This window comes from Adlercreutzia sp. St.1H8, assembly GCF_059728655.1.
On record NZ_AP039376.1, the window covers coordinates 1498725 to 1556395 of the forward strand.

Genomic DNA, 57671 nt, shown 5'->3' on the forward strand with positions numbered 1-57671 from the left:
GCCTCCTCCTCGGCCTTGCGGCGGGCCTCCTCGGCCTGCTCGGCGGCGAGCGCCGCGGCCTCCTCGTCCTCGAGCTGGCCGGCGCGGGCCTTGATCTCGGGCTCGAGGTTCTTGCGGATCTTCTCCACGTAGGCGTCGGCGAGCATGCTCGCGTGGGACTTCGCGGGAATCTTCATCTCATGGAGTCGGTCGAGGAGCTCCTTGCTCGTCATCTCGAACTCCTTGGCCAACTCATGTACGCGCATGCTGCCCATGTATCACTCCTCGTTCTCTGACGGTCGGTCGTCGGTGGCGCGGGACATCTCTCCCGCGAGTCGGTCGTAGTCTTCGTCGGTCAGCTTGGTCCGCAGCGCCCGCTCCAGCTTGCGGCCCTTGCGAGCCGCCTGGTAGCACTCCTCGGAGCAGACGTAGGCGCCGCGGCCGGGGGCGCGGCCCATCGGATCGAAGGCGACCGTGCCGTCCGCGCGACGCACGAACCGGCGCAGGGCCCCCTTCGTCTCCTGTAGGCCGCACGCTATGCAGCGACGGCAGCGCTTTGTCTTCTCTCGGTCCACCGACGTACCTCTCGCATCCTTCTTAGGATTCGTCGAGGTCGGCGTGCACGCCGCAGTAGCGGCTGCCCTCGCGGGCGTGGTTACGGCAGCGCGTGCCGTCCTCCGCCACGTAGGCGCACAGTCCCGTCTCGTCCTCGAGGTCGTCCTCCTCGTCGATGAGGATGTTCTCGGTGACGTGGGGGCCGCCGGCGAAGCTCGCGGACTTGATGTCGATGTGCCAGCCGGTCAGGCGCGCGGCCAGGCGGGCGTTCTGCCCCTCCTTGCCGATGGCGAGCGAGAGCTGGTCGTCGGGCACCACGACGGTGGCGTAGTGGTTGTCCTCGTCGATGAAGACGTGCGACACCTTGGCCGGCGACAGCGCGTTGGCCACGTAGGAGGCGGGGTCGTCGTTCCACTGGATGACGTCGACGCGCTCGTTGCGCAGCTCCTCGACCACCATGCGCACGCGGCTGCCCTTCGGGCCGACGCAGGCGCCCACCGGGTCCAGGTTGTCCTCGCGCGAGGCCACGGCCACCTTGGAGCGGGCGCCGGGCTCACGGGCGATGGACTTGATCTCCACCATGCCGTCGTAGATCTCCGGGACCTCGATCTCGAAGAGGCGGCGGATGAGGTCAGGATGGGTGCGGGACACCACGATGGGCGGGCGGGCCTGCTCGCCGCGGGCGCGGGGCGCGTCGGAGGAGGGGTCGCGCACGTCGATGATGAGCACCTTGAGGCGCTGGTTGTGGCGGTAGTGCTCGTTGGAGGGGCGCTCGTTGCGCTCGCCGGGGTTGCGCTTCACGTCGTAGTGGGGCAGCTCGGCCTCCACGCCGTCGCGGATCTTGATGATGGTGAAGTCCGGGGTGCCCTGGAGCACGGTGCCGGTGACCAGGTCGCCCACGCGGCCGGAGAACTCCTCGTAGATGGACTGGCGGCCGGCCTCGCGCACGATGGAGGCGATGACGCCCTTGGCGTTCTGAGCGGCGATGCGGCTCACGTCGGCCGGGGTGACGTCGCGCTCCTCGAACTCGGCGTACTCGCCGGTCTCCTCGTCGGGCTCGCCCACCGGCACCATCTCGTAAACGTAGATCTTGCCCGTCTGGCGGTCGATGGTCACCCGCGCGTCCCACTCTAGGTCGAGGATGTGCTGGTAGCTCTTGGCCAGCGACGCTTCCAGGCGCTCGATGAGGTAGAACTCGTCGATCTTGCGCTCGTGGGCGAGGGCCTGCAGGGCCTCGATCAGTTCTGATGTTGCCACGTCTTCGCTTCCTTTCCTAAGAGCCGAAGTCGATCGTGCCCTTCACGTGGGCACGCTTGATAGCCGAAAGCGGCAGCGCCACGCGGGCGCCGTCCGCGTCGAGGAGTACCTCATCGCCCTCGACGCCTGCGAGCACGCCCGTCCAGGAGGCGCGGCCGTCCACCGGGGCGGACAGCTTGATCGCCGCCTCCTCGCCGGCGAACCGCGCGAAGTGCTCGGCGGTGCGCAGCGGGCGGTCGATGCCGGGCGAGGACACCTCCAGCGTGTAGGCGCCGGGGAACGGGTCGATCGCGTCCATAATGTCGTTGATCCACGCCTGGGAGCTTGACAGCACGTCGAAGCTCACGCCGTCGGGATGGTCGACGTAGACGCGGATGGTGGGCGCCTTCTTGGCTCCCACGACCTCGATCGTGACGATCTCGACGCCTTCCTGGGCGGCGCGGGGCTCGAGCGCCTCGAGCAGCTTTGCCTCGGTGGCCGTGAGCACGTCGATCCCTCCTCGCTTTCTCGCATTCCTTCCACGCGCATCGGGCCTAACAACAAAAGAAAGCGGGACAGGCCCACTTTCTCCGTAAAAGCGAAAGTTGTTCGGCGCCGAAAAGCGCTCAGCGCCGGTATTTATACCATATTACTCGGCGAATGGCCAGTAGAAACCGGGCATCTTCCACGAAGCGCCCATGTCGCCCGAGACGCGGGGCCTCCGCAGCGGCCACGACAGGCGGGCGCCGAGCGCTGGCGCGCCAAGCGCCGGCGCGCTTGTGTTCGCGGCTCCCGCTGTTCGTCGCGCGCCGGCCTGGGGGCACTCGCGGCTCGCCGGCACGGGGAGACGCCCGCGGCGGGTCGCGAGGCGCCGCCTCTTGCGCGCGCTGCGGGTCAATACACCTGCGCTCGCGGCTCTCGCCGCCGTTCGCCGCGTGTCGGCATGATCCCGCTCGCGGCTCCCGCCGTTCCTTGCGCGTCGGCGCGCTCGCGCCGGCAACCCCCCCTGCCTCTCATTACCCCCCCCCACGCCCTCAAACTGCACAGTTTTTTCGACTTTGCGACAAAAAGACGCTCTTTTGAGGGGCTTCTGGCGGTCAGCCATCGTGGCGCGGAAATGATGCCTGTCTGAGAACAATTCTCACCTGCGAGTTCGCCGAGGAAGCCGCGAAGGTCGCGCATTTGTTTCCGCGAGTCTGTCACAAAGTCGAAAAAACCGTGCAGTTTGGGGGGATGCGCGTCCGGCGGCGCGGTCCGGTCTACAGATGGGCGCTCGCCAGGTGACGGGTCGGTACGGGGGCGGACGGCGGCGACCGCGCGGTCCTATGATGGAGCCACCAAGCAGGCGGCGCCCCGGCGCCGGAACAGGGAGGCAGCCATGGTCCACGACAGCGACGCCACGTCCGCGCAGACGAGAAGGCCCCGCGGCGCTGAAGACGCAACGAGCGCGCAAGCCGCGCAGGAAAGCAGCCCCGGAACTGCGGGGCGTACGCAACCCGCCGGGCCCGCGGCCGCGGATGATCAGCAGCCGGACGTCCCCCAAGCCGCAGCGGCCAAGGGCGAGACGCACCCGGCGCCCGCCGTCGGGGCGGGCGTTCCGTCAGGTACCAAAGCGGAACCGCCCGACAGCGGGGCGGATGCCGACGTGAGGCCACCCGCCGGCGGGACGGATGCCGGCGTGAGGCCACCCGGCAGCGGGGCGGGCGCGTCAGCAGCCGGCGGCGGCAAGGCCGGCGCCCCCGGCGAAGGAGCGTCCCCCCACTACCCCGCAACAGCCGCAGACGCGCCCGGCAGCGGAGCGCCCGCGCCGTCGGGCGCCGCCCCAGCAGCGGGCGTGCTCGAGGTCGATCCCGCCTCGCTCAGCCCGCGCGCCGTGGCGGCGGTGGCAGCCTACCAGGAGTCCGTCGCCACCGAGGCAGACGCCTACCGGCGCATGGCCGCGCACGTGAAGGACCCGGGCAACCGCGCGACGCTCGAGCGCATCGCCGACGAGAAGGCGGCCGACGCCGACGCCTGGGCCCGCTACACCGGCCGCCCCGCCGTCCCGCGGGTCGCCCGCGCACGCCGCTACGCCCTGATCGCACGCATCCTCGGATTCACCTTCGCCGTCAAGCTCATGGACAAGCACAAGCACGCCGCCCGCAGCGACGCCCGCGCGCTTGCAGCCCAGGTGCCCGCGATAGCACGCGCCGAGGCGGACGAGGAGCGCCGCGGCCGCGAGCTCATGGGGATGCTCGACGAGAAGCTGCTCTCCTACGTGGGCGCCATGGTGCTGGGGATGAACGACGCGGTGGTGGAGATAACCGGCACCCTCGCCGGCCTCACGCTGGCCATGCAGAACACGCGCCTCATCGCGCTGTCGGGCCTCATCACCGGCATCGCGGCCACGCTCTCGATGGCGGCGAGCGAGTACCTGGCCGCCAAGAGCGACGGCCGCCCCGACGCCAAGCGCGCCTGCGCCTACACCGGCAGCGCCTATGCGCTCACCGTGGTGCTGCTGCTCCTCCCCTACCTCCTGATGCCGGACAAGCTGTACCTGCTGGCCATGGCCGTCATGCTCGCCGTGGTGGTGCTCATCCTGGCGGCGTTCAACTTCTACACCGCCGTGGCGCAAGACCTCCCCTTCAAGAAGCGCTTCGCGCAGATGTGCGCCATATCGCTGGGCGTGGCCGCGCTCTCGTTCTTCCTCGGCCTGTTCTGCAAGATCGTGCTGGGCGTGGAGGCTTAGAAAAACGGGGGCCGCATCGCGAGCCCCCGCCGCGGGAAGACATCCGGTGCGCGCTAAGCACGCCTACGCGCCGGACCTCACCAGCTCCTCGGCCATCTCGCGGAGCTTGAACTTCTGGACCTTCATCGACGGGGTCATGGGGAAGTCGTCGACGAAGAAGACGCGCTTGGGAACCTTGTAGCGCGCGATGCGGGGAATGGCCCACGCGCGCACGTCGTCCTCGGTCATCGACTCGAAGCCCGGGCGCGTGCGGATGAAGGCGCCCACGATCTCGCCGTACTTCGCGTCAGGGATGCCCACCACCTGGGCGTCGAGCACGCCCGGCATGGTGAGCAGGAAGTTCTCCACCTCAAGCGGGTAGATGTTCTCGCCGCCGCGGATGATCATGTCCTTGATACGGCCGGTCACGCGGTAGTAGCCGTCCTCATCCACGGTGCCCAGGTCGCCCGAGTGCAGGTAGCCGTCGGCGTCGATGGCCTCAGCCGTGGCCTCGGGCATCTTGTAGTAGCCCTTCATGACGTTGTAGCCCTTGCAGCACAGCTCTCCCGGCTCGCCGATGCCGCAGAGGTGGCCGTCGACCGGGTCGATGACGCGCACGTCCACGGGCGGGTGCGCGCGGCCTACCGTCTCGCACTTGTGCTCGAGGTCGTCGTCGACCGAGGTCTGGGTGAACACCGGGCTCGTCTCGGTAAGCCCGTAGCAGATGGTGACGTCGCGCATGTTCATGCGATCCATCACCTCGCGCATGGTCTCGGGCGGGCACGGGCTGCCGGCCATGATGCCGGTGCGCAGGCTCGACAGGTCAAAGGTGTCGAAGTCAGGGTGGTTGAGCTCGGCGATGAACATGGTGGGCACGCCGTAGACGGCGGTCGCGCGCTCCTTGTGGAGCGCCTGAAGCACGAGCCCCGCGTCGAAGTCCTCCACGATGATCATGGTGGAGCGATGCGTGAGGTTGGCCATGACGCCGAGCACGCAGCCGAAGCAGTGGAAGAACGGCACCGGCAGGCACACGCGATCATCGGAACCGAGCTTCTGGCCCTCGCCGATGTAGAAGCCGTTGTTCAGGATGTTGCGGTGCGTGAGCATGACGCCCTTGGGAAAGCCCGTGGTGCCGGAGGTGTACTGCATCATCACCACGTCGTTGTTGTCGAACTGGCGCTCAGCCCACTCCAGGTCCGAGTCGGGGCGGTGCTGGCCGAGCAGGATGAGCTCGGGCACGCTGTAGAAGCCGCGGTGCTTCTCGGGCCCCATGTAGATGAGGTTCTCCAGGCAGGGGTACTCCTCAGTGCGCAGGAACCCGCGCTGGCACTCGAGCGACTCGGGCACGAGGTCGCGGATGATCTGGAGGTAGTCCACGTCGCGGTAGGCGTCGATGACGCAGAGCGCCTTCATGTCCGACTGCTTGAGGACGTAGTCGATCTCGTGGCTCTTGTAGATGGGGTTCACCGTGACCATGACGATGCCCACCTTGGCGGTGGCGTACATGAAGGTGAGCCAGTCGGGGATGTTGCGCGCCCACACGCCCAGGTGATCCCCAGGCTTCATCCCGATGGAGAGCAGCCCCTTGGCCAGGGCGTCAGTGCGCTCGTCGAAGTCGCGGTAGGTCCAGCGCAGGTCGCGGTCGGGATACACCACGAACTCGTGGTCGGGGTCTATCGCCACCTGCTCGCGGAAGTAGGCGCCGATGGTGAGCTCGGAGTGTAGCGGAAAGTCCTGGTCACCCGGCTGGGGAACGCGGTTGTCAGCCATGGGAGCCCCCTAGAACGGCGTGTAGACGCAGGCGAGGAACTTGGCGTTCTGGCCGTCATGGGCGCGCACCTGATGCGGAACGATGGAGTCGTAGTAGATGCTCTCGCCCGGATGCAGCACGAACACCTCGTTGCCGTACTCGATCTCGATGCAGCCCTCCATGCCGTAGAGCCACTCCTCGCCCTCGTGGCTGTCGAGCTTGTGGGTAGTCTCGCCCGAGGGGGTGACGGTGATGACGAAGGGGTCCATGTGGCGCGACGGGCGGCCGGCCGCCAGGCTGAAGTAGCTCAGGTCGCCGGCGTCGCTGGCGGTCTGAAGCGCCTTGACGCGCTCGACCTCGGCCATCTGCTCGCCGTCGATGTAAGCCGGGCCGAAGGCCTCGTCGTCGTCCATGAGGGTGCCGAGCCGCACGCCGAGGGCGCGGGTGATCTTGATGAGCGGCGCGAGCGACGCAGGCACCTCGCCCGCCTCGAGCTGCTCGATGGCCTCCACCTCGCACTGGCAGCGGTCGGCCAGGTCCTGGGCCGAGAGGTGATGCGCCGTGCGCAGAGTGGTGATCTTCTTGCCGAGCTTGTTCTCTTCCGCCATGTCTCCTCCTCCGATAAAAGCGTTTCGGGCCATGATAGCGGAAAACCACCCGGGAGACGGCGAGGCTGGGGGACGGCGGGGAGGAGGGCGGCCGAATCGACTCCGCTCGACGCGTCGGCTCGGCGAGCCAAGGTCTCGCCGAGCCTTTGGCTTGACCTCGCTGCGCCGACTCGGCCGCCCTCCTCCCCGCCTTGCCGCTGCAGCAGCTCCATCACGTTGAGGCCCGGCGCGGGGGCGTCGCGAGCGAAGCGAGGTCAAGCCAAAGGAGGAGCGAGACCTTGGGCTCGCGACGACGACGCGTCGAGCGCAGCCCGTGATGCCCCCGCGCCGGGCCGTCCCCCGCGCGCGTCGAGCGGAGCCGACCCGGCTCACGCCGGCGGCCGTCCCCCAGCCGCGCCTAGCCCCTAAGCCGCGGCGGTGCGCTCCTTGCGGGCGGCAGAGCGGCGCTGCATGGCGTCGACGCACTGAGCCACGGCGGCGTCGCCGGTGACGTTGACCACGGTGCGCATCATGTCGAGGACGCGGTCGACGCCGGCCACGAGCGCCACGCCCTCCACCGGCAGCCCCACCGACTGGAGCACCATGGCGAGCATGACCATGCCGCTGCCCGGCACGCCGGCGGTGCCGATGGAGGCGAGCACGCAGGTGGCCACCACGGTGAGCTGCTGGCCGAGCGTAAGCTCCACGCCAAACACCTGCGCGATGAAGATGGCGCATACCCCCTGGTAGATGGCGGTGCCATCCATGTTGATGGTGGCGCCGAGCGGCAGCACGAAGGAGCTGACCTCCTTCGACACGCCCATCTTCTCCGCGCACTCCATGTTGAGCGGCAGCGTGCCCACCGACGAGGCCGAGGCGAAGGCGAAGCCCATGACGGGCAACTCGCCCTTGAGGAAGAAGCGAGCGGACTTGCGGGCGAAGACCTTGATGAGCCCAGAGTAGACGAAGGCGATCTGGCAGGCCATGGCCACATAGGCCACCGCCACCAGCCACGCGAGCGGCAGCAGCACGTCGGGGCCGTTGTTCGCGATGACGGGCGTGATGAGCCCGAACACGCCGAAGGGAGCCACGAGGATGATGCCGCGCATGATCTTGATGCACACCTCAGACATCGCCTCGGAGAACTCCACCACCACGCGCGCCTTCTCCCCCGCCGCGATGATGCCGAACCCGAACACCACCGCTATCACGATGACCTGGAGCATGGTGGCATCAGCCATGGGCTGGACGAAGTTGGAGGGGAAGATGTTGACGAGCGTGTCGATGAGCGAGGGAGCCGCGGTGGGCTCATAGGAGAGATCCGCCGTGTCGAGCGTGAAGCCCGCGCCCACGTTCATCACGTTGGCGAACACGAGGCCCAGGGCCACGGCGCAGGCGGTGGTGGCCAGGTAGAACAGGATGGTGCGTCCGCCGATGGCGCCCACCTTCTTCACGTCCTCGAGAGAGACCACCCCGGCGATGATGGAGAACAGCACGAGGGGCACCACGATCATCTTGATGAGGTTGAGGAAGATGGTGCCGAGGGGCTTGATGTAGGTGTCGGCCACCTCGGGCGCTCCCTGGAGGGCGAGCCCGGCCAGCACGCCCAAGACGAGCGCGATGAAGATCCAGGTGGTGAGCGAGAGGCGCCGGTGCCAGGGCGCTGCGGGGCGCGTCGTCTCGGTCATGCGGTTCCTTCCTTTCCCTGCGGGCGGACGGCGAAAAGGGGCGCCCCTCGGGGCGCCCCTCGAAGACGGTCGGATGGATGGGCTAGCGCTTGCCCGCCAGCAGGCGGTTGAGGGCGTTCAGGTAGGCCTTGGTGGACGACACGATGATGTCGCCGTCCGCGCCGCGGCCGGTGAAGACCTCGCCGTTGGCGGCCTTCACGCGCACGGTCACCTCGCCGAGGGCGTCGATGCCGCGGGTGACGGAGCTCACGGAGAACTCGGAGAGGTCGTTGGACACCTTCACGATGCGGTCGACCGCCTTGTACACGGCGTCGATGGGGCCGGTGCCGTACTCGCAGACGGTCACCTCGGCGCCCTCGGGGTCGGCCAGGGTGACGGTGGCGGTGGGCTTGAGCGGGAACCCGCAGCTCACCTGCACGCCCTTGAGCACGTAGAGGGCGTCCTCCTCGCGGCCGCGCTCGTTGACCAGGCTCTCGAGGTCCTCGTCGTAGACTTCCTTCTTCTTGTCGGCCATGTTGAGGAAGGCCTCGTAGAGCTTGTCGAGCTCCGCGCCCTCGAAGGCGTAGCCGAGCTCCTCCAGGCGATGCTTGAGGGCAGCATGCCCGCTGCGGGCCGTGAGCACGATCTGGCTCGCGCCGGCACCCACGTCGGCCGGGTCGATGATCTCGTAGGTGTCGCGCTTCTTGAGCACGCCGTCCTGGTGGATGCCGGAGGAGTGCGCGAAGGCGTTGGCGCCCACGATGGCCTTGTTGGCCTGGACGCCCATGCCAGTGATGGAGCTGACCAGGCGGCTGGCCTTGGTGAACTCGCGGGTGTTGATGCCGGTGTGGGCGTCGAGCTCCGCCTCGTGCATGCGGATGCCCATCACCACCTCCTCCATGGCGGTGTTGCCCGCGCGCTCGCCGAGGCCGTTGATAGTGCACTCCACCTGGGTGGCGCCGTTGCGCACGCCGGCGAGGGCGAGCGCCGTGGCCATGCCCAGGTCGTTATGGCAGTGGACGGAGACGGTGACGTTCTCGATGCCGCGCACGTTGGCCATGAGGTAGGCGATGCGCGCGCCGAACTCCTCGGGCAGCGAGTAGCCGGTGGTGTCGGGGATGTTGACCACCGTGGCGCCGGCATCCACGACGGCCTGGATGACGCGGACGAGGAAGTCGTAGTCGGACCGGCCGGCGTCCTCGGCGTAGAACTGGACGTCCTCGACGTAGCGCTTGGCATACTTGACGGCGGCCACGGCGCGCTCGACGCAGGTGTCCTCGTCGATGCGCAGCTTGTCGGCCAAATGCGACGGGCTCACGCCGATGCCGGTGTGGATGCGCGGGCGCTTGGCGTACTTGAGCGCATCGGCGGCCACGTCGATGTCCTTCTCGATGGCGCGGGTAAGCCCGCACACCACCGCGTCGTCGCCCGCCAGCTCGGCGATGCGGCGCACGCTCTCGAAGTCGCCGGGGCTCGAGATGGGGAAGCCCGCCTCGATGACGTCGACGTTCATGCGCAGAAGCTCGCGGGCGATGACGAGCTTCTCCTCGGTGTTCATGGAGGCGCCCGGCGACTGCTCGCCGTCGCGCAGGGTGGTGTCGAAGATGTCGATCTTGCGGGTCATGACGGTTCTCCTTCTCGTTCCTCTCATCCCCTCGGCCCGGCTTGCCGGGACGCCGGCAGGGAGGCCGGCGCATACAGGGCCACGATAGCCCTCTTATGTTAAGAGCGGGTTACTACAGGGAGATATACCATAGGTTCTTCAGGTCGATGGCGGCGCGCAGGCTCGCAAGGATCTCCTCAGTCACCTCGCCCTCCACGTTCATGAAGACGAGCGCGCACTGCTCGGCGGGCTTGTCGCCGATCTGCATGGTGGTGATGTTGACGTTCGCCTGGCCGAGGATGGTGCCGATGGCGCCGATGCGGCCCGGCGCGTCCACGTACTCGAACACGAGGCACTGCTTGGCCGGCGCGATGTCGATCTTATAGCCGAGCAGCGAGACGATGCGGGCGGCCTGGTTGGCGCCGTAGAGGGTGACGCCCACCTCCACCCCGTCGGCGGCCACACGCGCGGCCGAGGCGTACTCCCCCGCCTCGGGGACGGCCTCGGTCTCCACGTGGATGCCGTGGCGGTCGGCCACGGCAGCGGCGTTGGCGGCCGAGACGGCGCCGATGCGGCGGTAGGCCAGGATGCCGTCGAGCGCGCCGGCGAGCAGGATGGCCGGATCGGCATCGGCGATGGAGCCGGCGGCCTCCAGATGCAGCGCCTTGGGCGTGGCGCCGAGGATCTGCCCGATGACGCGGCCGGCCATCTGGCAGGCGGGCACGTAGGGCCCGACGGCGTCCATCACGTCGGGCGGCAGCGGCGAGGCGTTGATGGCCGTGGGCACGATGGAGCCCTCCAGGCCCTCCCACACATACTCGGCGATCTGGGATCCAGCGCGTACCTGAGCCTCCTTGGTGACGGCGGCGATATGGGGCGTGAGCAGGGCATTCGGGAACTCGTGCAGGGGGCTCTCACGGCAGGGCTCCTCCTCGAACACATCGAGGCCCACCGCGGCCACCTTGCCCGCGGCCACGAAGTCGGCCACCGCGGCCACGTCGAAGATGCCGCCGCGGGCGCAGTTGACGAGGATCACGCCGTCTTTCATGGCAGCCAGCTCGGAGGGGCCGAAAAGCCCCATGGTCTCGGCGGTCTTGGGTAGGTGGACGGTGATGAAGTCGGCCAGGGGGAGGATCTCCTCCACCGAGTCGAACAGCTCCACACCCAGCGCGGCGGCCCGCTCGGGGCTGCAGTAGGGGTCGTGCCCCACGAGCCGCATGCCGAAGCCGCGGGCGCGCTCGGCCACGAGCCCGCCGATGCGGCCGAGGCCGAAGATGGCGAGCGTCTTCTGGTAGAGCTCGGTGCCGGTGAAGGCGGCGCGCTCCCATGAGCCCGCGTGCATGGACGCGTTGGCCTGGGGCAGGCGGCGAGCGCAGGCCAGGAGCAGCGCCATGGTGTGCTCGGCGGCCGAGACGATGTTGGAGGTGGGGGCGTTGCAGACGATGACGCCGCGCTCAGAGGCAGCCTCCACGTCGATGTTGTCGATGGTCACGCCGGCCCGCCCGATGATCTTGAGGCTGCCGGCCGCGTCCAGGAGCTCAGGCGTCACCTGGGTCTGGGAGCGCACGATGAGCGCGTCGTAGGGGGCGATGGCCGCCGCCAGGGCCTCAGGCGCCAGGTCGAGCCGCACGTCCACCTCATAGCCCTTGCGCCGCAGGATGTCCAGACCCTCGTCGGCGATCTTCTCCGTGACCAGAACCCTCTTGCGCGTCATGGCGTGCGCTCCCCTTCCTCACTACGCTGGCAAAGGCGGGCGACCGCGCAGGGCGGCCGTCCTCACTCGGGGAGATGATAGCGCACGCAGGCGCAAGCCGCGAGCAGACGCCCAGGTCGCGGCCTGCCCCGTCGGCGACGGGCGCGCGAAGGGGGGGGGGCGCCAGAGCCGGTGGGGGCCGGGGGGCAGGCGATGGGGCGGTGGGCGCGGCGAGGGCAGCCGCATCCGGTTACCGGGGCCGCGCAGGGAGTCGGGCGATGGGACGGTGGGCGCCGGGCGGGCGATGGAGCGGGGGGCCGGCGCGCAGGCGTTGGCGGACGATGGAGCAGCAGGCGTCGGGCAGGCGATGGGCGCCAGGCAGGCGATGGGCGATGGGCGCCGGCGCGGGCCGCCCTGGGGCGATCGGCGGCGCACGGCGGGGCCGACAGGGCGACGCGCAGCGGGATCCTGACGGCCGATGGGGAGTTTCTGGCCAATTTCGCTACGGTTTACGCTGCCGAAGAAGGCTGCACCTGCCCTCACTCACCTCTTCGAACCTATTTTCCCAGGTCAGAAGTTACTCAGAGAAAACAATGTCGCCCAGACGCCGAAGCCGATGCGTAAACCGTGGCGAAATTGGCCAGAAATCCGAAAATTCCGTACCTGGCCGCCCGTTGCCCGTCTGTCAACGGCGAACCAGACGACCCGATCGCCCTGCCGACGCCCCTCCCCGGATAACGCGGCGCCCTCTTCGGCGCCGCCCTCCTGCCACCGCGCGCCGCCTAGCGCGCTGGCGGCTTTCCGGAGCGCTCCTCCTCGTCGAGCAGCTGGCGGGCGAAGGCGATGGCGTCATCGATGTTGCCGCGGAAGTGATCCTCCCCCACCAGGTCCACGAAGCCGGCGCGCCGCATGGTCTTCATCGGCTGCTCGTTGGCGTGGGAGATGATGAGGCTCACCCCGTTCTTGCTGCAGTAGGCGTGGAGGTTCTCGAGCGCGTTCATGCCCGACGCATCGAGCGAGGGCACGCCCCGCATGCGGATGATCAGGTACTTGGTGAACTCCTTCACCGAGATGTCGCCGATGCGCTCGGTCATGCCGAAGAACAGAGGGCCGTTGATCTCGTACACGCGCACGCTCTTGGGCAGCTCGCGCAGGTGGGTGACCTCCGAGTTCTCGTCGCAGTAGTAGCGCCAGCCCTTGACCTCGGTCTCCTCGCTCACCATCTTGAGCACGAGCACCACGGTGATGACCATGCCCACGCCAATGGCCATCACCAGGTCGAAGATGACGGTGAGCGCGAAGGTGATGAGCATCGTGGCCACGGCGCCGCGCGAGGCGGTCTTGCACACATGCGCGAAGTTACGCCAGCCCGACATGTTGTAGGCGACGTGAACCAGGATGGCCGCGATGGTGGGCATGGGAATGTAGGCGGCGTACGGCATGAGGAAGGCCAGCACCGCGAGCAGCACCACCGCATGGGTCATGGCCGCGATGGGCGTGCGGCCGCCGTTCTTCACGTTGGCCGCGGTGCGGGCGATGGCGCCCGTCGCAGGAATGCCGCCGAACAGCACCGAGGCGATGTTGCCGGCGCCCTGCGCCACGAGCTCCATGTTGCAGCGGTGGTGCGAGCTGATCATCGAGTCGGCCACCACGCACGAGAGCAGCGACTCGATAGCAGCGAGAATGGCGATGGTGACGCCGTTGGCCAGCTGGTCGCGGAACAGCTCGAGGCTCAGCTGCGGCAGGTGGAACTCAGGCACACCCCCGCTCACCACATAGAGGTCGCCGATGGTGCTCACATCCAGGCCGAGCCCACTCACGAGCGCCACGCCCACGGCGAGCGCGACGAGCGAGCCGGGGACGCGGCGGCTGACGCGCGGCCAGCCGAACAGGATGACCAGGCACACCAGGCCCACGACGAGGGCCTGGGGATTCACCGTTCCCAGGCTCATCGCCGCCGCCTCAAGCTTATCGACCGTCTCGACGGTCGGCATGCCTGCGGGGTAGGTGAGCCCGAAGAAGTCGCGCAGCTGGCCGATGACGAGCGTCACCGCGATGCCCGCCGTGAAGCCGGTGGTGATGGTGTAGGGGACGTAGCGGATGACGACGCCCAGCTTGAGGAAGCCCATGAGCATGAGCAGCACGCCAGCTATGAGCGTGGCCGCCACCAGCCCCTCCATGCCGTCAGACGCCACGATGCCGGCGACGATGGCGGCGAAGGCAGCCGTGGGGCCGGCCACCTGCACGCGGCTGCCCCCGAGCAGCGCGATGACGAATCCGGCGACGATGGCGGTGTAGAGCCCCTGCTCGGGCCCCACCCCCGACGCGATGCCCAGCGCGATGGACAGCGGCAGCGCCACCACGGCCACCATGATGCCCGACAGGATGTCCCGGGGCACCTGGCGCCGCATCTCCTCTTTAGGCGTGTGCTTGATGATGCTGAACAGAATCGGCTTGATCTTATCGCGCTGCATGGGGTTCCTCGGGGTCGTCGCTGGCGGCGCAACGCCTCCGCCGATGCGCATCGCGGCATCGGAGAGGAGGCGCCTTTGCTCTGGGTGGTGTTCCTGCGCGCGGCAGGGCTCGCCATTTTACGCCACCCCCCGCGCACACGCCCGCGTCAGACTCCCCAGCGGTCGCCGAGCGCTTTTCGCTGGCGCAATCGGACGCGGAAGGCGGCCTGCCGCGCCTCCAGAGAAGTTTCTGGCCAATTTCTGCATGGTTTACGCAACCGGCAGCCCCTGTCGGCAGCCCACCGTCTCCCCTAGGCAGCATTTCCCCAGGTCAGAAGTTTCTAGAGGAGAACAACCTTGCGAATAGGGAGGGCATGCCCGCGGAAACCATAGCGAAAATGGCCAGGAAATCCCCTTTGGGCCCATCCGGCGCGCCAGACGACGGGCGGGCGCGCCGGGAGGAGGCGGGGCGAGCGCCAGAGGAGGGCCGCAGGAAAGCAGGAGGGGCGGCCCGCCTTCCGACGTCCGCCCCTCCCGGGTTGATCGCTGGAGCCTCGGCCTACGCGTGGGCCTTCTCGAACTCGGCCATGTAGGCGACGAGCGCCTCCACGCCGGCCTTCGGCATGGCGTTGTAGATGCTCGCGCGCATGCCGCCGACGGAGCGGTGGCCCTTGATGGACTCGATGCCGTGGGACTTGGCCTCGGCCACGAACAGCGCATCGAGCTCGTCGGAGCCGGTGACGAACGGCACGTTCATGATCGAGCGGTCCTCCGTGCGAGCCGTCGCCTTGAACAGCGCGGACTGGTCGAGGTAGTCGTAGAGGATGGCCGCCTTCTCCTCGTTTCGGGCCTTCATGGCCGTCAGGCCGCCCTGGGCCTTGAGCCACTTGAACACGAGGCCGCAGACGTAGATGCCGTAGGCCGGCGGCGTGTTAGAGAGCGACTTGGCCTTCACCTGGGTGGTGTAGCGCATGATGGAGGGAGTGAAGGGCAGCACGTCCTCGCGCACGAGGTCGTCGCGGACGATGACGATGGTCACGCCGGCCGGGCCGATGTTCTTCTGGACGCCGCCGTAGACGATGCCGAACTTCGACACGTCCATCGGCTCGGAGAGGAACATGGAGCTCACGTCGGTCACGAGCGGGATGTCGCCGGTGTCGGGGAGCTTGGGGTAGCGAGTGCCGTAGATGGTCTCGTTCTGGCAGATGTAGACGTAGTCGGCGTCCGGCGAGAACTGGATGGCGTCCACGTCGGGCACGTAGGAGAAGTTCTCGTCCTCCGACGAGGCCACGCAGCGGGCGTCGCCGTAGAGCTTAGCCTCCTTGAAGGCCTTCTTGGACCAGGAGCCGGACACGATGTAGTCGGCCACCTTGTTCTGCATGAGGTTCATGGGAATGGCCGCGAACTGCTGGGTGGCGCCGCCCTGGAGGAAGAGCACCTGGTAGTTCTCGGGAATCTGCAGAAGCTCGCGCAGGTCGGCCTCGGCCGTCTCGATGATCTGCGCAAAGGGCTTGGAGCGGTGGCTCATCTCCATGACGGACATGCCGGTGCCGTCGTAGTCGAGCATCTCAGCCGCGGCCTGGCGCAGCACGTCCTCGGGCAGCACCGCCGGTCCTGCCGAAAAGTTGTAAACCCTACCCATGTTCGCTCCTTCGTCTCCGGTGCGGCCGGGACGCGGCCCAGGCCTCCTCAGCGCGTCAGCGCCGCTCCATCGTAGCACCACCGAGGCGGCGCCAAGGCCCGCGCGGCCCCAGGCGTCGCCCAGCGGCGCGGACGGAGGCCCACCGCCCGCGCAGGCGGGGCCGGCGGGCGAGTGCTGCGGCCCTCGGGCGAGGCCGGCAGGCGGGAACGCAGGCACCCCCCTCGCCGCGGGCGCCCCCCTCCTTCGCCCGAGCCCGGCGGGCGGGCCGACGCAGGCGGGGACTGCGGCCCGCCGGGACCCTCAGGCGGAGCCCCGCCCCGGCGGGTTCGCGGGCCCTACCTCGTCCAGGAGAACATCTGGCGGATGCGCTCGCCGGTCTGCTCGATCTCATGGGCGTTGATGGCCTCGCGCTGCTCGAGGAGCCACTTATGGCCGCCGGCGCAGTCGGCCATGAACGCGCGGGCGAACGAGCCGTCCTGGATGCGGGCGAGGATCTCGCGCATGGCCTCGCGGCTCTGCTCGTTGATGACCTTGGGGCCGGCGTAGTACTCGCCGTACTCGGCGGTGTTGGAGATGGAGTAGTTCATGAAGTGGATGCCGCTCTCGTACATGAGGTCGACGATCATCTTCATCTCGTGGTAGCACTCGAAGTAGGCCAGCTCCGGCGGATAGCCCGCCTCCACCAGCGTCTCGAAGCCGGCCTTCACCAGCTCCACGAGGCCGCCGCAGAGCACAGCCTGCTCGCCGAAGAGGTCCTCCTCGGTCTCCTGGGCGAAGGTGGCCTTGATGATGCCCGAGCGGGCGCCGCCCACGCCCCAGCAGTAGGACAGCGCCGTGTCCCAGGCCCTCCCGCTGGCGTCCTGGGCCACGCAGGCCAAATCGGGCACGCCCGAGCCCTCGGTGAACTGGCGGCGCACGATGTGGCCGGGGCCCTTCGGGGCGCACATGATGACGTCCACGTCCTCGGGCGGGGTGATGTAGCCGTAGTGCACGTTGAAGCCGTGGGCGAAGGCCAGGGTGTCGCCAGCGTGCAGGTGCGGGGCGATCTGCTCCTCGTAGACCTGGGGCTGAAGCTCGTCGGGCACGAGGATCATGACGAGGTCGGCCTCCTCGGCCGCCTCCTCGACGGTCTTGACCGCAAGCCCGGCCTCCTCGGCCGCGGCCCAGGACGACGAGCCCTCGCGCAGGCCCACGCGCACGTCGCAGCCGGAGTCGCGCAGGTTGAGGGCGTGGGCGTGACCCTGGGATCCGTAGCCGATGACGGCGATCTTCTTGCCGCGGATGACGGAGGGGTCGCAGTCCTGCTCGTAGTAGATGGTGACGGCCATGTCGGTTCCTCTTTTCCTTTCGTCGAATGCCGTTGTCTATGATGGTCGGGCACGGGGCCCGGGGTTTTCGCAGGGCCCGGGGGCCGGGGCGCTCCTGCGCGAAGCCGTCCGCCGGCGCCGGGGAGCCTAGTCCTTGGCGTTGCGGCTCATGGCGATCTTGCCGGTGCGGACGATCTCCTTGATGCCGTAGGCGCGGAACAGGTCCTCCAGGCCCGCCAGCTTGGCCTCGTCGCCGGTGGCCTCGATGGTGAGCGAGGCGCGGCCCACGTCCACGATCTTCGCGCGGAAGATGTTGGCTATCTCGATGATCTCGCTGCGCCGCTCGGGCGTGGCGGCCACCTTGAACAGGGCCAGCTCGCGCTCGATGGCGCCCTCGTCGGTGAGGTCGGTGATCTTGTGGACGTCGATGAGCTTGTGCAGCTGCTTGGTGATCTGCTCGTAGGCCACCTCGTCGGCCCGCACGATGGCGGTCACCCGCGACATGGTGGGGTCCTCGGTGGGGCCGACCGAGAGCGACTCGATGTTGAAGCCGCGCCGCGAGATGAGCCCGGTCACGCGCGAGAGCACGCCGGGCTTGTTCTCGACGAGCGCCGAGAGCACGTGTCTCATGAGGCGCCTCCCTTCCCGCCGGCCTGAGCTCGCACGTGGGACCGCCAATCCCCCGCCGCAGGCGAGCCGTCCTGGCCCAGCCGCGCGCCGGTATCCTCCGGGCCCGACTCCCAGCGGCCGCCGAACTGCGCGTCTATCTGGGCGCAGGGCGACGAGGCCGGGGCGTCGGCCACGCCGGGCATAGCCGTGCGCACGGCACCTACGGCCACGTCGATGGCGCCCATGATGTCGTCGAGGCCGGCCCCCGGCGCCACCATGGGGTAGACGTTCTGCTCGGGTGAGATGGCCACGTCCAGCAGGTAGGGGCCCGGCGCGGCGAGCATGCGCTCGATGGCGCCGGCCACATCGGCGGGACGTTCCACCCGCTCGGCGGCCCAGCCGTAGGCGTCGGCCAGCTTGACGAAGTCGGGCACCGGGTCGAGCAGCGTCTCGGCGTAGCGCCCGTCGTAGAACAGCTTCTGCCACTGGTGCACCATGCCCAGGCACCGGTTGTCCATGATCATCACCTTCACGGGCACGCCGTTGGCCGTGGCGGTGGCCATCTCCTGGAGATTCATCTGGAAGGAGCCGTCGCCGGCCACGCACACCACCTGGGCCTCAGGACGGGCCACGGCCGCGCCGAGGGCCGCCGGGAACCCGAAGCCCATGGTGCCCAGCCCGCCCGACGAGAGGAAGGTGCGCGGGTGCTCGCGGGGCAGGAACTGGTGGGCCCACATCTGGTGCTGCCCCACCTCGGTGGTGATGATGGAGCGCTCCGGGTCGAGCTGGCGGCCGAGCTCGGCCATGACCAGCTCCGGTATCACCTCGTCGGCGGCGTCGCGCACGTTGGGATGGTAGAAGGGATAGCGCTCGCGCCAGAGCGCCAGGTCGGCCACCCACTCGGCGTCCCGCGGCTCGGCGCCGTCCTTGTCCAGCTGGCTGATCAGCGCCGCCAGCACCCCCTTCAGGTCGCCCACGATGGGCACGTCCACCTGCACCACCTTGCCGATCTCGGCCGGGTCGATGTCGATGTGGACGATGCGCGCGTTGGGGGCGAAGCGCGACAGGCGCCCGGTCACGCGGTCGGAGAAGCGGGCGCCGCAGGCGATGAGCACGTCAGCCTCGGTCATGGCCATGTTGGAGTACTTGGCCCCGTGCATGCCCACCGGCCCCAGGTTGAGCGGGTGGGAGGAGGGCACCGACCCCTTGCCCATGAGGGTGGTGACCGCCGGCACGTCCATGCGGTCCATGAGGGCGACCACCTCCTCGGACGCCTCGGAGATGACGGCGCCGCCGCCCACGTAGAGCAGCGGGCGCTCGGCCTCCTCGAGCAGGCGCGCGGCGGCCCGCACCTGGCGCGCGTTGCCGCGGTAGGTGGGCTTGTAGGAGGGCAGGCTCACCTCGTCGGGATAGGAGAAGGTCATCTCCTCCCCCGCCAGGTCGCTCGGCACGTCGATGAGCACCGGCCCGGGGCGGCCCGTCACGGCGATGTGGAAGGCCTCGCGCACGGTGCGGGTGAGCTCGTCGGTGCTCTGGAGCAAAAAGGAGTGCTTCACCACGGGCATGGTGATGCCCACGATGTCGGACTCCTGGAACGAGTCGGTGCCGATGACGCCGCGTCCCACCTGGCCGGTGATGATGACGAGGGGCACCGAGTCCATGTAGGCGGTGGCGATGCCCGTGACGGTGTTGGTGGCGCCCGGCCCGCTGGTCACGATGACCACGCCGGGACGCCCCGTGGAGCGCGCGTAGCCGTCGGCCATGTGCACGGCGCCCTGCTCGTGGCGGGCGAGCACGTGGGTGATCTGCTCGGAGTCGTAGAGCGCGTCGTAGAGCTTGATGGCCTGGCCGCCGGGGTAGCCGAACACCACGTCGACCCCCTCGGCCTCCAGCGAGGCCACCACGGCCTCGGCGCCGCGCATGACGCGGCCCTCCTTGGCCGTGCGCGAGCCCAGGCCGCGGCACGCCCCGGCGCTCGCGGCGCTGCGCCGCGCCGGCTCCGCGGCGTCGCGCGCCGGACGGGTCGGCTCCGCGGCAGTGTCGTTTCTCGGATCGGTCATGAGACGTAGGCCCCCTTGTCTGCGGACGTGACGAGGCGCGCGTACTTGGCCAGCACGCCGTGGTCGTGCTTGGGCGCCGGCGGCTGCCAGGCCGCGCGACGCCGCGCCAGCTCGTCGTCGGATACGTTGAGCGTGAGCACTCCGCCCTCGATGTCCACGGTCACCGAGTCGCCCTCCTCCACAAGGGCGATGGGCCCGCCGGCCGCGGCCTCGGGGCTCACGTGGCCGACAGCCGGGCCCTTGGTGGCACCGGAGAAGCGCCCGTCGGTGATGAGGGCCACCGAGGTGGACAGCCCCATGCCGCAGATGGCGCTCGTGGGCGTGAGCATCTCGCGCATGCCCGGCCCGCCCCGGGGGCCCTCGTAGCGGATGACCACCACATCGCCGGCGCGGATGGCCCCGCCGTCGATGGCGGCGCAGGCCTTCTCCTCGGAGTCGAAGACGCGGGCCGGGCCGGTGTGGCGCATCATGGACGGGTCGACGGCGGCCTTCTTCACGATGGCCCCGTCCGGCGCCAGGTTGCCGTGGAGCACCCGCAGGGCCCCCTCGGCCGAGAAGGGGTCGTCATGGCGGCGGCACACCTCGCCGTCGGCCGGCGGGCAGCAGGCGCGCAGGTAGTCGGGCAGAGGCCCCATGCAGGTGAGGGCCGACTCGTCGAGCAGCCCCAGGGCGGCCAGCTCGCCCATCACCACGGGCACGCCGCCCACGTGGTAGAGGTCGATGAGCGGCCGCGGCCCGCTCGGCTGGAGCTTCACCAGGTGCGGCGTGCGGGCGCTCGCCGCATCCCAGTCGTCCATGGTGACGGGACAGCCCGCCGCCTGGGCGATGGCCGTCAGGTGCAGCACCGTGTTGGTGGAGCCGCCGAAGGCCATGTCGCACTCCATGGCGTTGTGGATGGCCGCGGCGTTCACGATGTCGCCGATGCGCGTGCCCGCCTCCACGAGCTCCATCACCTTCATGCCGGCGTGCTTGGCCAGGCGGATGCGCTCGGAGTACACCGCCGGCACCGTGCCGTTGCCGGGAAGGGCGATGCCCAAGGCCTCGCACAGGCAGTTCATGGAGTTGGCCGTGAACATGCCCGAGCAGCTGCCACAAGTGGGGCACGCCGTGTCCTCGTAGAAGGCCAGCTCCTCGGCGGTCAGGGAGCCGGCCGCCACGGCAGCGGCGCCGTCGAAGAGGGTGTTGAGGTCGGTGGTGGGGCCCGCGCCGCCCGGCTGGACGCCCGGCAGCATGGGGCCGCCCGACACGAACACCGTGGGCACGTTCACCCGCAGGGCGCCCAGGATCATGCCGGGCACCACCTTGTCGCAGTTGGGGATGCACACCACGCCGTCGAAGGCGTGGCCCTGCACGGCGCACTCCACCGAGTCGGCGATGACCTCGCGCGACACGAGCGAGTAGTGCATACCCTCGTGGTTCATGGCGATGCCGTCGCACACGCCGATGGTGGACACCTCGAAGGGCACGCCGCCGGCCATGCGGATGCCGGCCTTCACGGCCTCGGACACCTTGTCCAGGTTGAGATGCCCCGGGATGATGTCGTTTTTGGAGCTGATGACGGCGATGAAGGGCCGCTCCATCTCCTCGTCGGTGATGCCGTCCGCCTTGAGCAGGCTGCGGTGCGGCGCGCGGGCCGTGCCCCGCTTCACCTGGTCGCTGCGCAGATCCATCGTGATCGCTCGCTCCTTCCCTCGCCGGAAAAAGAAAAACCCGTGCAAGCTGCAACGGGCCAGGGAAGGCAGATGCGCCACGGCACGGGGCCGCGGGAGCATGCCACGACAGATAACGGTGTCGCCGGTCCGGTGCTACTTGCGCGCCCCGACCCGGCGGTGAGCCCGGCGGCCGCGGCGGCGTTCACGCCAAACTGCTCGGAGGAGACGCTCAGTTCGTCCACCGCCGGCTTCCACAAGCCGCCGGCTCTCTGGGAAGGTGGGTTCGCCCCGTCGCTCCTCGTCAACGCATTTGGAGGTATGAACTTATGGCTGAGCAGTATACTCCACGATTCGCCGAACGCAAGGGGCATTTCCGCGAGGGGCGGCTTGCCGCCCCTTGCGATCCTAGGGCAGCGGATGTACCACCAAAGGGAGGGGACAGTACTTGGAAAGAGGATCCCTCAGGTGAGGCCGTACGCTCTCCCCTTCTTTCCCCCGAGATGCGGTTGCGCAGAATATATCTTCAAATGCTACATATATTCTGTCGATTCATATATAGCGCTTCTTGAGAATTTGACCGTACTAACTATCGAGCTAGGCGGTTTTATGGGCATTCTCGAGACGTTCTCGACCAATATGCGGCACTACCGCCGTCAAGCACACCTCACCCAAGAACAGCTGGCAGAGAGGTGCGGGCTGCATCGCACCTATATCGGAGGCATCGAGCAACTCCGCATAAACGTGAGCCTTAAGAACGTAGAGAAAATAGCCGACGCCCTGGAGATAGAGCCCTCCCTCCTCTTTGCCGAGGAGCACGAGCAGCCGCCTCGCCCTTAACCGAGACTGGGCCTCCCTGCGCGTTGGCATGCCGTTCGAAGGGGTTCTCAAGGGGGCGTCAAGATAATCAAAGTCTAGCGTGTTGCGCGTGGCGAGCATGTCGTCATTAGGCAGGGCTATGGAGGCAACCATGAGGTCCTCGATGGCCGAATCCAGATGGGGCCGCATGAGCTCGGACACCACATTGGTGTCGACCGCATACCTCATAGCCACTCCTCCGCATCGATGACGCTCCGGCAGCTCAAGCTCAACGCCCCCGACGGCACTGCGCGCGCCCGCGAGAAGCGAGACCCAGTCGCGCGCGCCCTCACGCAGGACGACTCGAGGATGGTCTTGGCCCCGCCTGCTGAGAGCGTCCGCTGCGTGCTGCACGGCTCGCGAGCTCTTCTTTGAGGGCAGGATCAAGCCGCGGAGGAGGATATCAGCCATAGCGCCCCCTCTTGCTTGGTGCTAGATGCTGGCAACGCTATCCGATTGAGCACCCTGGACATTGATAAGCGCAAGGATGAGACGGCGGGCACGGTGGGCGGAAGGACACCTTACCAGCTGGTTACGGCGCGGCCATGGGTTGCCAACGGGGACAGCGACGCGCCCGCAGGCGCGCGGGGCAGCGGCTTATGCTCGGTTGCGAGTACCACCGCGTCACCGAGAGGAGGGAGCCATGCCGACCCGTCGTCGAGCCGACTCATCCCGCCCCTTCTCCCTCACCCGCGCCGAGGAGCCGGCGCATCCCGCCCGCAAGAAGCCCACGCGCCGCCGAGCCAAGAACGCCCAAGGCGTCACCTTCCGCCGCTCCGCGCGCATCGACAGGCACGGCGTGACGCAGGTCGGCGTCGACGAGCCAGCCACGGCCTGCGTCGCCGAGGCGGTCGGCACCGACGGCCGAGAGGCCGGACTGAGGACAGCAGGCGCCCCCATGAGCAACGACGCCGCAGCGAGCCAGGCGGCGACCCCGCAAGGCGACGGCGCCCTGCCCGTCGCGGGCCGGGGCGCGATCGCGCAGGACGATGCGACGGCCGTCACGGACGCAGCCCCCGTGGGCGCCGCCATGCGCGCGGCCGCCGGCATCGCCGAGGACAGCGGCCCTGCGTCGGCGCAGGCGCCCGACCCCTCGGCCTGCGCCGACGCCGATGCCTCCGCGCTCGGGAAGCGCCTCCCCTCCCCCGCCGCCTTCGGCCGAACCCTGCGCCGCGGGCTCGCCCAGGCCGACCGCGCCGACAAGTCCCTCGCCGAGCGTGCCCGCGACCTGCTGCTCGGCCCGGCTCGGACGCTCGCGTCCACTCGGCGCGGCGGCGCCACCACGATCGAGGGCTTCTACGTCCCCGCCCACCAGGCCCACACCCCCGCCGCCTCGGCCCTCGTTGCGCCCCATGCGCCGGGCACGCGGCTCACCTGGGCCTTCGCCATCGGGCTCGCCGGACTCCTGTGCATGGCGGCCGTCATCGCCTTCACGTGGATCGCACCCGTGCGCAGCGCCGACGCCCAGCAGTACTTCGCCGCCGACCTCAAACCTGACGTGAGCACGCCCCGCGGCGGCTGGACGCGCGGCGTCGTGCCCGCTATCTACCAGGGCGACGAGCGCTGGGGCAGCGCGCCCTACGGGGTGACCACCATCGGGGAGTCAGGCGCGGCGCCGTGCGCGCTGTGCATGGTCTACGTGGAGGAGACGGGCGACCGCTCACGCACGCCGCTCGACTTCGCCGGCTGGGCCGAGACCGCGCGCGTGGCCTCCCCGGCACGCGACGACGTGATAGCCCTGCTTACCGACGGCGCCGCAGACGCGGGCCTTGTCGCCCAGGCGCTTGAGCCCGATGCGCTCGCGCTGCGTCAGGCGCTGGGCAACGGGCAGCCCGTCGTGTGCGTGACGCGCGCGGGCACCTTCGACGAGCACACATCCTGCGTGGTGCTCACCGGCATCAACGAGCACAGCCTGCTCGTGCTGGTGGATCCGTCCAGTTCCGAGCGCAGCGCTGAGAGCTGGACCTTCGACGAGGTGCTCGGCGCCTCCGACGCCCTCTACTCTTACACGAGAGCCTAGCGCGCCAGAAAGGACGCGCCACCGTCGCCTAATAGGATTGGCGCGGCCGTTCTCCCGCACAGCCCCAAGTGTCTCGGAGGGCTTGCCGGGCCAGCGCCTGCCGTTCCTTGCGCCCACCTGGCAAGCACTCCGCGAGAGGGAGCTTTTACCCTGCCAAAACACGAATTTGCGCCGGAAACGCGCCGGAAAGCGGCTGTCACTGCCAGGAATCCCGCCGATTCTGGCACAGATCGCGAGTTTGGTACGGTCGCCAGCCCTTGCGATGCCGGCTGTGCCCGTCGGGCAATCGCATTTCCCCAGGTCGTCGTCTTCGCACGTGCGCATAACGCAAGAAGAGCCCCCTTTTCAGGGGGCTCGACCGTACCGAACTCGCGATCTGTGCCAAAAAAGCGCCGAAAGCTGGCAGTGAGCCGCTGCGCGCCTGCCCCGAGCGTGGAGCGCGAGAGCGCCCGCCCGAGTGCCTGACGCCTCACAGCTCGCGCCAGCACGCAGCGCGTCGCCAGGCGCCGGGCGCCGGGCGGCCTACTCCCCCGCGAACAGCTCGGTGGAGAAGTAGCGCTCGCCGGTGTCGGGCAGCAGGGTGACCACCGTCTTGCCGGGGCCCAGCTTACGGGCCAGGCGGCGCGCGGCGGCCACGTTGGTGCCGCTCGAGACGCCCACCATGAGGCCCTCCTCGCGGGCGAGCTCGCGGGCGCAGGCAAGCGCCTCCTCGTCCGACACGATGCAGATGTCGTCGTAGATGCCCTGGTCGAGGATGGCGGGAATGAGCCCATCGCCGATGCCCATCTGCAGGTGCGTGCCGATGCCGCCGCCCGAGAGGATGGCTGCGTTCTCCGGCTCGACGGCCCATATCTCCACGTCAGGGTAGAGGCGCTTGAGCGTCTGGCCGATACCGGAGATGGTGCCGCCCGTGCCGATGCCCGAGCAGAAGCCGTGGATGGGCCCCTCCGCGTCCTCGACGATCTCGAGCGCGGTGTGGTACTTGTGTGCGAGGAGGTTGTCCTCGTTCTCGAACTGCTGGGGAACGTAGACGCGCGGATCCTCGGCGGCCAGGCGCTCGGCGGTAGCGATGCATTCGGCGATGCACTTGCCGATGTCGCCGTCGTCATGGACGATGATGACGTCGGCGCCGTAGTGGCGCACGAGCTTGCGGCGCTCCTCGGAGACGGAGTCCGGCATGATGATGCGCGCCGCGTAGCCCTTGACGGCGCAGACGAGCGCCAGGCCCACGCCCTGGTTGCCGCTCGTCGGCTCGACGATGATGGAGTCCGGGCCGATGTCGCCGCGCTTCTCAGCCGCCTCGATCATCTGCCAGGCGGTACGCGTCTTGACCGAGCCGCCCACGTTGATCCCCTCATATTTGACGAGGATCTCGGCCGCATCGGGCTCGCAGAGGCGGTTGAGGCGGATAAGGGGCGTGCGGCCCATGGCGTCGAGGACGGTGTCGTAGATCATCAGGGCTCCTTCATGAGCGTCGGCTGTCGGCGCCGATTCTACCACTGCCTGGCCGCCGCCCCGTCGATCCGGCGGCCCCGGGGCCGCCGAGCGGCGCGGCTGGGCGCAGGGGCGAGCGCGGCCTCGGGGCCGGCCGGACGCGCCGCGCCTAGCAGGACGCGTTGGGCGCGGCGCCCTCGGCCAGCAGCCCTTGGGCCGCCAGCTCGCGACCGATGGCCACGTACTCGGCGGCGTTCTCCGCCAGGCCGGCCAGCTCCTCGTCGGTGAGGGGGCGCTTGGCCTTGGCGGGGCTGCCCACCACGAGCATCCCGTCGGGGATGTCGGCGCTACCGGTCACGAGCGCGCCGGCGCCGATGAGGCAGCGCCGCCCCACCCGCGCGCCGTCGAGCACCGTGGCGCCCATGCCCACGAGCGTCCCGTCGCCGATGACGCAGCCGTGCAGGATGGCGCCGTGCCCCACCGACACGTCGCTGCCCACCACGGTGTCGCCGTCGAGCGGCACGTGGATACAGGCGAGCTCCTGGATGTTGGTGCGCTCGCCCACGACGATGCGCCCACGACAGTCGCCGCGCAGGGTGGCGTTGAACAGCACCGTGCAGTCGGCGCCCAGCGTGACGTCGCCGATGACCACGGCGTTGCGGGCGATGCGGGCAGAGGGGTCGACGACCAGGCGATCGTAGTTCATGGGAGATCCTTTCAATCAGGGACCGCAGAAGCGTCAGGATGCGGAAGACGAGCGCCCATTGTACCCGCCTCTGCCGAGCGGGGAAAGCACCCCCGCGGCCGGCGGCGAGCCGTGCGCCGCCCGGGCGGTGCCGGGATGCCGGCGGCCGGCGTGGCGCGGCTCGCAGCAGAGGCCTGCGCGCGACGCGGGGGTAGCTCCGCTGCGGCGACCGACGGGCTCCCGCCCGTCCAGCCCGGCGCTCGCGGCCTTGGCCCGCCCGGCCTGCGACCCCAAGGGCTGCCGGCACGCCCCCCTCGCTGCCGCCCCGGCGGCTGTCCCGCCGACGCGTCGTCCTCCCCGGATCCGCGCTCACCACCGAGCAGCTCCCTACGGGCGAGAGCGTACGGCTGCGCGCCGTCGCCCACGGCAGATACCGGGCCACCCGCAGAGACGGGGCGCCGCGCGCCCCTCCCGCCGCCCGGCCTGCAAGAAGCCAGCCCCGGGTCGCGCCTGCTCGGCGAGGTCGTCCGCATCCGGCGACGCGTCAGCCAAGCGTCACGAGGCGCTCCTGGTAGGCGACCCTCACCGCTGCCGGATACCCGATGCGCGCGAGCGCGCCGCCGAGCTCCTCGACCGGCAGGCGGTACGTGTTGTTCTCCTGCGACACGTGCATGGCCGCCACCGCCTCGAGCCGCTCGCCACCGGGCCCCTCGGCCAGCGCCGCCAACTCGGCGGCGGCCTGGTCGTTGGACAGGTGTCCGCCATCGGATGCGATGCGGCGCTTCACCGACCAGGGATAGGGCCCTCGCTCGAGCATGTCCGCGTCATGGTTGGACTCCAGCGCCAGCAGACGCACGCCGGCAAGCGCCTCATGAGCCTCCGGCGTCACCACGCCGGTGTCGGTCATGAACCCCACCGCATCCGCCACGCCGGGCCCTGCCGCGTCCTCGAAGCGAAACCCGAACGACTCCGCGGCGTCGTGCGAGGTGCGAAACACGTGCGCCACCAGCCCCGCCGCCGACACCGCGTCCCCCGCCCGCAGACCGCGAAACGCCACGCCCTCCGTGGCGAGCGCATCCTCGATCGGCGCAGATGCCGCGCGCACCGCCGGACTCGCCAGCACGTCAGGCGTCACACCCAGCCGGGCCAGACCGCGCAGCACAACGCCCAGGCCACGCACGTGATCGCCATGATCATGGGTGATGAGCACGGCGCGCAGCCGCGTCGGGTCGAAGCCGGCCTCGGCGCAGCGGGCCAAAACGTCGCGCTTGCAGATGCCGCAGTCGATAAGCACGCCCTCACCGGTGCGCGTGTTCTCCACCACCGCCGCGTTGCCGCGGCTGCCGCTAGCCAGCACATGCAGCCTCATCATCCAAGCACCCTCCCCGCGCAGGAGCGCCCCGCCGCATGTGGGGCGCTCACTCTGTCCGTTGGGGGAAGGATACCCCAACGAGGCCTCGGCGCGGGGGCGCGGCGGCGAAACATCATCGGCCTCGTCGCCCGCGACGACGGCTGCCGCCATCCGCCGCGACGCTCCGCTTCAGGAGGGCTCGCCCATCAACTCGTCCCCCAGAGGAACCCGCCGCCCCACGACCCCGGCGGATTCAAGCCCAGCCCGGCCGGCGCCGAGGCGGTGGCGCCGCCCGGGCCCGGGCGCCTAGGCCGCCTCGGCGTCAGCAGGCGCAGGCTCCTGAGCCGCGGCCCGCGCCGCCCTGCGCACCGGGCTCACGGCGATGGCCAGCAGGAACAGCAGGCAGGCGGCCACACCCGAGGCTGCCAGGACGCCGAAGCCCGCGGCAAATCCGACGTTCTGCATGATGGCGGCCGCGATGAGGAACACCGCCGCCCCGCCCAGGTAGAACGCCCCCATGCCCACGGCGTTGATGGCCGTGTAGTCGCGCATGCCGAACAGCTGGGGGATGAAGAGGGCCGGCAGAATCTGCACAGGGCCGATGAGGGCGCAGAGCACCAGGCCGCCGTAGAGGGCCGGCGTCCCCGTGCCCGACAGCCACGCCACCAGAAGCGCGATGCCGGCGGCGAAGCCCGCGAACACCACCACCGACGACGCCCCCGCGCCCAACTTCTTGGTCACCGCGCCCGACACCAGGCTGATGACGGCCACCATGAGGGTGAACGCCGAGAGCAGCGTCACGGCGAAGGCCGGGTCGAGGCCGCCGGCGGCCAGGAAGTTGGACGAGTAGGCCGAGAAGCCGTTGAGCGGGAACGACGCGAACACCATGGCGGCGAAGAACAGGTAGAGCGCCGGGGTGCGCAGGGCTTCCTGCAGCGTGATGCCCGCGGCCTGCGGCGGGGCCGGGGCCGCCTCGGGCGCGGCGTCGGCCACGAGCGGATCGCCCTCGGCCAGCGGATCTGCGGCCTTGGCCGCCTTAGCCGCCTGGGAAGGCAGCCGGCCGATGAGCACGAGGTTGGCGAACACGCCCAGCACCAGCACAAGTGCGGCGTAGCCGTAGATGAAGGTGCGGTAGTCGATCACCTGCAGCAGCAGCGACTCCACGAACACCAGGCCCGCGATGATGAAGCTCATGACGCCCACCACCACGCCGAACACCGTGGGCGTGCGCTCGCCGTAGAACTCAGAGAGCACGCCGGCGGCGGAGGCGTGGGCGCCGATGGCCAGCACGATGCCGTTGATGACGTTGCCGACGTACCACATGGCCGGCCCGGCGGCGGTGGCGAACAACACGAGGGCCGCCGCCGTGCACACGCTGCCGATGAGCAGGCACCAGCGCGGCGTGATGACGCCGATGAGCTTGGTGCCCACCAGGCTGCCGAGGAATGCGAAGACCGTGGCCAGCATGGGCCCGAAGGCGTAGGTGACCAGGTCGATGCCCATGCCCTCCACCAGCAGCACGGCGATGACGTTGAGCAGCGAGGTCGAGCCCAGCCCGACGGTGAGAATGATGGCGCAGCCGACGGCGGCCATCACGGGACGTTTTCCTTGGACTTCCATCGAAGCCTCCCTTGGTCGAGGGCGTGACAGCCCGAACCCTCCTCGGGAGGGCCATCGCGCGATCTGTTATGGCTGAGGAAGCAGCCGGGCCCGCCGCCCGCCCGCGCCCCTCATGGGCACGGGCGACGGGCCCGGCAGGATGCTAGGCCGTGAAGAGGGCGCAGTGACGGCCGACGGCCTGGGGGACGATCTCCTCCAGCGGCCCTATCTTGAGCGCCTGGGCCGCGCAGCCGGTCACGCACAGCGGGTTGGGATCGGCCTCGTAGCACACGCGGCACTTGTCGAGCACGGGAGCCACCAGGTGGTACTGGCGTAGCTCGCCGTCCACCAGGAAGGGCTCGCGGCGCACCACCTTCATCCAGTCCTCGTGGTACGGGTAGCGGTAGGTCTCGCGGCAGGCGGCCTCGCAGCCGAAGCAGCCGATGCAGTCGTCCAGGTCAAGCAGCAGGGCGATGCCGCCCCCATCGATCCGACTCATTACAGATCACCCCTTCCGGGCTCGATTTTGCAGAGGAACGAGCGCATGGCGGTCGCGCCGTAGCCAGGCTCGGCCGGCTCGGAGGGCACGAGCACGTTGCCGTTGGCCCGATCCCACCCATAGCCGGACAGTCCAAGGGCCTTGCACTCGTCACGCCAGGCGGGACGGGGTATGAACACGCAGCCCGCCTTGGCCTCACGGGAGACGAGGGCCTTGGAGATGATCTTGCCGCGTGGCGAGGATATGGTCATCCACTCGCCGTCGGTCACGCCAAAGCGCGCGGCGTCGTCGGGATGCACCACCGCGAAGGGCTCGGGGTAGAAGGCGCGCTGTGCGGGCACGTTGGTCCAGGCGGAGTGGAAGAAGCTGTAGACGCGATGCCCCGTAGAGCCGATGAGCGGGTACTCCTTGGCCAGCTCCGGCTGGCTTACCGGGCTTTCGGCCGGCTCGGTGTAGTCGGGGACCGGATCGTAGCCGAAGGCGGCCATGGCCGGAGACGAGAACTCGATCTTACCGGTGACCGTGGGGAACCCGGGCTGGCCGTCGGGCCGCAGCAGGCCCTTCTCGTACTTCTTGTGCACCGGCTCGGCGCCCGGCTCCGTCGCGCCGACGATGCGCACGGGCACCGCCTGGAACTCCTCCCAGGTCAGGTCGAAGCCGTAGAACTCCTTAAGGCGCCAGAGCACCATCTCCTTCTCGTCTGCCCAGGGCCACTGCTCGGGATTCATGCGCTTGCCCCACTCCAGGAAGAAGCGCCAGTCATCCCAGCACTCCCCCGGCGCGGGCACGGCCTGGTCGAAGGCGAGGATGAACGGGCCGTCGAGCTCCTCGTCGTAGGTGCAGCGCTCCGACCAGTCCGCCGTAGGCAGCACGATGTCGGCCAGCTGGGCCGTGGGCGACAGGTAGAAGTCCTTCACCACGATGAGGTCGAGGTTGGGGCTCGTCATAGCCTCGTAGGTGAGGTTTGAGTCCTCGTAGCACAGAAGCGGGTCGTCGGCGATGGCCACGAACATCTTCACAGGGCGCGGCTCGCCGGTGATCATGGCCTTGAAGACCGTGTTGGGGTCATTCGAGCGACCGAAGGACTTGTAGAGCGGGTGCTTGTCGCCGCCGAAGGTGAACAGCTCCGGGCGGCCGGGGTCAAGCGCGCTGTCCCACAGGGTGATCTTATCGTCAAGCATGACCGAGAAGGCCACGGGCACGTTGACGCCGCCGGGCACGTCGATCCAGCCGAGCAGGCCCTGGAGGCACGCGATGGCGCGACCGTTCTGGATGGCGTTGGTGTGCATGCAGCCGGGCCCGAGGCCCACCATCATGCCGACAGGACCCGCGGTGCCCATCATGCGAGCGGCCTCGCGCACCTGCTCGGGCCCGATCCAGCAGATCTCGGCCACGCGCTCGGGGGTGAACTCCTCCACGCGGGCGCGCAGGTCCTCGAAGCCGTAGGTCCAGTTGTCGATCCACTCCTGATCGTACCAGCCGTTGGCGATGACCTCGCGGATGATGCCCAGGGCCAGGGCGCCGTCAGTGCCGGGGCGCGGCTGGATGGCCAGGTCGGCGTGCTTTGACATGTCCTGGAAGCGCGAGTCGATGACGATGAGGTTGCCGCCGGCCTTCTGGCGGTCGAGGATGAGGCGCATGATGCCGCGCTCCATGGCGGGGTTCTGGCCCCAGAGCACCATGGTGCCGGAGTTGGGCAGGTCGCCGTCGGCGGGGCTGAAGATGCCGAGCGATATGGCGTTGGGCAGGATGTGGGGCATGAGGCACACGTGGGTGGGCACGAGCGACCAGCCCTCCAGGCCGAGCGTGGAGTTGAGGCGGCAGTGCCAGTGGTTGGTGGTGCGCCCGGTGCCCTGGCCGGTGATGATGGCCTCGGGCCCGTATTCCTCGATGATGCGCCGGCTCTCGCTGGCGATGGTATCGAGCGCCTCATCCCAGGTGATGCGCTCCCATTCGCCGCTGCCGCGCTCGCCGACGCGACGCATCGGATAGAGCAGGCGCCCCTCGGTGTCGTTGTGGATCTCGCGCTGGGACATGCCCGCGCCGCAGATGGTGCCGTAGGACTTCGGGTTGTCCGGATCGCCTTCGATCTTGACGATCTCGTCCCCGTCGGAGTAGACGAATACTCCGCAGCGGGCATGGCAGGTGGTGCAGACGGTCCTTGTCTTCTTGATGGGCATAGAGTCACTCCTCTCAAAGTGAAGCCATCATGGCCGGCGAGGCCGGCCCCGTCAGAGGCCGAGCGGCGAGAAGAGCGCTGCCGATCGGCAGGCATGAGGAACGCCTCGGCCCCGAAACCCCCTTGCGGCCGATGCGTCCATCCCCTGCCGCCAGTATGGGACGCCGGCCGCCCGATTGCCAACAGGAAAAGGGCGTAGAATCTACAACCTGAGGTTGTGGCCTACGGAATGGACGGAAATGCGCCGCACAGGCGTTGCCGGGCACCGGCGGCTTTGCTACGCTTTCCTGAGGATTTCCGGGCAACTCGGGGGGAGCCTATGAGGTTCGAGGCGTTGGAGTACTTCGTCGCGGTAGCCGAGAACGGCTCGCTCACCGCGGCGTCGCGGGGCCTGTTCGTGTCGCAGCAGGGCCTCAGCAAGGCCATGGCAGCGCTTGAGCGCGACCTGGGCTGCCGTCTGTTCGAGCGCGAGGGCGCGCGCCTGCGACTCACCGGCGCCGGGCACGCGCTGCTGCCCCACGCGCGGCGGTGCCTGGCCGAGCGCGATGAGCTCCTCGGGGCGCTCGCCCCCTTCACGCGAGCCTCTGCGCCCGGACGCGTCGCGGCAGAGCGAGCCGGCTGTCCCACCCTGCACGCTTGCGCCTTCGTCACCGACTCGCTGTTCTCGCTGCTCGACCGCGATCTCGCGGCTGCGGGACTCGACGACGTGACCATCATCGAACACTCGTACGCCGAGATAAAGGACGCCCTCGAGCGGGGCGGCGAGGGAGCGGTCTACGCCCTGTGCCTGCCCATCGCCGAGGCAGAGGAGCTCAGGCGCCTGCCGGCCCTGACGTTTCGCCCGCTGTTCGTCACCGAGATGATGCTGGTGGCCTCATCGCAGTTCATCCGCCCGGGAAAGGGAGCCTTCCCCCTCGCCCGCGTGGCGGAGCTGCCGGTGGCCTACTACAACGACGCCGTGCTCAACGACATCATCCGCGACATGTTCCGCGAGCACCCCCTGCGCAACGTCGTCACCCACGCGTCCAACCCCACGCGTATCGCCAACTCCGTGAGCGCAGGCAAGGCGGTCACCTTCAGCGACTCGCTCAGCGTGTTTCTGGCCGAGCCCAACAGGGCCATCGCCCACGCGCCCATCGAGGGGGCGGCGCGGTTCTGCATGGGGTTCGTCTACGCGAACGACGCGAGCCCTGACGCCACGGCGCTGGACTACGTGACGCGCTTCGAGGAGTGCTTCCGCGCCCGCTGCGCGGCCTACCTGGCCGATCCGGCGCATCGGCCGATCTCCTAGGGCGGGGCGAAGCGGGGCGGGCGGCGTGCACGCGCGAAAAGGCGCTTGGATCGCCTTTTGGGTGGCGCGCCCGCTGCCGCGCAGCCACGTGGGGAGCTTCTGGCCGAAAGTTTCTGGCCAAAAACAGCGCGCTTTCCGCGTCCCGGGCGCGCGCAGATGCGTAAACCGCGCCGAAAATGGCCAAATTTCGCCTGGTTCGGATGCCTGACCGCGTAAACCATAGCCAAAATGACCAGAAATCCGGAAATTGTCGCTGAGGCGACCTGGCCGGCTGGGCGCCTTCGCACAGCAGCGGCTCCGCCGGCCCGGCGCCTTGCCCGCACCCCGACTCGCAAGCGCGCGGGGCGCGGTCTACATCCGCTCGATGACGCCGGTGATGAGCCGGCAGAAGTCCTCGCCGCGGGCGGCGGCCACCTCGAGCACCTCCACGTCGTTGGGGCTCGCGCCCTCCACGCCGCAGGCCATGTTCGTCACAAGCGAGACGCCCAGCACGCGCATCCCCACGTGACGGGCGGCGATGACCTCCTCCACGACCGACATGGCCACCGTGTCGGCACCCCAGCCGCGGAAGGCACGGATCTCTGCCGGCGTCTCGAAGCTCGGGCCCAGAAGTCCCAGGTAGACGCCCTCCTGCACGCGAATGCCAGCCTCCTCGGCCACGGCATGCGCAAGCGAGCGGAGCGCGGGGTCGTAGGCGTCGAGCATGCTGAAGAAGCGAAACGCGATGCCGTCGGGCTCAGTTCCCGCGACGGGGTTGCGCCCGGTGAAGTTGAGGTGATCGGCCATGACGCAGAAGTCGCCCACCTGGTAGGACTCGTTGATGGCGCCGGCGGCGTTGGTGGTGATGAGCGCGCCCACGCCCAGCTCGTGCATGAGCCACACGGGATAGGCCACCTCCTGGGCAGAATTCCCCTCGTAGCCGTGGAGCCGGCCCTGCATGGCGATCACCATGCGCCCGCCGAGCCGCCCGCAGACGAACCGTCCCACGTGGCTCGTGGCGGTGGACGTCTTCATGTGGGGCACCTCGCCGAAGGGCACGAAGGCCGCGTCCTCGATGCGCTCGGCCAGAGGCCCCAGGCCCGACCCCAGGATGATGCCCACCTCAGGCGCCCGGTCGCCGAGGCGCTCCCGCAGCACTGCCGCCGACTCCGCCAGATGCTCCTTGAGCACGTTGCGCTCCCCTGCCATGGCTCGCTCCCTTCCGCAGCGCGCCGCGGAAGAGGCGACGCACGACGCACGATATAGTAGACATGATCCTATAGCGAGCCATTGTACCAGAGCACTGAGGGCGAGGGTTCAGACGAGCAGGCTCCACGGCGCGACGAACCCCGGGCGTCGCGCCCCCGTTCAGAGCGACGCCGCAAAGTGGCCAAAAATGACGACCTGACGACAAAGGAAGACAGGCGCCGGAAAAGCGCCTCGGCAAAACCCCAGATCGCTGCTGTTTGACAAGCGAGGAAGCGGGCGAAAGGCCGCGAAAGAAGGCGAAAGACCTCCGGAAACCGTCGTCAGGTCGTCATTTTTGGCCACTTTGAGGAGACGGGGCTGCAGGGCACCACGACGGGGACGCAGAAGAGGGGCCCGACGGAGCGGGGCGCGCGAGCCGCAGCGGATGGTATGGGGGGGTGCGAGCCGCCGCGGACGGGGTGGAGCGCGAAACCCCGTCGGCCGGCGAATCACGCCGGGCGCCGCGCCTCGGGCGCGCAGGAGGCGGGGCGAGCGAGAGCTGGGGTTCGCGCCGGAAGGCTGCGGGCGACTCCGCGGCTACCCGCGCACCGCGGGGGGCTATCGCGGCTTGCGGGCCACGAGAACGCGGGGGCGGCCGGCGAGGTCGGCGACGACACGCGTGTGCTCGAGGCCGGCGGCACGGGCAAGGGCGGCAGCCTCATCGAGGTGGCCCTCGTGCAGCTCGCAGGCGAAGGCGCCGCCGGGGCGCAGGGCGCGTGCGGCCCAGGCGACGAGCGGGCGGAACAGGTCGAGCCCGTCGGCGCCGCCGTCGAGGGCGAGCGTCGGCTCATAGTCCGAGACCTCGCGCGGGATGCCTGCAAGCACGTCGGTCGGCACGTAGGGCGGGTTCGACACCACCAGGTCGAATCGACCCAGATAGCGCTCGGGCACCGGGTCGCCCAGATTGCCCTGGAGCACGCGCACCGTCTCGGCCACGCCCGCGGCCCGCACGTTCTCGCGCGCGAGCGCCACGGCCTCCGGCGCTATGTCCACTGCGATCACGCGCGTGTCGGGCCGCTCAGACGCGATGGCGCACGCAACGCACCCGCTCCCCGTGCAGACGTCCGCCACCAGGAAGTAACCACGCGAGTCCGATTCCTCCGCCTCGCCGGCGGCATCCCCCCGCGATGCCCCGGGCCTGTCGTCCGCTGAGGCGCCGCCGCGAAAAACGTCGGAAACCCCATCTGGGGCATAATTCCCCTTTGGGGAATATTCTAAAGCGGATGTTTCACGTGAAACATCCGTCGTTTGCACAGCAGAGCCGGCAGCCACGGCGACGGCAGCATCGACGTCGATGTTGGCGTCAGCCGTTATCTCGGACGTGGCATGCGCCCCGCACGCCGAATCCTCACGAACGAGTGTTTCACGTGAAACATCCGTCGCCTTCGCAGCAGAGTCGGCGGCCACGACGACGCGATCGACGCCCTCGGCAGGCGCGCCATCAGAATCAAAGGCGCCCCCCACACGCGCAGAGCCTCCGCCGCCCGTTCGCCCAGCGTCGCCAGCGCCCGCGTGTCCAGGGCCAACCGCATCCGCGCACCGCGCAGCCGCGCCCCCCGCGCACCTGGGGTCGCCGACGCCCACACGTCCGTGGTCGCCCGCGCTCGCCCGTCCGCCGTCCGCGCCTCCCCCACGCTCGGAACCGCCCGCGGCCACGTGCCCGGGGTCATCCGCACCCGCGCCATCCGCGTCTCCGGTCCGGGCCGCGCCCCCTTGGACGGCCGCCAGCTCGGCCAGCTGCTCTTTGAGGGCGGCCACGGCGGCGGCCTCCTGCTCGGCGGCCTCAGCGTTCCAGGCGGCGGCCCGCGGGGCGGCGGGCGGCAGGCACGCGAGCGCCTCGCTCACGAGCACCTCGGTCTCCGGCCGCGGGATGAGCACGCCGGGGCGCACCTTGAGCGTCAGGTAGCGAAACGGCGCCTCGCCGGCGATGTACTGGAGCGGCTCGCCCTGGCCACGGCGCGTCACGTAGCCGCGCAGCACCTCGCGCTCCTCCGCAGAGAGCGGGCGATCGTAGTCCATGTAGAGCTGGACGCGCGTGAGGCCGCACGCCTCAGAGAGCAGCCACTCGGCCGCGAGCCGCGGGTTCTCGTCGCCACGGCGCTCCAGGTACCCGCTTGTCCACTCGAGCGCCCTTCGCGCCGTCCACGTCTCTTCCGTCATCGTCTCCCCATCCATCGGAAAGGGCGCCCCGCGGCGCCCTCCGTTTCGTTCCCGCTCTTGATTCGGCACGCGCCGCCGACACGGCGGCAACGCGGCGCCTAGACCGCCGCCTCCAGCTTCTGGGCGCGATCGGCGGCCTGCAGCGCGGTGATGACGTCACCCAGGTTGTCGCCGAGCAGCACGCCGTTGTAGGTGCCGTTGTAGCCGATGCGGTGATCGGTCACGCGGTCCTGCGGGCCGTTGTAGGTGCGGATCTTCTCCGAGCGGTCGCCCGAGCCGATCTGCGCCAGGCGCTCGGCGCCTTCGGCGGCCTGCTGCTCGGCGAGCATCTTCTCGTAGAGGCGGGCGCGCAGCACGGCCATGGCCGCGATCTTGTTCTGCAACTGGGACTTCTGGTCCTGGGACTGCACCACCAAGCCGGAGGGCAGGTGCGTGATGCGCACGGCCGAGTCGGTGGTGTTCACGCACTGGCCACCCGGGCCGCCAGCGCGGTACACGTCGATGCGCAGGTCGTTCTCGTTGATCTCCACCTCCACCTCGTCGGCCTCGGGCAGCACCGCCACCGTGGCCGTGGAGGTGTGGATGCGGCCCTGGGACTCGGTCTTAGGCACGCGCTGGACGCGGTGCACGCCGGACTCGAACTTCATGACCGAGTACACCTTGTCGCCCTTCACCTTGAACTGGATCTCCTTGTAGCCGCCGGCCTCGGAGGGCGACACGTCCATCGTCTCGGTCTTCCAACCCTGGGATCCGGCGAAGCGCTCGTACATCTTGTAGAGGTCGCCGGCGAAGATGGCAGCCTCGTCACCACCGGCTGCCGCGCGGATCTCCACGATGATGTCCTTGTCATCGGCCGGGTCGGCGGGGATGAGCATGAACTTGATGTCCTCCTCGAGCGCCGGCAGGATGCCCTCGATGCGAGCGATCTCCTCCTGGGCGAACTCCTTCATCTCCGCGTCGGAGAGCATCTCCTTGGCCTCGGCCAGGTCATCGGCCGCCTGCACGTACTCGGCGGCCTTCTTGGCCAGGGGCCCCTGGTTGGCGTACTCCTTGGCCAGGCGGTTGTACTCCTTCTGATCCGCCAGAACCGCGGGGTCGCCCATCTTGTTCTGGAGCTCCTCGTAGGCCTCGATGATCTTCACGAGCTTCTCGCGCATTCCTGCTTCTTGCATGACGGCTCTTCCTTAGGGTCGCATCGTTTTCGCACAGCCCTTAATGATACCAGACCAGCGCAAGCCCTCGCCGGAGGAGAAGAGAGAAGAAGGGGAAGGCGCGCGCCACGGTCGTCCCGCGCTCCCTCACTGCGCCCGGGGGCTCCCCCGCACTCGAACGTCCCCGACGGGCGCCAAGGGCGAGGGGCGCCGGGAGCAGGCCAGGCAGCCGGCCGGCTCGCGCCCACACGCTCCTGACGGAGGCTGGCGCCAGACCGCCGCCGACTTGCCCCCACGGGTGCGCTGGAACCGCCACGCCAGGGCGCCGGTTGCGCTCGCGGGAGCCCCGGAGGCGGCGGGCAGTCGTTGCCTGCCGCCAGAGATTAGCGCCAGGAGCCGGCGGCGCGACGACGGCGGGCGGCGAGCACGAGGACGGCGGCACCGCCTATGAGCGCCGCCACGGCCACGAGGGCGAGAGCCGCCGCCTCGTCGCCGGTCTGTGCCAGGTGGCGCAGCGTCTGAGCGCGCTTCGCGTCGAGGTCGCCGTCCGCGCCGCTCACGCCCCCGTCGCCCGTCGGAGCGGCCACGATGCCGCCGGCAGGCCCCACGTCCTTCGAGGGGTAGGTCGGCTGCGGGTTGGCGATGCCAGGGTGGTCCTCCACGAAGGAGTGCCAGCCGTCAGAGGGCGCGAAGGGGCCGCCCGGCGCGGGCTTCGTGCCGCCCGGCGTGAGCGTGGAGGGCAGCGTGCCGTGGGCCGTGGCCGTGTTACCCACGTCGTTGCCCACAGCCTCCTCGGTCACGAGCGCGTCGAAGGTCACCGCCACGCTCTTCCAGCCGGGCTTCACCGGGCCCACGGGCACGCCCGGCTTCTTGGGGCCGTCGGGATCGGAGGGATCCTCCGGCTCGGGGTCGTTCAGGTCGCCGCCGAGGATCTCGGTGGCCGTGTCCGGGTCAGGCACGATGGGCTCGGGCTCCGGCTCGGGCGCCGCGTCCGGGCTCGGCGGCAGCGTCGGGTTGGCCTCGGCGTCTGCCGGGTCAACCGGCAGCCCCTCGGCGGGGATGCGGTCGTCCCACTCGAACTTGTCGGGGTTGACGCCATAGATGCCCGTCGCCTCCGAAAGGCTCAGGAAGTCAGGCTTCTCGCCCGGCGCCTTGCTCACCACGTCCGGGTTGACCGTCACGTCCAGCTTGAAGCGGTAGGCCTGGCCGCCGAAGAGCGTCGGCAGGCTCGCCACCACCACCTTGCCGTCGGCCACGTCGTAGTCAGCAGTCACCTCGTTGCCCTCCGAGTCGACGATGGTGAGCGCCGAGAACGTCGTGTCGGCAGGGATGCCCAGCTCGTAGATGGGGTTGATGCACGCGGTGTCGGCCGCCTCGTTCGTCGCCGTCACGATGTAGCGCAGCGTGTCGCCCGGGCGGATGGTCCCGTCGACGCGGCTCGTGTCATAGGCCGTCTCGGTCATGGAGAGCTGGGGCTTCTTGGCCAGGTCGGGGAAGATGTACACGTCGAAGCTCTTGGTCACGCTCGCGTAGGCGCCGGTGCCCTTGATGGTGGCGGTGATGGTGGTCTTGCCGGCCGAGAGCACCTTCGCCTTGGCGCCCACGCCATAGTCGGTCTTGCCCTCCACGAACGCGCGGTCGGTCAGGGTGTCGTTAGGTTCGATGGCGATCACGCCGGGATTCGAGCTCGTGAAGGTGATGTCGCCGATGGAGTTGGTCTCCACGAACAGCGGGAACCAGTCCTGGTTCGCCTTGACGAGGGTGCCGTCCTCAGCCAAAAGTATACGCCTAATCAACGGTTTTTCAACAGGCGCGAGACGGGAACGGCCACCGAGCACCCCGGCGGACGCGCAGGCGGCCGGCGTCCCCCGCGAGGCGCCGGCCGAGCGGCTAGCGGGCCTTCCAGTCCAGGTAGTCGGCTGCGGCGGTGGCGGCGTTGGCGCCGTCGGCGACGGCGGTCACCACCTGGCGCAGCTCCTTCACGCGCACGTCCCCGGCGGCGAAGACGTTGGGCATGGCCGTGCGCCCCATCTCGTCGGCGATGACGTAGCCAGACTGGTCAAGCTCCAAATCACCCGCGAGAAAGGCGGTGTTGGGCCGCATGCCCACGGCCACGAAGACACCCGCCACGTCGAGCACGCGCCCCTCGTCGGTCTTGACGTTGCGCAGGCGCAGGCCGGCCACCTTCCCGTCCTCGACGAGGAGCTCCTCGGCCACGCTGTCCCAGCACAGCTCCACGTTGTCCAGCTCGCGCAGGCGCTCGTGGTAGATGGCCGTGGCGCGCAGCTTGTCGCGCCGGTGGACGAGGTAGACCGTGCGGCAGATGCGCGCCAGGTAGATGACGTCGGCCACTGCGGTGTCGCCGCCGCCGATGACCGCCACGTCGCGCCCGCGGTAGAAGTTGCCGTCGCAGGTCGCGCAGTAGGACACGCCGCGTCCGCGCAGCTCATCCTCGTGGGCGAGCCCCAGCTGGGCCGGCACGGCGCCCGTGGCCACGATGACCGTGCGGGCGCGGTAGGAGCCGAAGGGCGTGGTGATGAGGTTGGGCTCGACGGACAGATCGACGGCCGTCACCTCCTCGGAGACGGTGCGCACGCCGAAGGAGGCGGCCTGCTCGTGCATCTTCATGGCCAGGTCGAAGCCGCTCGTGGAGTCAGCGTAGCCCGGGTAGTTCTCCAGATGCTCGGTGGTGGCCACCTGTCCGCCCGGCGAGAGCCGCTCGAACAGGAGGGTGGAGAGCCCCGAGCGCGCGCCGTAGAGGGCTGCGGTCATGCCGGCCGGGCCGGCGCCGATGACCGCCAAATCGACCGTCTCCGTCTCGCGGGCGAGCGCATCGCCCGACGTGTTGAGGTCCATGGGTGCTCCTTACTCTACAGAAGCGCCCGAGCTCACGCCCGGGCGCTTCGACAGGATGCTGGCCGGCTAGGCGTTCAGCAGGGCCAGGAGGTTCTGCTTAGGCTGGGCGCCGACGGTCTGCTTGGCCACCTGGCCGTCCTCGAACACGATGAGGGTGGGCACGGAGGTCACGCCGTAGCGCGCGGCCACGTCAGGACTCTGGTCGATGTCCACCTTGTACACCTTGACGGCGGGGTTCTCGGCCGCCACCTCGTCGAGGACGGGCGCCAGCATGCGGCACGGGCCGCACCAGGTGGCGAAGAAGTCGACGAGCACCTTGCCCGGCGCCTCAAGCACCTTGGACGAAAAATCAGTGGAAGAGATGACTTCGCTCATGGGACTGCCTCCTTGCAGGTTGATGTGCAGTGAGCTGTACGTTCAGAGCCGCTCGGGAGGGCGGCTCGCCTTGGAAACCCATTGTAGGCTCCGCCTCCCAAGCGTTTCGCCGGCGTTCCCGCAATGGCACAAAACTGAACTATAATGGCTACCAAATCGAGAGGACGACCATGGATTCCCTGACGCTTACCCAAGAGATAGAGGCCGACTACCCCCGCGCGGAGGTGAACTTTCCCGTGGCCTGGCGCGGGCACGACCTGACGCACGCCAACCTCGTGCTCGAGGGCGGCGCCATGCGGGGGCTGTTCACCGCCGGCGTGCTCGACTACTTCATGGACCGGGGCCTGTTCTGCGAGCGGGTGATCGGCGTGTCGGCCGGCGCGCTCATGGGCTACAACTACGTGGCGGGCCAGGCCGGACGCGGCTGCTACATCAACCTCAAGTACTGCACCGACTGGCGCTACCTGTCGCTCAAGAGCTTCGTGCGCACGGGCAACGCCTTCGGCCGCGAGATGAGCTTCGACGCCATCCCCAACGTGCTCGACCCCTTCCCCTACGACGCCTTCGACGCCTCCCCCATGGAGCTCGTGACGGTGGCGAGCAACCTGGTCACCGGCGAGGCGGACTACCACCGCTTCACCGATGCCCGCGCCGACGTGCCCTACCTCATCGCGTCGTCGTCCATGCCGCTCGTGAGCGAGATCGTCACCATCGGCGGCAAGCAGCTGCTCGACGGCGGCACGTGCGACTCCATCCCCATCACCTACTCGATGGCCACCGGCGCGCGCAAGCACATCGTCGTCTGCACCCAGGACGCCTCCTACGTGAAGGGGCCGAACAAGCTCATGCCGGTGCTCGACCGGCGCTTCGCCGACTACCCGCGGTTCCTCGACCGGCTGGCCAACCGCCACTTCGAGTACAACCGCGTAAGCCGCGGCGTCGATCGCCTCCACGAGCAGGGACGCGCCTTCGTCATCCGCCCCGATCACCCGGTGGAAGTGGCAAGTATGGAGAAGGATCAGGCCAAGCTGCTCGCCCTCTACGAGGAGGGCGTGGCCGTGGCGGCTCGCGTCTGGGACGACCTTGAGGCCTACCTGGCCGCGCCTGCGGTCGACGGCCCCACGCCCGAGACGCTGCTGTAGCGCGCCGTCTGGCCGCCCCTCCCCTCAGCGCCGGGTCGGCCTGGGACACCGGGAGCCGGGCGGCCCGAAGCCAGCCGGGCGCGTCCGCGCGTCACCGACGGAATCACCCCTCCCCCTCCGTCGGCCCGGCGTCATCGCCGTCGGACTCCTCTTCGCCTGCCGCGCCGCCGTCTGTGGGCGCCTTCGCCGCAGGGCGGCTGCCGCGGCGCTCGTCGCGCTCGATCTTGCGCAGGCTCGCGTTCTGGAACTCCGCCACGAACCCGGCCGCGAAGATGCCGCCGGGGATGGCCACGAGCGCCACCGACAGGAGCATGACGAGCGAGCCCACCAGGCGCCCCGGCACCGTCACGGGCACGATGTCGCCGTAGCCGGTGCCCGTCACCGTTTCCACCGCCCAGTACAGCCCCGTGAGCAGGCTGTTGAACGCGTCGGGCTGCACCGGGCTCTCTATCTCGTACATGAGGATGCTCGACACCACCACGAGCAGGCCGATGACCAGGAACGACGCCACTATCTCGTGCTTGCGCTTGGAGAGCACGCGCCCGATGGTGCGCAGCCCGCGCATATAGCGCGATATCTTGATGAGCCGCACGAGGCGCAGCACGTTGACCGCGTCATGCAGCTGCGGCGTCACCGGCACGAACCACGCCACCAGGTTGGGCATGAACGAGAGCAGGTCGATGATGCCGAGGGGAGAGCACACGTAGCGCAGCCGCGCGCGCCAGGGCGACACGTCCCCGAAGGCCAGGTCGGCGATCCAGATGCGCGCGAGGTACTCGAGGCCGAAGCAGATGGTGGAGAACGTGTAGAACCGCGCGATGACCCAGGCGGCCACCGGGTCGAGCCCCGGCTCCGCCGAGAAGAACACGATGACGGCATTGGCCACGATGAGGGCGAAGAGGGCAAAGCCCGTCGCCTTCGCCGCCAGGCGCCCGCGCGAGGCGTTCTCCAAAGCGTAGAAAGTCTGGCGCTTGAGCTCGGACGCGCTGGCGAGCTTGAGCCGGCGCGCCAGGCGCGCGGCCTTGCCGGACGGGCCGCCCCTCCGCTGCCTCGACACAAGGCCACCTCCTTTCCCGGAAACGACTCTCCCCGCCGCGTGACGCCCTCGCAACCCTCCTCGCCACCAGGCCCGGGCCTGTGGTAGGGTAAAGCCTGAGCGCAGCGAGGTCGCCCTCGTCCTGAAGTCTAGCACGGGCGATGCGCGCGCGGCGCTCCGTCGCCAAGCGGTAACGTGGCCGCGCGACGCGACCTGAGAGGAGTTCCGTGGCAGACCTGACCTCGCTCGCGTTCATCACGCTGCTGGCCTTCCTGTGCCCGCTCATCGCCCAGTCCATCCCCGGCAAGCCCGTGTCCGAGACGGTGTTCCTGCTCATCGCCGGCATGGTGGCCGGGCCGCACCTGGCGGGCATCGTCTCCACGAGCGACGCCATCGCGCTTCTGTCCGATTTGGGTCTGGGGCTCCTCTTCTTGCTGGCGGGCTACGAGATAGACCCGGCGCACCTTACCGGGCGCCAGGGCCGGCGCGGGCTTGCCACCTGGATGGTCACCCTCGGCCTCGCCTTCGGCGCGGTAATGCTCTGGACGCCGTTCTCGGCGAGCCACATCGACGGAATCGCCGTGGCCATCGCGCTCACCACCACGGCCATCGGCACGCTCCTGCCCATCCTCCAGGAGCGCGGCGTCGTCGAGACGCCCGTCGGGCGCGCTGTGCTCGCCTACGGCACCTGGGGCGAGCTCTGCCCCATCCTCGCCATGACGCTCCTGCTCTCCACCCGCGCGGAGTGGCTGACCGTGCTCATCCTCGCCCTCTTCGTGGCCATCGCCGTGGCAGCCGCCGTCATCCCGCGGATGGCGCGCAAGGCCGGCGGCTTCGTCTACCGCTTCATCGAGCGCAACGCCGAGACCAACTCGCAGATGGCCGTGCGCGCGGTGATGGTGCTGCTCGTGGGGCTCACGGCCATCTCGGCCGTGTTCGACCTCGACATCGTGCTCGGCGCCTTCGCCGCCGGCTTCGTGCTGCGCTTCGTGCTGCCAGAGGGCTCGGCCAGCCTGGAGCGCAAGGTCAGCTCCATCGGGCACGGGTTTTTCATCCCGTTGTTCTTCATCGTGTCCGGCGCGCGCATCGACATGGCGGCCGTGCTCGATCAGCCGCTTCTGCTGGTGGGCTTCATCGTGCTGCTCCTGCTCGTGCGCGCGGTGCCCATCTTCGTGGCGCTCCGGCATGACCCAGACGCCGCCGGCATGGGCACGAACAGCCGCCTCACCGTGGCGCTCTACTGCACCACGGCGCTGCCGCTCATCGTGGCGGTCACCACCGTGGCCGTGAGCGCGAACGCCCTGGAGGCCGGCACCGCCTCGGTACTCGTGGCGGCCGGGGGCATCACCGTGCTCATCATGCCGCTGCTCGCGTCGGTGACCATGCGGACCATCGACGCCGAGCCCGTGGCCGCCGCCCGCGAGATCCGCCGCGAGCCGCGGCGCGTCGGGCCCATCCTGCGTGAGCACTACCGCCTCCAGCGTGAGCGCCACCGCCGCGACGCCGCGCGCATAGCGCGCCTCTACGGGCTCGACCCCTCGCACATCGTGAGCGCCTTCTCGGGCGAGGACGGAGGCCCGGAGGGGGCTTCGGGGGACGGCCAGGCGGGCGGCGGCTGTCCCGTCAAGCCCTGCAGGCGCGACTCGCGCTAGAGAGTCGGCCGATTCTGGCCATTTGCTTCGAAATTCCGAGGCGCTTCCAGCTTCCGCGCCCATCAGGCCGCGCGTTTCCCCAGGTCGCGTTCGGCCGGATCGCCTCAAATGCAGGAGGAGGGGCCTTCAAGGCCCCTCCTCCCTCGGAATTTCGAACGTTTTGGCCCAATTTCGACTCGGCGCGTGCAAGCGCCGCACCCCTAGGCCGGCTCCACCGTGACGGCGGTGCCCGAGGCGGTCACCATGAGCATGTTGCCCTGGCCGAGCACCTCATAATCCATGTCCACGCCGACGACCGCATGGGCGCCGAGCGCGCTGGCGCGCTGCTCGAGCTCCTGAAGCGCCTGGGTGCGGGCGACGGTAAGCTCCTCCTCGTAGCCCTGCGAGCGGCCGCCCACGATGTTGCGGATGCCCGCGCCGAAGTCCCGCAGGAAGTTGATGCCGGTGATGACCTCGCCGAAGACGATGCCGTAGTACCCGGTGACCCGGTAGCCCTCGACGGAGTTGGTGGTGGTGACGATCATGGTCTCTCCCCTCTGGTTCCGGGCGGCCGGCGCCGGCCTGCCCCTTGAAAACGACGGCCGGGCCCGCGCTCCCCCGAGCACGGGCCCGGCCCTGGCCTAGGCGGACACGGGCCGCCCGCCTAGGCGGATGCTACAGCGCAGCCTCGCGGATGACTGCGAGGAACTTCTCGCGATCCCATTTGCCCAGGTCGCCCTCGGAGCGCTCGCGCACGGACACGACGCCCTCCTCCACCTCGGCGTCGCCCATGATGATCATGTAGGGCACCTTCTGGGCCTGGGCCTTGGCGATCTTCACGCGCATGGGCTCGTTCTGGTCGTAGATCTCCACACGCCCGCCGGCGCCCTTGATCTCGCCGGCGAACGCGGCCGCCGCCTCCTTGTGGCGATCGGCGATGGGGAGCACCACCACCTGCACGGGAGCCAGCCATAGGGGCAGGGCACCCGCGTAGTGCTCGATGAGGATGCCGAGGAAGCGCTCGATGGAGCCGAAGATGGCGCGGTGGAGCATCCAGGGGGTCTCCTCGGTGTTGTCCTCGGTGCGGTAGGTCAGCCCGAAGCGCAGGGGCATGTTGAAGTCGATCTGCACCGTGGAGCACTGCCAGGTGCGCCCGATGGCGTCCTTCACCTTGATGTCGATCTTCGGGCCGTAGAAGGCGCCGTCGCCCTCGTTGATCTCGTAGGCCAGGTCATGGCGCGCGCAGGCCTCCATGAGCGAGTTGGTGGCATGCTCCCACATCTCGTCGGTGCCGATGGACTTCTCCGGGCGCGTGGAGATCTCGGCCTCGTAGGAGAAGCCGAAGGTGCCCATGATGTGGTCCACCAGGTCGAGGATGGCGACGACCTCCTCCACCACCTGGTCCTTCGTGCAGAACACGTGGGCGTCGTCCTGGGTGAAGCCGCGAGCGCGCAGAAGCCCGTGCACCACGCCGCTCATCTCGTGGCGGTACACCGTGCCGAACTCGAAGTAGCGCAGGGGCAGGTCACGGTAGGAGTGCAGCTCGTTTTTGTAGAGCATCACGTGGCCCGGGCAGTTCATGGGCTTCACGCCGTACTCGGACAGGCGCGGCTCCTCGTCAGAGCCCTCGTTGATCTCGAAGAAGTACATGTTGTCGTGGTAGAAGCCGTAGTGGCCTGAGGTCTTCCACACGTCCGCGTTGTAGATGTGCGGGGTGATGACCTCCTCGTAGCCACGCTCGTAGAGGTCGCGGCGCAGCCACTCCTGCAGGGTGCGGATGACGCGCGCGCCCTTGGGCAGGTACATGGGCAGGCCCACGCCGGCCATGGGATCCATCATGTAGATGCCGAGCTCGCGGCCGAGCTTGCGGTGGTCGCGCTTCTCAGCCTCCTCGAGGTTATGGAGGTGCTCCTCGAGCTCCTTCTTGGAGAAGAAGGCGGTGCCGTAGAGGCGGGTGAGCATCTCGCGGTCCGAGTCGCCCTTCCAGTAGGCGCCAGCGAGCTTGGTCAGCTTGAACGCGGGGATCTTGCCCGTGGAGGGCAGATGCGGCCCACGGCAGAGGTCGGTGAACGAGCCGATGGCATAGGTGGTGATAGTCTCGCCCTCGGGAAGCTCCTCGATGAGCTCGCGCTTGAGCGGCTGGCCGGCGAACAGGGCGAGCGCCTCGTCGCGGGTGACCTCGGTGCGGGCAAAGGGCTCGTCGGCGGCGATGATCTCGGCCATGCGCGCCTCGATGGCGGCGAAGTCATCCGGCGAGAGCGCCTTGCCGTCAGGGAGCTTCACGTCGTAGTAGAAGCCGTTCTCGATGGCAGGGCCAACGCCGAATTCCACGTCGCCGAACAGGTCGGTGAGGGCGGCGGCCATCACGTGGGCCGTGGAGTGGCGCAGAAGCTCGAGGGCCTCGGGGCTCTTGGCGGTGACGATGGCCACGGCGTCGCCGTCGGCCACGGGCGCGGTGAGGTCCACCGGCCGGTCGTTGACGATGCCCCCGAGGGCGGCCTTGGCCAGGCCGGCGCCGATGGCCGCAGCCGCGTCGGCGACGGTGGCGCCGGCGGGCAGCTCCCTCTTCGAGCCGTCGGGCAGTACGATTTCCATGGTGCTCCTTTCCTGTGCCGGGCGCGCACAGAGCGCCTGCACGGTTCCGCGCGCCGTGTTGAGTGCGACGCGCTCGGGTGGTCGCCCGGCGCCACGGCCGGGCAGGGGTCGACTAAAACCCGAAGCCGCCCCGAAGGCGGCTCCGAGAATTATGCGGGATGGTACGGGACGGGCGTCCCTTACGCCGCGGCGGGCCGCAGCCGTTGCCGAGGCGTCGCCTGAGGGCCGAGGCCTAGGACTGAGGGCGAGGGCGGCTCGCGCCCTGGCGCGGGCGGCGCTGGCGCTGCGACTGCTGCGCGCCGCTCACCGGCGTGGCGCAGTAGGGACAGACGGTCCAGGAGGGCTCGAGCGCGTGCTCGCAGCGGCCGCAGAGGTTCTTGAGCTGCGTGTGGCAGCTGGGGCAGAGCACGTAGTCCGCCTCCACGGGGTAGCCGCAGGTGGCGCACTCGCCGTACTTCATGAGCTGGCGCTGCTTGAGCGCGATCTCGAGCTCCTGCTCGTCGCGGTCGATCTGCAGCAGCGGCGGGCGCAGCAGGCAGTAGGCGATGACGCCCAGCAGCGGAACCAGCGCCACGATGGCCCAGATGTACCACTGGGTGCCGCGCATGTAGGCATCGCGCACGACCCACACGATGGAGAGCACGTACAGGATGACCAGCAGCACGACGACCACCGTGAAGGCGGTCTGCAGCTCCGGCGTCCAAAGCTGCGAGAGCAACTCGCTCATGGGGAACCCCTTCTGTCCTCAGAAAAACGACACAGCTCAGCATTATAGCAAATCGGCAACCGAACACCTGACCGAACCGCCCGACACCGGCAAACAACCAGACAAGGGCCACGGAAAGGCGGCTTCGCGGGCCGCCCGCCGCCCTACCCGGGAAGGCAGGCGGCCCGCGAAGCCGCCTGCCCGCAGGGCGATCGGGAAGCGCCTCCTAGCCGAGCTCGGCGAGCGATGCCTCCACGCGCGCCAGTTTGTCGGCCAGCTCGTCGCGCTTGGCCTGGTCCTTCGCGACGATCTCCGGCGCGGCCTTGGCCAGAAAGCCCGGGTTCGAGAGCTTCTTCTCAAGCTTCGCCACGTCGGCGGCGAGCTTGGCCTGCTCCTTGGCCAGGCGTGCCCGCTCAGCGTCGAAGTCCACGTGGCCAGCCAGGCAGGTGTACACCTCGATGCCGGCCCCCACGGCCGCCGACGAGCCGGCCGGCTTGGCCACGTCCGCGCCCACGGCCAGCTCGCCGACGTTGGCGAGCGAGCGGATGAGCGCCGCCTGCTCGGCGAGCAGCGCCGCGTCGGCCGCGTCGGCCTTCACCGCCGCGTCGAGCACGGTCTTAGGAGAGAGCCCGTAGCGCGAGCGCGCCGAGCGGATGGCGCCCACGGCCTCGCACACCATCTCGATGGCGCGCTCCGCCTCCTCGTCGCGCCAGGCGGCGAGCGCGCGGGCGTCGGGCCAGGGCGCGATGATGAGCATCGGCGCGGCCTTCTCCGGCATCTCCTGGTAGATCTCCTCGGTGACGAACGGCATTACCGGGTGCAGGAGGCGCAGCGCCTGGTCGAGCACGAACACGAGGTTGCGCTGGCAGGCCAGGCGATCGGCCGGGTCGGCGTCATCGGCCAGGCGCGCCTTGGAGAACTCGATGTACCAGTCGCACAGCTCGTTCCAGAAGAAGCGGTAGAGGGCGCGGGTCATCTCGCCGAACTCATAGCCCTCGTAGGCGGCGTCCACGGCCTCCACGAGCGCGGCCAGGCGCGAGAAGATCCACTTGTCCGCCGGCGTGACGGGCTCGGGCGCGCCGGGCTCGTAGCCGTCCAGGTGCATGAGCACGAAGCGCGCGGCGTTGCGGATCTTGTTGGCGAAGTTGCGCGAGCCCTCGATCTTCTGCTCGTCGAAGCGCATGGCCTGGGCGCCCGTCACCTGCATGAGCAGGCCGAAGCGCATGCCGTCGGCGCCGTAGTCGGCCATGAGCTGCACCGGGTCCACGCCGTTGCCGCGCGACTTGGACATGGGCTTGCCGTCGGCGCCCATCACCGTGGGGTGGATGATGACGTTCTCGAAGGGGATCTGCCCCGTGCAGCTCTCTGACGCCATCACCATGCGGGCCACCCACAGCCCCATGATGTCGCGCGCCGTGGAGAGCACCTGGGTCGGGTAGTACGCGGCTAGCTCCGGCGCATCAACGCCCTGCTCGGCCCAGCCCTGCGTGGCGAAGGGCCACAGCTGGCTGGAGAACCAGGTGTCGAGCACGTCCTCGTCCTGGCGCGTGGGCGCGCCGCAGACCGGGCACGTGTCCATGGGGTCGACCGAGGCGTCCTGCCAGCCGCAGGCATCGCAGTAGTACAGGGGAATCTGGTGGCCCCACCACAGCTGGCGCGAGATGCACCAGTCCTTGAGGTTCTCCATCCAGTCCAGGTACACCTGGGCCCAGCGCGCGGGGTGGAACTTGATGGTGCCGTCGGCCACCACGCGGGCGGCGGCCTCCTTCAGGCCGTCCACCGCCACGAACCACTGCTCGGACAGCCACGGCTCGAGCGTGGTGTGGCAGCGGTAGCAGTGCATGACGGAGTGGTCGTGATCCTCCACCGACTCCAGCAGCCCGAGGGCCTCGAACTCAGCGACGACGGCCTCGCGGGCCTCCTCGCGGCTCATGCCCGAGAAACGGCCGAAGCCCTCCACCACGTGCGCCGTCTCGTCGAAGACGTTGATCTTCTCCAGACCGTTGCGCTCGCCCATGGCGAAGTCGTTGGGGTCGTGGGCCGGCGTCACCTTCACGCAGCCGGTGCCGAACTCGGCATCCACGTAGAAGTCGGAGAAGACGGGAATCTCGCGGTCGACGATGGGCAGGCGCACCGTGGCGCCCACCAGGTCGCGGTAGCGCTCGTCCGAGGGGCTCACCGCCACGCCCGTGTCGCCGAGCATGGTCTCGGGGCGGGTGGTGGCCACCACCAGGTACTCGCGGCCGTCCACCGGCTCGACGAGCGGGTAGCGCAGGTGCCAGAGGTGCCCCTTCTCGTCCTCGTACTCGGCCTCGTCGTCGGCGATGGCCGTGGTGCAGTGGGGGCACCAGTTGACGATGCGCTTGCCGCGGTAGATGAGCCCCTCGTGGTACCAGTCGGTGAACACGCGGCGCACGGCCCGGGAGAACTCGGGGCTCATGGTGAACTGCTCGTCGGCGTAGTCGCACGAGCAGCCCATGGCCGCTATCTGGGAGACGATGCGCCCGCCGTAGTCGCGACGCCACTCCTGGCAGGCCTCGATGAACGCCTCGCGGCCAATCTCACGGCGGCTGATGCCCTGCTCGGCCAGGTGCTTGTCCACCTTGGTCTGCGTGGCGATGCCGGCGTGGTCGGTGCCGAGGATCCAGCGGGTCTGATAGCCCTGCATGCGCGCACGGCGGATGCAGGCGTCCTGGATGGTGTCGTTGAGGGCATGGCCCAGGTGCAGCACGCCGGTGACGTTCGGCGGCGGGATGACGATGGTGTAGGCGTCATCCGCATGCTCGCCGAAGCCGGGCGTGCGCTGGAAGTAGCCGGCGTCGCGCCACGCCTCGAAGAGCGGCCGCTCGTGGGCGGCGAAGTCGTAGGCGACCTTCTTGTCCCCGCCGGGGGCTGCTTGGTTGTCGGCCATGTCCGGCCTCTCCTTCCCTATCTCTCGCGCGAAGACGCGCCCGCCGGCACGATCTTCGCCTCAGTCTCGCCCGTGACGTCGCTCGCGCGCACCGTCACCGTGGAGGCGCCCTCCTGCTCGGGCAGCTCGTACATCACGTCGGTGAGCACGCGCTCGCAGATGGAGCGCAGGCCGCGGGCGCCGGTGCCGTGCTCCACGGCCTCGTGCGCGATGGCCACGAGGGCCTCCGGCTCGAAGGTGAGCACGGCGTCCTCGAACTCGAACATCTTCACGTACTGCTTGACGAGCGCGTTACGCGGCTCGGTGAGGATGCGCACGAGGTCTTCCTCCGACAGCTCCTGAAGCGACGTGATGACCGGGATGCGGCCCACGAACTCGGGGATCATGCCGTACTTGTTGAGGTCCTCCGGAAGCACCTGGGCCAGAAGCTCCGCCTCGCGCAGCTTCTGGGACTCGGGCAAGTCGACCGCGAACCCCAGGCCGCTCGTGCCCTTGCGCTGGGCGACGATGTCAGCCAGGCCCACGAACGCCCCGCCCAGGATGAACAGGATGTTGGTGGTGTCGATGGGGATGAGCTCCTGCTGGGGGTGCTTGCGCCCGCCCTGGGGCGGCACGGAGGCCTCGCAGCCCTCGACGATCTTGAGCAGGGCCTGCTGCACGCCCTCGCCTGACACGTCGCGGGTGATGGAGAGGTTCTCGGCCTTGCGGGCGATCTTGTCGATCTCGTCGATGTAGATGATGCCGATCTCGGCGCGGGGCACGTCGAAGTCAGCCGCGGTGATGAGCTTGAGCAGGATGTTCTCCACGTCCTCGCCCACGTAGCCCGCCTCGGTCAGCGTGGTGGCGTCCGCGATGGCGAAAGGCACCTTGAGGGTGCGCGCGAGCGTCTGGGCCAGAAGCGTCTTGCCTGAGCCGGTGGGGCCGAGCAGCATGATGTTGGACTTGGCGAGCTCCACGTCGCCCTCCTCGGCCTCCTGGCCCATGGAGATGCGCTTGTAGTGGTTGTACACCGCCACGGAGAGCGCCTTCTTCGCCGCCTCCTGGCCCACGACGTGCTCGGAGAGGTTCTCGTAGAGCTCACGCGGGGTGGGCAGGTTGTCGAGCACCTCCTCCGGCGCCGGCTCGCCGTCGTCGGCCCCCTCGCGGCGCGACTCCTCCTCGGCGTGACGGCCGCGGCGGTGGCGCGGGAGCTCTTGCTCCTCCTCGATCAGGTCAAGTTCCTGGGACATGGAAAAGCCCAGGTCGCGCATCATGGCATCCGCGCACACCGAGATGCACTCGTCGCAGATGTAGATGCCGTTGGGCCCGGAGATCATGGCGTTGACCTGCTGGGGAACCTTGCCGCAGAAGGCGCAGTAGATATCCCCGGCTCCGTCGCCGAAGCCGGGGTGGTTACGTTCTTGGGTCATGGGGTACCGCTTCCCTCTCCCCTACGACTCCGACTTGGCGCCGTGGTGGAAGATGATCTCGTCGACGAGGCCGTAGGCCTTGGCCTCCTCGGCTGTCATGTAGTTGTCGCGCTCGGTGTCGAGCTGGATCTTGTCGATGGGCTGGCCGGTGTTGTCCGAGAGGATCTTGTTCAGGCGCTTGCGCGTCTTGAGCATGAAGTCCGCCACGATGGCGATCTCGGTCTGCTGGCCCTGGGCGCCGCCGAGCGGCTGGTGGATGAGCACCATGGAGTTGGGCAGGCAGAAGCGCTTGCCCTTGGCGCCCGACGACAGGAGGACCGCCGCCATGGAGGCGCACTCGCCGATGCAGATGGTGGACACGTCGCACTTGACGAAGTTCATGGTGTCGAGGATGCCCAGACCCGCAGTGACCGAGCCGCCCGGGGAGTTGATGTAGAGCTGGATGTCCTTCTCCGGATCGGCGCTCTCGAGGTGGAGCATCTGGGCCACCACGGAGTTGGCCACGTGGTCGTCGATCTGCTCGCCGAGGAAGATGATGCGGTCGTTGAGCAGACGGCTGTAGATGTCGTAGCTGCGCTCGCCGCGCGGGGACTGCTCGATGACGTAGGGGATGAGCGCGTTGCTCACTCGCTCGATGGTCATAGCTTGGCCTCTCTCTCGCGTCGCGGCCGCTCGCGACCGCTCTCAATGATTCGCTACCATACTGATATAGGTTCGCCGCCCGCGCAAGGCGCATTTGGCGAAAGTCCATGGAAAAAGGCCGCCTGATGTCTTGTTTCGCCACATCAGACGGCCTTTCTGATCAGTCGGGAAGTAAGGGTTCGGGCCTACTCCTCAGGCGCGGGCTCCGCGTCCTTGGCAGCCTTCTTCTTGGCGGCCTTCTTGGGCTTGGCCTTCTCCTCGGGCTCAGCGGCCAGCTCGACCTCGGTGACGACGGCCTTGTCCATCACGTCCTCCATGGCCTTGAAGCGCACGACGCCCTCGCGGATGAGGTGGAGGCGGCCAGACTCGCGCCACTCCTTCTCCGTCGCCGCGGGGTCGGGCAGGCCGGCCTTCACGAACTCGGCGCTGACCTCCTCGGGGGTGGCCACGATGCCGGCGTGGCGCGCCCAGGCCTCAAGCGCGAGCTCCTGCTTGGCGTTGTCGGCGGCCTGCATCTTCACGTCGTCCTTGAACTGGTCGGCGTCGATGCCCGCCTGCATCAGGTAGGTGTCGAAGCTCAGGCCCTGGCGCTGCAGCTGGGTGAAGAAGTCCTGGAGCAGGTTGGCCTCGGCCTCCTCCACCATGGACTCGGGCACCTCGCCCACCAGGCGGGAGGCGAGCACGTCGAGGGTGGCGTTCTCCTTCATGCGGGGCAGGATGTCGGCCTTCTGGGCGGTGATGGACTCGGCCACGCGCTCGCGCAGGTCGGCAGCGTCCTCAAAGCCCATGGTGTCCTTGGCCCACTCGTCGGTGACCTCGGGCAGCTCCTTCTTCTTCACCACGTTGCAGGTGACCTCGAAGGCGATCTTCTCGCCCGCGTGCGGGGCGAGCAGCACGGCGGCCTCGTCAGCCGGCACGTCGAGGGTGAACTCGCGGACCTGACCCTTCTTGATGCCCATGATCTCCTCGTCGAAGGCCTCGGAGAACATGCCGGAGCCCGGGCCGTACAGGCGGGACTCGCTCGTCAGGCCCTCGATCTGGTTGCCGTCGGCGTCCTTGGCCACCACGGCGATGTCGACGAAGTTCTCCGGCTTGAGCTTAGTGGCGGCGCTGGCGTCCTCGAAGACGCTGTAGTGGGCGCGCAGGGCCTCGATCTGCTCGGCGACCTCCGCGTCGGTTGCGCCCTCGGCGGGCAGCTCGATGGCCACGGGCTCGTAGCTGTCCAGCTCGAGCTCGGGCTTGACGGCCACGGTGAAGGAGAACTCGTAGGGCTTGCCGTTCTCTACCAGGCCGGTGTCCTCGAACTCGGGGCGGCCCAGCGGGAAGAGGCCTTCGGCCTCGATAACCTGCGGGTAGGCGTCGTTCACCAGGTCCTCGGACACGGTGGCGAGCACCGCCTCGGCGCCGAGCGCGTTGTCGATGACCGGGCGCGGAGCCTTGCCCTTGCGGAAGCCCGGGAAGTTGTAGCGCTGGGCGAACTGCTTGTAGGTCTTCTTGATGCGGGCGTCGACGTCCTTCGCGTCGATGGTCACGACCACCTTGACGCGGTTGTCCTCGAGGGTCTCTACCTTAGTGTTCACGTTGTCTTTCCTCCATCGTTTGCCGTGGGGCGCCGGGCGGCCCGGCGCGCATGCGTCTTGCGCTTCCGCGGCCGGCAGCGCCCCGCGCGGGGCTGGCTGCGGGCGCAAGCGCACCAGCACGCGATTATCGCATAACCTAGTCGATCTCGTCCAGTGAGAAGGCGTCCTTGCCCAGGTGGACCTCCTTGCCCTCCTTGAGCGCGGCACGGTACTCCGCCGTGGCGGTGAACACCACGTCAGAGGACGAGTTGAGCGCCGTCTCGCAGGAGTCCTGGATGACGCCGATGATGAAGCCGATGGCCACGACCTGCATGGCGATGTCGTTGCCGATGCCGAACAGCGAGCAGCACAGCGGGATGAGCAGCAGCGACCCGCCGGCCACGCCCGAGGCGCCGCAGGCGGACACGGCGGCCAGCACGCAGAGGATGACGGCGGTGATGGGGTCGACCGACAGGCCGATGGTCTGGGCGGCGGCCATGGTCATGATGGTGATGGTGACGGCCGCGCCGGCCATGTTGATGGTGGCGCCGAGCGGAATGGACACCGAGTAGTTGTCCTTGTCGAGCCCGAGCTTGCGGCACAGCTCCATGTTGACGGGGATGTTCGCCGCCGAGCTGCGGGTGAAGAAGGCGGTGAGGCCCGAGTCCTTCAGGCAGCGCAGCACGAGCGGATAGGGATTCTTCTTGGTGCAGACGAACACGATGAGCGGATTGGTGACGAGCGCGATGAAGAACATCACCGCCACGAGCACGAGGATGATGCGGCCGTACCCGAAGAAGATCTCCATACCGGAGGTGGCCACGGAGTTGTACACGAGGCCGAGGATGCCGAACGGCGCGAGCGCGATGACCCAGCGCACCACCATCGACACAGCGTCGGACACGGCGGCGAACACGTCCTTGGTGGCCTCCTTCGCCGCACGCAGCGCGATGCCGAGTACCACGGCCCAGGCCAGGATGCCGATGTAGTTGGCGTTGATGAGCGCGTCCACCGGGTTGCAGGCGATGTTCATCACGAGCGTGGTGAGCACCGCGCCCACGTGCTCGGGCGAGGACTGCTCGACCACCGAGGAGGTGTCGAGCGTGAGCACCGTGGGGAACAGGTAGCTCGCGACCACCGACACAAGCGCGGCGATAAGCGTGCTCACGACGTAGAGGATGACGACGGTCTTCATGGAGCCGGCCGTCTTCGCGCTGCACAGCGCGTTGATGACCAGGAAGAACACGAGCACCGGCGCGACGCCCTTCAGGGCGCTCACAAACAGGTTGCCCAGAAGCACGATGAACTGGCTCAGGCCGGCCAGAGCCTCGTTATCCGACTCCACTGGCACCACGAACGACAGCAGCACGCCGATGACCAGGCCCACGAGGATGCGTTTGATGAGGCTCACCTCGTTGTACTTTCTCACCACGTCTTTAACGGCCATGTAAGCCCTCCTATAAAGGTAAGTGGTGCGGGCGAAAGGACTTGAACCTTCACGGGTCTCCCCACCAGAACCTAAATCTGGCGCGTCTGCCAATTCCGCCACGCCCGCACGTCGCATGACAGCGGCGTCGCCACGCCGCAGCGCCCCATGATAGCAGAAGAGCGGCCGCGACGTGGGATGATCCCGCGGTTGCGGCCGAGGCGGCACGATCACAGGCGGCGCGTGCCATCAGGTGTGACCCTCTGTCACCCTCACAGGGGCGTGCCATCAGGTGTGACCCTCTGTCACTCTGTCACCAAAGCAGGGGCCCCGGCGCGATGCCGGGGCCCCTGCAGGAGGAGGGTGACTAGCGGTAGAGCCGCAGGCTCGGCGGGACCAGCCCGTAGCGAGCCTGCCAGTCGCCGAGGGTCGCGCGGGCCAGGCAGGCGAGCGGGCCGTAGAAGGCGTCGTCTGCGCGCTCGGCCAGAAGCTCGAGGAAGCGCGGGGCCCAGGGCAGCATGAGCTCCTCGACGAGGCGCCGCGCGGCCCGCTCGTCCACGTCGGCGCGCAGCGACCACGCGAGCATGAGCAGCATGAGGCCCAGGTGGTCCTCCGGCTGGCGCTCGGGCAGGCGCAGCGTCACGCCCGCCTCGCGCATCCACTGGCGCACGTCGAGCGTGAGGTTGCCGAAGATGACGCCCTCCGGATCGGTGTAGACCGACCCCCACGGGGGCGCCGGCAGCTTGGCCGGCCCCACGAACAGGCGGGCGAAGGCGCGATGGCGCTCGGCGGGGTCGCGCTGGGCCAGGTCGGCGGCGAGCGCCTCGAGGGCGCGGGCCGCCTCCTCGCCGCCGAAGGGCCACGCCCCCGCCGCGTCGGCGCCCGCCGCCCAGGCCAGGGCGTCCGCGCAGGACGCCTCGGCCGGGTCGACGTAGAGGAGCGTCCCCAGAAGCTCGGCGGCGTCGGCCAGCGCGCCGGCGTCGGCGGCGAAGGCGCCCATTAGCCCAGGCCCACCGAGAGGAACACGCCGTAGAAGTCGACGCGCGCCAGGGCGAGCCCGCAAAGCACCGCCACGCAGGCCACGGCAGCGGCGGCCGGCTTGGTGCCTGCCCCCTTGAGCACGCCCGCGCCCCACACCGCGAGGCCCACGAGCGAGAGCGCGGCGGCGGCCACGGCCACGCCGGCGTAGGTGCCCAGGGCGTCAGCCAGGGTGGCGCCGGTGGAGCTCATAGCCGCGCCAGCGGCGCTGCCGAGCAGGGCCAGGCCCGCGACGAGCAGCACGAGGCCGGCCGCGGCCATGCCGAGGAGCATCTTGCCAGCCGGGGCCGACAGCGCGCCCTTGGCCGCAGCCAGGCAGCATGCCGCCAGCACGCCGCCGCCGAGCAGGGCCAGGCCGACCTGGCTCACGGCGCCCCACGGGGTGTTCCAGACG

At 69.2% G+C, this 57671-nt stretch carries 44 protein-coding genes and 1 tRNA gene (2 of these 45 cut by a window edge); 6 read left to right on the plus strand and 39 right to left on the minus strand.

The window, feature by feature from the left end; genetic code table 11:
* The 4 genes in view from infB to rimP are tightly spaced (at most 22 nt apart) and all read right to left on the minus strand, a layout consistent with a single transcriptional unit that may run on beyond the window.
* On the minus strand, positions 1 to 254 hold the 5' portion of the coding sequence (gene infB, locus AC6I0Y_RS05750) for a translation initiation factor IF-2 (protein ID WP_497730055.1). Its footprint begins 2479 nt before the window's first position; 254 of the gene's 2733 nt are visible here — the first part of the coding sequence; it begins with the start codon at positions 252 to 254; its stop codon lies off the left edge, out of view.
* A gap of 3 nt (positions 255 to 257) precedes the next feature.
* Positions 258 to 554: an RNase P modulator RnpM gene (rnpM, locus tag AC6I0Y_RS05755; RefSeq protein WP_160707508.1), complete on the minus strand. Its 297-nt coding sequence runs from the start codon at positions 552 to 554 to the stop codon at positions 258 to 260.
* A 22-nt stretch (positions 555 to 576) separates the two neighbouring features.
* Positions 577 to 1791, minus strand: coding sequence for a transcription termination factor NusA (nusA, locus tag AC6I0Y_RS05760; protein ID WP_160707510.1), 1215 nt, complete (start codon positions 1789 to 1791; stop codon positions 577 to 579).
* A gap of 16 nt (positions 1792 to 1807) precedes the next feature.
* Positions 1808 to 2278: a ribosome maturation factor RimP gene (rimP, locus tag AC6I0Y_RS05765; protein ID WP_497730057.1), complete on the minus strand. Its 471-nt coding sequence runs from the start codon at positions 2276 to 2278 to the stop codon at positions 1808 to 1810.
* A gap of 1326 nt (positions 2279 to 3604) precedes the next feature.
* Here rimP and AC6I0Y_RS05770 point away from each other — a divergent pair.
* Positions 3605 to 4498 carry a VIT1/CCC1 transporter family protein gene (locus AC6I0Y_RS05770; protein WP_497730059.1) on the plus strand — a complete coding sequence of 298 codons (894 nt, stop codon included), beginning with the start codon at positions 3605 to 3607 and terminating at the stop codon, positions 4496 to 4498.
* Between the two features lie 63 nt (positions 4499 to 4561).
* Here the strand turns inward: AC6I0Y_RS05770 and AC6I0Y_RS05775 are convergent, their stop codons facing one another.
* The 11 genes from AC6I0Y_RS05775 to ilvD all read right to left on the minus strand — a co-directional run bounded on the left by AC6I0Y_RS05775 (position 4562) and on the right by ilvD (position 21518).
* Entirely contained in the window at positions 4562 to 6247 is a 1686-nt protein-coding gene (locus tag AC6I0Y_RS05775) for an AMP-binding protein (protein ID WP_497730060.1), read from the minus strand.
* Between the two features lie 9 nt (positions 6248 to 6256).
* Positions 6257 to 6835 (minus strand): helix-turn-helix domain-containing protein, encoded by a 579-nt coding sequence (locus AC6I0Y_RS05780; RefSeq protein WP_160707518.1) that lies wholly within the window; start codon positions 6833 to 6835, stop codon positions 6257 to 6259.
* 404 nt (positions 6836 to 7239) lie between these two features.
* The gene (locus tag AC6I0Y_RS05785) at positions 7240 to 8502 is read right to left on the minus strand and encodes a dicarboxylate/amino acid:cation symporter (RefSeq protein ID WP_497730062.1); all 1263 of its coding nucleotides are present in this window, start codon (positions 8500 to 8502) and stop codon (positions 7240 to 7242) included.
* 82 nt (positions 8503 to 8584) lie between these two features.
* Positions 8585 to 10105: a 2-isopropylmalate synthase gene (locus AC6I0Y_RS05790; RefSeq protein WP_160707522.1), complete on the minus strand. Its 1521-nt coding sequence runs from the start codon at positions 10103 to 10105 to the stop codon at positions 8585 to 8587.
* 112 nt (positions 10106 to 10217) lie between these two features.
* Positions 10218 to 11798, minus strand: a complete 1581-nt coding sequence (gene serA / locus AC6I0Y_RS05795; RefSeq protein ID WP_497730065.1) for a phosphoglycerate dehydrogenase — start codon at positions 11796 to 11798, stop codon at positions 10218 to 10220.
* A gap of 761 nt (positions 11799 to 12559) precedes the next feature.
* The gene (locus AC6I0Y_RS05800; protein ID WP_497730066.1) at positions 12560 to 14251 is read right to left on the minus strand and encodes a SulP family inorganic anion transporter; all 1692 of its coding nucleotides are present in this window, start codon (positions 14249 to 14251) and stop codon (positions 12560 to 12562) included.
* Positions 14252 to 14789: 538 nt separating this feature from the next.
* Positions 14790 to 15872: a 3-phosphoserine/phosphohydroxythreonine transaminase gene (serC, locus tag AC6I0Y_RS05805; protein WP_160707528.1), complete on the minus strand. Its 1083-nt coding sequence runs from the start codon at positions 15870 to 15872 to the stop codon at positions 14790 to 14792.
* 335 nt (positions 15873 to 16207) lie between these two features.
* A complete protein-coding gene (gene ilvC, locus AC6I0Y_RS05810) occupies positions 16208 to 17200 on the minus strand; it encodes a ketol-acid reductoisomerase (protein ID WP_497730068.1) in 993 nt (330 codons plus the stop codon).
* A gap of 126 nt (positions 17201 to 17326) precedes the next feature.
* The gene (gene ilvN / locus AC6I0Y_RS05815; protein WP_160710515.1) at positions 17327 to 17809 is read right to left on the minus strand and encodes an acetolactate synthase small subunit; all 483 of its coding nucleotides are present in this window, start codon (positions 17807 to 17809) and stop codon (positions 17327 to 17329) included.
* Positions 17806 to 19848: a biosynthetic-type acetolactate synthase large subunit gene (gene ilvB, locus AC6I0Y_RS05820; RefSeq protein WP_497730070.1), complete on the minus strand. Its 2043-nt coding sequence runs from the start codon at positions 19846 to 19848 to the stop codon at positions 17806 to 17808. Before ilvB ends, ilvN begins: the two co-directional genes overlap by 4 nt.
* On the minus strand, positions 19845 to 21518 hold the full coding sequence (ilvD, locus tag AC6I0Y_RS05825) for a dihydroxy-acid dehydratase (RefSeq protein ID WP_497730071.1): 1674 nt from the start codon (positions 21516 to 21518) through the stop codon (positions 19845 to 19847). Before ilvD ends, ilvB begins: the two co-directional genes overlap by 4 nt.
* A gap of 618 nt (positions 21519 to 22136) precedes the next feature.
* Between ilvD and AC6I0Y_RS05830 the strand changes: the two genes are divergently transcribed.
* Positions 22137 to 22337 carry a helix-turn-helix domain-containing protein gene (locus tag AC6I0Y_RS05830; RefSeq protein ID WP_497733652.1) on the plus strand — a complete coding sequence of 67 codons (201 nt, stop codon included), beginning with the start codon at positions 22137 to 22139 and terminating at the stop codon, positions 22335 to 22337.
* A gap of 661 nt (positions 22338 to 22998) precedes the next feature.
* A complete protein-coding gene (locus tag AC6I0Y_RS05835; RefSeq protein ID WP_497730073.1) occupies positions 22999 to 24375 on the plus strand; it encodes a hypothetical protein in 1377 nt (458 codons plus the stop codon).
* Positions 24376 to 24897: 522 nt separating this feature from the next.
* On the opposite strand, the gene AC6I0Y_RS05840 is transcribed toward AC6I0Y_RS05835, so the two are convergent.
* From AC6I0Y_RS05840 to AC6I0Y_RS05865, 6 genes are all read right to left on the minus strand, one after another.
* Positions 24898 to 25830, minus strand: a complete 933-nt coding sequence (locus tag AC6I0Y_RS05840) for a PLP-dependent cysteine synthase family protein (RefSeq protein ID WP_160710337.1) — start codon at positions 25828 to 25830, stop codon at positions 24898 to 24900.
* Positions 25831 to 25978: 148 nt separating this feature from the next.
* Complete coding sequence (locus AC6I0Y_RS05845; protein ID WP_497730076.1) at positions 25979 to 26515, minus strand: gamma carbonic anhydrase family protein; 537 nt, start codon at positions 26513 to 26515, stop codon at positions 25979 to 25981.
* Between the two features lie 523 nt (positions 26516 to 27038).
* The gene (locus tag AC6I0Y_RS05850) at positions 27039 to 27866 is read right to left on the minus strand and encodes an MBL fold metallo-hydrolase (RefSeq protein WP_497730078.1); all 828 of its coding nucleotides are present in this window, start codon (positions 27864 to 27866) and stop codon (positions 27039 to 27041) included.
* Between the two features lie 285 nt (positions 27867 to 28151).
* Entirely contained in the window at positions 28152 to 29465 is a 1314-nt protein-coding gene (locus AC6I0Y_RS05855; protein ID WP_497730079.1) for an MFS transporter, read from the minus strand.
* Between the two features lie 142 nt (positions 29466 to 29607).
* The gene (locus tag AC6I0Y_RS05860; RefSeq protein WP_160708421.1) at positions 29608 to 29943 is read right to left on the minus strand and encodes a 4Fe-4S dicluster domain-containing protein; all 336 of its coding nucleotides are present in this window, start codon (positions 29941 to 29943) and stop codon (positions 29608 to 29610) included.
* Complete coding sequence (locus AC6I0Y_RS05865) at positions 29943 to 32123, minus strand: molybdopterin-containing oxidoreductase family protein (protein WP_160708419.1); 2181 nt, start codon at positions 32121 to 32123, stop codon at positions 29943 to 29945. Before AC6I0Y_RS05865 ends, AC6I0Y_RS05860 begins: the two co-directional genes overlap by 1 nt.
* Before the next feature lie 318 nt (positions 32124 to 32441).
* Between AC6I0Y_RS05865 and AC6I0Y_RS05870 the strand changes: the two genes are divergently transcribed.
* Positions 32442 to 33413: a LysR family transcriptional regulator gene (locus AC6I0Y_RS05870; protein WP_497730081.1), complete on the plus strand. Its 972-nt coding sequence runs from the start codon at positions 32442 to 32444 to the stop codon at positions 33411 to 33413.
* A gap of 351 nt (positions 33414 to 33764) precedes the next feature.
* On the opposite strand, the gene AC6I0Y_RS05875 is transcribed toward AC6I0Y_RS05870, so the two are convergent.
* The 6 genes from AC6I0Y_RS05875 to trxA form a co-directional block, all read right to left on the minus strand.
* Entirely contained in the window at positions 33765 to 34601 is an 837-nt protein-coding gene (locus AC6I0Y_RS05875; protein WP_497730083.1) for a purine-nucleoside phosphorylase, read from the minus strand.
* 597 nt (positions 34602 to 35198) lie between these two features.
* On the minus strand, positions 35199 to 36800 hold the full coding sequence (locus tag AC6I0Y_RS05880) for a N5-glutamine methyltransferase family protein (protein ID WP_497730084.1): 1602 nt from the start codon (positions 36798 to 36800) through the stop codon (positions 35199 to 35201).
* A gap of 98 nt (positions 36801 to 36898) precedes the next feature.
* The gene (gene prfA, locus AC6I0Y_RS05885; protein ID WP_497730085.1) at positions 36899 to 37972 is read right to left on the minus strand and encodes a peptide chain release factor 1; all 1074 of its coding nucleotides are present in this window, start codon (positions 37970 to 37972) and stop codon (positions 36899 to 36901) included.
* Positions 37973 to 38334: 362 nt separating this feature from the next.
* On the minus strand, positions 38335 to 39729 hold the full coding sequence (locus tag AC6I0Y_RS05890; protein ID WP_497730086.1) for an LPXTG cell wall anchor domain-containing protein: 1395 nt from the start codon (positions 39727 to 39729) through the stop codon (positions 38335 to 38337).
* 112 nt (positions 39730 to 39841) lie between these two features.
* Entirely contained in the window at positions 39842 to 40807 is a 966-nt protein-coding gene (trxB, locus tag AC6I0Y_RS05895; protein WP_497730088.1) for a thioredoxin-disulfide reductase, read from the minus strand.
* A gap of 66 nt (positions 40808 to 40873) precedes the next feature.
* On the minus strand, positions 40874 to 41182 hold the full coding sequence (gene trxA, locus AC6I0Y_RS05900) for a thioredoxin (RefSeq protein WP_497730090.1): 309 nt from the start codon (positions 41180 to 41182) through the stop codon (positions 40874 to 40876).
* Positions 41183 to 41352: 170 nt separating this feature from the next.
* Between trxA and AC6I0Y_RS05905 the strand changes: the two genes are divergently transcribed.
* Entirely contained in the window at positions 41353 to 42324 is a 972-nt protein-coding gene (locus tag AC6I0Y_RS05905) for a patatin-like phospholipase family protein (RefSeq protein ID WP_160708408.1), read from the plus strand.
* Positions 42325 to 42427: 103 nt separating this feature from the next.
* Here AC6I0Y_RS05905 and AC6I0Y_RS05910 read toward each other — a convergent pair whose 3' ends face one another.
* Positions 42428 to 43381 carry an ion transporter gene (locus AC6I0Y_RS05910; RefSeq protein ID WP_370520276.1) on the minus strand — a complete coding sequence of 318 codons (954 nt, stop codon included), beginning with the start codon at positions 43379 to 43381 and terminating at the stop codon, positions 42428 to 42430.
* Positions 43382 to 43587: 206 nt separating this feature from the next.
* On the opposite strand from AC6I0Y_RS05910, the gene AC6I0Y_RS05915 reads away from it, so the two are divergent.
* Positions 43588 to 45012 (plus strand): cation:proton antiporter, encoded by a 1425-nt coding sequence (locus AC6I0Y_RS05915; RefSeq protein ID WP_497730093.1) that lies wholly within the window; start codon positions 43588 to 43590, stop codon positions 45010 to 45012.
* A 200-nt stretch (positions 45013 to 45212) separates the two neighbouring features.
* On the opposite strand, the gene AC6I0Y_RS05920 is transcribed toward AC6I0Y_RS05915, so the two are convergent.
* From AC6I0Y_RS05920 to AC6I0Y_RS05970, 11 genes are all read right to left on the minus strand, one after another.
* Positions 45213 to 45536, minus strand: a complete 324-nt coding sequence (locus AC6I0Y_RS05920; RefSeq protein WP_160708404.1) for a heavy metal-binding domain-containing protein — start codon at positions 45534 to 45536, stop codon at positions 45213 to 45215.
* Between the two features lie 130 nt (positions 45537 to 45666).
* Positions 45667 to 47586, minus strand: a complete 1920-nt coding sequence (gene thrS / locus AC6I0Y_RS05925) for a threonine--tRNA ligase (RefSeq protein ID WP_497730094.1) — start codon at positions 47584 to 47586, stop codon at positions 45667 to 45669.
* 232 nt (positions 47587 to 47818) lie between these two features.
* Positions 47819 to 48313, minus strand: a complete 495-nt coding sequence (locus AC6I0Y_RS05930) for a zinc ribbon domain-containing protein (RefSeq protein ID WP_497730096.1) — start codon at positions 48311 to 48313, stop codon at positions 47819 to 47821.
* Positions 48314 to 48518: 205 nt separating this feature from the next.
* Positions 48519 to 51203 carry a valine--tRNA ligase gene (locus tag AC6I0Y_RS05935; RefSeq protein ID WP_497730098.1) on the minus strand — a complete coding sequence of 895 codons (2685 nt, stop codon included), beginning with the start codon at positions 51201 to 51203 and terminating at the stop codon, positions 48519 to 48521.
* A gap of 17 nt (positions 51204 to 51220) precedes the next feature.
* A complete protein-coding gene (gene clpX, locus AC6I0Y_RS05940) occupies positions 51221 to 52612 on the minus strand; it encodes an ATP-dependent Clp protease ATP-binding subunit ClpX (RefSeq protein ID WP_497730100.1) in 1392 nt (463 codons plus the stop codon).
* 21 nt (positions 52613 to 52633) lie between these two features.
* A complete protein-coding gene (locus AC6I0Y_RS05945) occupies positions 52634 to 53254 on the minus strand; it encodes an ATP-dependent Clp protease proteolytic subunit (protein ID WP_160708394.1) in 621 nt (206 codons plus the stop codon).
* Between the two features lie 185 nt (positions 53255 to 53439).
* Positions 53440 to 54834: a trigger factor gene (tig, locus tag AC6I0Y_RS05950; protein WP_497730102.1), complete on the minus strand. Its 1395-nt coding sequence runs from the start codon at positions 54832 to 54834 to the stop codon at positions 53440 to 53442.
* A 136-nt stretch (positions 54835 to 54970) separates the two neighbouring features.
* Positions 54971 to 56260: a serine/threonine transporter SstT gene (sstT, locus tag AC6I0Y_RS05955; RefSeq protein ID WP_160708390.1), complete on the minus strand. Its 1290-nt coding sequence runs from the start codon at positions 56258 to 56260 to the stop codon at positions 54971 to 54973.
* A gap of 23 nt (positions 56261 to 56283) precedes the next feature.
* A tRNA-Leu gene (locus tag AC6I0Y_RS05960) sits at positions 56284 to 56368 on the minus strand.
* Positions 56369 to 56606: 238 nt separating this feature from the next.
* Positions 56607 to 57239 carry a Tat proofreading chaperone DmsD gene (dmsD, locus tag AC6I0Y_RS05965; RefSeq protein WP_497730105.1) on the minus strand — a complete coding sequence of 211 codons (633 nt, stop codon included), beginning with the start codon at positions 57237 to 57239 and terminating at the stop codon, positions 56607 to 56609.
* Positions 57239 to 57671 carry the 3' end of a DmsC/YnfH family molybdoenzyme membrane anchor subunit gene (locus tag AC6I0Y_RS05970; protein WP_160708386.1) on the minus strand. It continues 437 nt past the right edge of the window, so 433 of the gene's 870 nt are visible here — the last part of the coding sequence; the start codon falls outside the window, past its right edge; the stop codon is at positions 57239 to 57241. The genes dmsD and AC6I0Y_RS05970 overlap by 1 nt, the downstream gene beginning before the upstream one ends.

What these genes read in the sequence shown, in the direction of transcription:
- AC6I0Y_RS05775 (WP_497730060.1), bottom strand. Translation starts at nt 6,247, where the DNA reads ATGGCTGACAACCGCGTTCCCCAGCCGGGTGACCAGGACTTTCCGCTA.
- AC6I0Y_RS05780 (WP_160707518.1), bottom strand. Translation starts at nt 6,835, where the DNA reads ATGGCGGAAGAGAACAAGCTCGGCAAGAAGATCACCACTCTGCGCACG.
- AC6I0Y_RS05785 (WP_497730062.1), bottom strand. Translation starts at nt 8,502, where the DNA reads ATGACCGAGACGACGCGCCCCGCAGCGCCCTGGCACCGGCGCCTCTCG.
- AC6I0Y_RS05790 (WP_160707522.1), bottom strand. Translation starts at nt 10,105, where the DNA reads ATGACCCGCAAGATCGACATCTTCGACACCACCCTGCGCGACGGCGAG.
- serA (WP_497730065.1), bottom strand. Translation starts at nt 11,798, where the DNA reads ATGACGCGCAAGAGGGTTCTGGTCACGGAGAAGATCGCCGACGAGGGT.
- AC6I0Y_RS05800 (WP_497730066.1), bottom strand. Translation starts at nt 14,251, where the DNA reads ATGCAGCGCGATAAGATCAAGCCGATTCTGTTCAGCATCATCAAGCAC.
- serC (WP_160707528.1), bottom strand. Translation starts at nt 15,872, where the DNA reads ATGGGTAGGGTTTACAACTTTTCGGCAGGACCGGCGGTGCTGCCCGAG.
- ilvC (WP_497730068.1), bottom strand. Translation starts at nt 17,200, where the DNA reads ATGGCCGTCACCATCTACTACGAGCAGGACTGCGACCCCTCCGTCATC.
- ilvN (WP_160710515.1), bottom strand. Translation starts at nt 17,809, where the DNA reads ATGAGACACGTGCTCTCGGCGCTCGTCGAGAACAAGCCCGGCGTGCTC.
- ilvB (WP_497730070.1), bottom strand. Translation starts at nt 19,848, where the DNA reads ATGACCGATCCGAGAAACGACACTGCCGCGGAGCCGACCCGTCCGGCG.
- ilvD (WP_497730071.1), bottom strand. Translation starts at nt 21,518, where the DNA reads ATGGATCTGCGCAGCGACCAGGTGAAGCGGGGCACGGCCCGCGCGCCG.
- AC6I0Y_RS05830 (WP_497733652.1), top strand. Translation starts at nt 22,137, where the DNA reads ATGCGGCACTACCGCCGTCAAGCACACCTCACCCAAGAACAGCTGGCA.
- AC6I0Y_RS05835 (WP_497730073.1), top strand. Translation starts at nt 22,999, where the DNA reads ATGCCGACCCGTCGTCGAGCCGACTCATCCCGCCCCTTCTCCCTCACC.
- AC6I0Y_RS05840 (WP_160710337.1), bottom strand. Translation starts at nt 25,830, where the DNA reads ATGATCTACGACACCGTCCTCGACGCCATGGGCCGCACGCCCCTTATC.
- AC6I0Y_RS05845 (WP_497730076.1), bottom strand. Translation starts at nt 26,515, where the DNA reads ATGAACTACGATCGCCTGGTCGTCGACCCCTCTGCCCGCATCGCCCGC.
- AC6I0Y_RS05850 (WP_497730078.1), bottom strand. Translation starts at nt 27,866, where the DNA reads ATGATGAGGCTGCATGTGCTGGCTAGCGGCAGCCGCGGCAACGCGGCG.
- AC6I0Y_RS05855 (WP_497730079.1), bottom strand. Translation starts at nt 29,465, where the DNA reads ATGGAAGTCCAAGGAAAACGTCCCGTGATGGCCGCCGTCGGCTGCGCC.
- AC6I0Y_RS05860 (WP_160708421.1), bottom strand. Translation starts at nt 29,943, where the DNA reads ATGAGTCGGATCGATGGGGGCGGCATCGCCCTGCTGCTTGACCTGGAC.
- AC6I0Y_RS05865 (WP_160708419.1), bottom strand. Translation starts at nt 32,123, where the DNA reads ATGCCCATCAAGAAGACAAGGACCGTCTGCACCACCTGCCATGCCCGC.
- AC6I0Y_RS05870 (WP_497730081.1), top strand. Translation starts at nt 32,442, where the DNA reads ATGAGGTTCGAGGCGTTGGAGTACTTCGTCGCGGTAGCCGAGAACGGC.
- AC6I0Y_RS05875 (WP_497730083.1), bottom strand. Translation starts at nt 34,601, where the DNA reads ATGGCAGGGGAGCGCAACGTGCTCAAGGAGCATCTGGCGGAGTCGGCG.
- AC6I0Y_RS05880 (WP_497730084.1), bottom strand. Translation starts at nt 36,800, where the DNA reads ATGACGGAAGAGACGTGGACGGCGCGAAGGGCGCTCGAGTGGACAAGC.
- prfA (WP_497730085.1), bottom strand. Translation starts at nt 37,972, where the DNA reads ATGCAAGAAGCAGGAATGCGCGAGAAGCTCGTGAAGATCATCGAGGCC.
- trxB (WP_497730088.1), bottom strand. Translation starts at nt 40,807, where the DNA reads ATGGACCTCAACACGTCGGGCGATGCGCTCGCCCGCGAGACGGAGACG.
- trxA (WP_497730090.1), bottom strand. Translation starts at nt 41,182, where the DNA reads ATGAGCGAAGTCATCTCTTCCACTGATTTTTCGTCCAAGGTGCTTGAG.
- AC6I0Y_RS05905 (WP_160708408.1), top strand. Translation starts at nt 41,353, where the DNA reads ATGGATTCCCTGACGCTTACCCAAGAGATAGAGGCCGACTACCCCCGC.
- AC6I0Y_RS05920 (WP_160708404.1), bottom strand. Translation starts at nt 45,536, where the DNA reads ATGATCGTCACCACCACCAACTCCGTCGAGGGCTACCGGGTCACCGGG.
- thrS (WP_497730094.1), bottom strand. Translation starts at nt 47,586, where the DNA reads ATGGAAATCGTACTGCCCGACGGCTCGAAGAGGGAGCTGCCCGCCGGC.
- AC6I0Y_RS05930 (WP_497730096.1), bottom strand. Translation starts at nt 48,313, where the DNA reads ATGAGCGAGTTGCTCTCGCAGCTTTGGACGCCGGAGCTGCAGACCGCC.
- AC6I0Y_RS05935 (WP_497730098.1), bottom strand. Translation starts at nt 51,203, where the DNA reads ATGGCCGACAACCAAGCAGCCCCCGGCGGGGACAAGAAGGTCGCCTAC.
- clpX (WP_497730100.1), bottom strand. Translation starts at nt 52,612, where the DNA reads ATGACCCAAGAACGTAACCACCCCGGCTTCGGCGACGGAGCCGGGGAT.
- AC6I0Y_RS05945 (WP_160708394.1), bottom strand. Translation starts at nt 53,254, where the DNA reads ATGACCATCGAGCGAGTGAGCAACGCGCTCATCCCCTACGTCATCGAG.
- sstT (WP_160708390.1), bottom strand. Translation starts at nt 56,260, where the DNA reads ATGGCCGTTAAAGACGTGGTGAGAAAGTACAACGAGGTGAGCCTCATC.
- dmsD (WP_497730105.1), bottom strand. Translation starts at nt 57,239, where the DNA reads ATGGGCGCCTTCGCCGCCGACGCCGGCGCGCTGGCCGACGCCGCCGAG.